Source organism: Gemmatimonadota bacterium (assembly GCA_022560615.1).
In the GTDB taxonomy this organism is placed as follows: Bacteria; Gemmatimonadota; Gemmatimonadetes; order Longimicrobiales; family Gaopeijiaceae; genus UBA1138.
The window spans coordinates 113,766-171,436 of record JADFSR010000002.1; the positions used below are offsets into that span (position 1 = coordinate 113,766).

Genomic DNA, 57,671 nt, shown 5'->3' on the forward strand with positions numbered 1-57,671 from the left:
GGTTCTGGTCCCCTTCCTGAGGGACATCGTTGTCGAGGTCGACACGGAAGCGAGGCGCATCGTGATCGATCCACCGGATGGCCTACTGGACCTCTGACTGCCATGCGCATCAACATCATTACGATCTTCCCGGACTTTTTCGCGGGGCCCCTAGGGCTCTCGATTCCGAAGCGGGCCGCGGAGGCCGGACTGGTCGAGTACCGGCTTGTGGATCTGCGGGACTACACACACGACAAGCACCGCACGGTAGACGATGTACCCTACGGTGGAGGCGCCGGTATGATCATGAAGCCGGAACCGTTCTTCGAGGCCATCGACAGTGTGAAGCCCGGGGGACCGATCGTTCTCCTCTCTGCGCGAGGCCGCGTGTTTCGGCACGCGGACGCCGTTCGCTTCAGCGTAGGGGAGGAGCTCACGCTCTTGTGTGGGCACTACAAGGACGTGGACCAGCGTGTAGCCGAGCATCTTGCGACCGACGAGATATCGATGGGGGACTACGTGCTGTCGGGGGGTGAGATCGGTGCGCTCGCGATCACGGACGCCGTGGTCCGACTGCTGCCCGGTGCACTCGGCGATCACGACGCGGCCGCGACCGATTCGTTCTACGACGAAGGACTCATCAGCGCTCCGTCGTATACGCGACCACCCGAGTATCGTGGCCATGCGGTGCCGGAGGTGCTGCGGTCGGGGGATCACGCCAAGATCGAGCAGTGGCGGAGCGAGCAAGCGGAGCGGATCACGAACGAGCGGAGAGGCCGCGAAGTCCCGGACCGCTAGTTCCAGCGCATCCCGCGCAGCTGCTCCACGTCCAGATTCCCGCCGCTCAGTACCACGACCACCTTGGTGCCAGGGGGCGCCTCGATCAAGCCTTGCAGCAACGCAGCGACCGGAGCGGCGGCAGCCCCTTCCGCGACCAGCTTCGCGCGGGCCATCAGCCAGAGCACGGCCTCGAAGATCTGCTCGTCGGGTAGCGTGACGATCTCGTCCACGAAGCGTGAGACGACCGAGCGCGTGTTCTCTCCGACGCGCTTCACCGTGAGACCGTCGATGACGCAGTCGACCTCGTCGAGCGTGATTCTGTGCCCTGCCTCGATGCTCAGCTTCATTGCCGGCGCACCCGAGGACTCCACGCCGATCACTCGGATATCCGGATTGATGCTCTTGACCGCCATCGAAACCCCGGAGATCAGCCCGCCACCGCCGATGGGTACTACGACGACCTCGGCCTCGGGGAAGTCGTCCATGATCTCGAGGCCGACGGTGCCCTGACCCGCGATGAGCCGCGGGTCGTCGAACGGGTGCACGTAGGTGAGCCCCCGCTCCTCCACGAGTTCGAGCGCTCTCTCGTTGGCTTCGTCCCAGATGGTGCCGTGCAGCACCACCTCGGCCCCATACTCCTCCGTGGCGGCGATCTTCGAGGGTGTAGCGTTCTCGGCCATGCAAACGACCGCCTGCACACCGTACTGCCGCGCGGCGATCGCCACACCCTGAGAGTGATTGCCGGCCGAAGAGCAGATCACGCCACGGGCTTTTTCTTCGTCGGTCAGCTGAGCGATCAGGTTCGTCGGGCCACGCACCTTGTAAGAGCCGCCCTTCTGGAAGAGCTCGGCTTTCAGGCGCACGTCGAATCCGCTCGCTTCGCTGAGCGAGCGGGAGGTCAGCATCGGCGTGTGGTACGTGTGCGGAGCCACCCGCCCACGCGCCAGCTCGAAGTCTTCACGAGTGAGCGTGAGCTCGGTCATCGTTGGGTCTCCCACGGGTAGTCGGTCAACTGACCCACTACCCTCCAATGTCGGGACTTCACGGTCTGAAAAGTCGTGATTACCTTAAAGGTCTATCAAGAAACCGTCTCCGGCCGTGCCGTGGAGTCGAAGATGTCTGACGTGATCAAAGAAATCGAGAAAGAGCAACTCCGGAGCGACGAACTTCCCGAGTTTGGTCCTGGCGATACGATCAAGGTGCTCTATCTCGTTCGGGAAGGCACGAAGGAGCGCATCCAGGCGTTCGAGGGTGTGTGCATCGCGCGCAAGCACGGTGGAGTCGACGAGACCTTCACGGTCCGCAAGATATCGAGCGGTATTGGCGTCGAGCGTATTTTCCCGCTGCACGCCCCCACGGTTTCCGGGGTCGAGGTCATACGTCGTGGGCGCGTGCGCCGCGCGAAGCTGTACTACCTCCGCGGCCGGCGTGGTAAGGCCGCCCGCATCCCGGAGAAACGTACCGCTCGCTGAAGTCCAGCGCCGGTATGAAGCCGGACGACGACGGGACGTCGCAGCCCCAGGACCTGCTCGAGTACGAGCGACGGTTCTGGGGCCGCGGTCTTTCTGTGGCAGGAGTCGACGAAGTGGGTCGGGGGCCTCTCGCGGGACCGGTCCTGGCCGCCGCGGTGGTGCTTCCCGAGGGTGTGTGCATCGACGGTGCCGACGACTCGAAGCAACTCACCAAGGAGACGCGCGAGGAACTCCATGCGGTGATCCTGAGGTCGGCGCGTGCGGTCGGAGTCGGTGCAGCTTCCGTGAAGGAGATCGACCGCCGCAACATCCTTCGCGCCACGACCGTCGCGATGCAGCGCGCGCTGGACCATCTGCCGGCACCTCCCGGCCACATTGTCGTCGACGGCCTCCACGTGAAGTACCTCGGGCGCGAGCACGAGGCCGTCGTGCACGGCGACGCGCTCATCCATTCGATCGGCTGCGCGTCGATCGTCGCGAAGGTGATTCGCGATCGACTCATGCGGCGCCTGGCGTTGCGCTATCCCGGCTACGGTTGGGAGCGGAACGTCGGGTATGGCACCGCCGAGCATCGTGCCGCGATCGACGAGTTAGGCGTGACCCCCCATCATCGCCTTACCTTTACCGGGCTTAAGTTCTCGCTCGACCTTTGAGATCAGTAGGTCGAGTCCCGAAGACCAACGAGGACGACCGTATGCCGACGCTCCGTCGATTCATGTTGAGTGCTGTCGTGGCTGCGCTGGCCTGCCCTCCGCTCTCTGCTCAGCTGAGCCCCGGGCAGATTCGCTCGTTCGTGGAGGCCGAGGCGGTGCCCTCGATCGAGTTGTTTCGTGAGTACCTCGGTTTTCCCAACGACGCGCACTTCCCGGAGGACATCGACCGGCTCATCAGCTGGCTCGACGCGGCGTTAACCAAGCGAGGCTTCACGACCGAGCGGCTGCTCACGAGCGCCAACGACTTGTTGTTCGCGGAGCGCCGGGTCGACAATCCGGTCGCCACCGTGCTCGTGTACCTGCAGGCGGACGGCCAACCCGTGGATCTGTCGGCGTGGCAACAGGAGAGTCCCTACCGAGCGGAACTCAAGGAGGACGACGGGACCGGCACGTTCCGAGCGATATCGTGGTCGCGTCTTCAGGACGAGGTGGACCCCGACTGGCGGATCTACGCGCGCTCGGCGGCGGACTCCAAGGGGCCGAACATCCAGTTCCTCCTGGCTCTCGATCTCATGGCGCAGGCCGGTGCTGTGCCGGACTACAACCTGAAGGTCATTATCGACACGATGGAGGAGATGGGATCACCCGTGCTGCCCGCCGCGATCGAGCAGTACGCGGAGAAGCTCTCGGCGGATATGCTGATCATCTTCGATGGCCCTCCGCATTACTCGGGACGGCCGTCGCTCAAGTTCGGCGCGCGCGGCTTCGCGAGCTTTACGCTCACGACATACGGTCCCCGGGTGCCTCAGCACAGTGGCCACTACGGCAATTACGCACCCAACCCGGGCCTCCGCCTTGCTCAGATTCTCGCGTCGATGAAGGACGAGCGCGGGCGTGTGACGATCCCCGGCTTCTACGATGGCATCGAGATCGATGACGCGACGCAAAGAATTCTCGACGCCGTGCCAGACGACGAGGTGGAGGTCATGAGACGGCTCGGCATCGCCGAGACGGACGGCGTAGCCGAGACATTGCAGGAGGCCGTGCAATGGCCGTCGCTCAACGTACGTGGACTCGAGTCCGGCTGGGTCGGAGACCAAGTGAGAACCATCGTGCCCGCCACGGCCGTTGCGGAGGTGGACGTCCGGCTTGTCCCGGAGACGGACGGTTGGCGACTGCTGGGGATGATTCGCGACCACATCGAGGGTCTCGGCTATCACGTCTTGGACGACCGAGATCCCACTGAAGACGAGCGGCAGACGTATGGCCGCCTGGCGCGCTTCGACGCTCGTGTCGACTACGCGGCCTTCAGGACCGAGTTCGACTCAGAACCTGGGCTCTGGCTCAGCGCGGCGTTCGTGAACTTGTTCGGCGAAGAACCGGTGAAGATCCGTACCAGTGGCGGATCGATTCCGATCTCGCCGTTCGTGTCGACGCTCGGCATTCCCGCTGTGACCGTCCCGACGGTGAACCCCGATAACAATCAGCACAGCCCGAACGAGAATATTCGGGTGGGGAGTTTCCTGGAAGGGATTGCGATCGCGGCGGCGGTGCTGAGTCAGCCGCTGCGGCCGTTCGTCACGATCCACTAGAGTGACCCCTAGCGCCGCTTCACCTTTCTGCGGGTCCCCGTATCTTGATGGCAGACCCGGTAGCTCAGCTGGCAGAGCAACGGACTTTTAATCCGTAGGTCGTGGGTTCGAGACCCACCCGGGTCATCGGCAGCAAGGGATGGCAATCGCTTCGGGAATCGAGCTCGATACAGCTGTCGTCATCGAATAGCGCGTGCAACCAGCGGCAAGCAGCCGCTGGTGCATCTCTCTTTCCCGCTTCCCAACCCAACCCCATTTTTCCTGTCAGACGAAAAAGCGATTGGCCCGGAGGGCTACGGAGGCCATCCACTCAGCGGCGTAGCTGTAGGGATTACTCAGGTCACGACGTATGAAACCCGGGCGCGGAACACTCTTTTCCCTTGAGGCGGTGCCAGTGAGACATTCGAGAGTCGGCTCATTCCTGTTGTCCCTGCTGCTCTTGGGGCTCACGAGCTGCGGCGGTTCGGACGGCCCTGGAACCACAGGGCCCGACACCCCGCGAGCGACGACCATCAGCATCTCGCTGACTTCCGTCACGCTGTCTTTCCTGGGCGCCACAGTTACGCTCAGCGCAGCGATCCGCGACCAGAACGGTCAGCCCTTCAGTGGCACGATCAGCTGGTCGACTGACAATCCCTCAGTGGCCACGATCGACGCCGTGGGCCTCGTGACCGCGGTTCAAAACGGAACCGCGACCGTGACCGCCACCTCGGGTAGCCTGTCCGGCACGGTGGCCGTCACTGTACAGCAGGCTGCCACGCAGCTCGCGATCGTTTCCGGCGACGACCAGAGCGCTACGGTGGGGCAGGCGCTCGGGCAAGCCGTGGTCGTCCGCGCCGAAGACGCGGGAGGAACGGTTGTCGAGGGCGCGAACTTGGAATTCGTCGTCAGCTCGGGCGGTGGGGCGGTCGGTGACTCGACGGTCGCGACCGATGCCCAGGGACTCGCCTCGACAACCTGGACGCTCGGCGCAACCGCCGGGCTCCAGCGGCTCGACGTTTCCGTGGCGGGCGGGACGTCCCCACTGCTCCAAGTCTCTGCGACGGGGTTAGCGGCGGCGGCGGCAACCCTCGTGAAGTCCTCGGGGGATCTCCAGAGCGGCGCGGTCGACCAGCCGCTCTCCGATACGATCGTGGTTCAGGTTCAGGACGAGTTCGGCAACGGCGTCCCGGACGTTGAGGTCACGTTCGCGGTCACGGGGGGTGGTGGCACCGTGAGTGCTGCCACTGTTACGACCGGCTCAGACGGAACAGCCCAGAGCATCTGGACGATGGGATCGGGGATCGGGGCCGCCGCGCTGACGGTGACCGCAGGCGGATTCCCTGCGGTCGTATTCACGGCGACGGCCGTGGTCCCCACGCCGGATCTGGTGGTCGGAGCGCTCTCGGTCAGCCCGGTCAACCCGACGACGCTCGAGACGGTGACGGTCACGGTGTCCGTCACCAATAGTGGCACGGCCACGACAGGGGTCTCCTTCTCGGTTCAGCTCCTCGTGGATGGCGTGGAGGCCGCGACGCAGACGGTCGGCCCGATCGCGCCCTCCGTGACCGAGAACGTGGCGTTCACGGCCGGACCGTTCGCCATGGGCGTGCGTGCGCTCAGCGTGGTGGTCGATGCCAATGGGGCGGTCACCGAGTCCGACGAAAACAACAACACGTCCGTGCAGTCCGTGGCGGTTTCCGCCCAGACCGCGCTAGTGGCCGGGACGCCCATCACTGGCATTGGAGCCGCCTTGAACGTCGAGCTGCTGTTCGCCTTCGAGCTCACCGCGGAAGACGGCTCGATCGACTTCACGTACGCCAGCGGTCCCGACGGCCACGTGGACATGTACGTACAACATGGAGACCGACCCGCGACGCGCGACGGGTACGAGTGCCACTCGCACGAGTCGTGTCGCATCAACGCCGCCTTGCCCGGTACCTACCACATCCTGATCCACGCCTTCGAGGCATTTTCGGGTGGCACGCTGAGCGTGACTACGGGTCTCGAGGTGCTGCCGTACGATATCGAGCTCGTGTTCCTCGACACTCCGACGAGCGTGCAGAACGACGCCTTCACGACCGCGGCCACGCGCTGGGAGAGCATTCTCCCCTTCGACATCTTCGACATCTCCTTCGAGAACCAACCCCAAGACGCCGGCGCGTGTGGTGTGCAATGGCTGCCCGCGATCAGCGACATCGTAGACGACATCAGGATCTACGTGCGCCTCGACTCGATCGACGGACCCGGGAACGTTTTGGGGAGCGCATCCTTCTGTACCTTCCGTGTCGCGAGCGGGCTACCTGTGGTCGGGTTCATGGAGTTCGACACCGCCGACCTGAGCCAACTCGAATTGAACGGGACGCTGACAAGCGTGATCCTCCACGAGATGGGTCATGTGCTGGGCATCGGAACGATGTGGCCGCGCGCCGAGCTGATCCGCAACCCTTCTGTCGGGAATCCCGGTGCGGACACACATTTTGTGGGCCCCCTCGCGATTGCCGCGTTCGACGCCGCCGGAGGAACTGGCTACACCGGAGGCGAGAAGGTCCCGGTCGAGAACGACGGCGAAGCGGGAAGGGCGGACGGCCATTGGCGGGAATCCGTACTCTTCTTCGAGCTCATGACGCCCGAGCTGGACGCCGGCCTTGAACCGTTGAGCGCGATCTCGATCCAATCGCTCGCCGACGTGGGCTACCGCGTCGACGTAACGCAAGCCGATCCGTTCACCCTTCCCCTCATCGGTGCGGCGGCCGCGCGCCGACAGGGGCTGGTCATCGATCTGCGCAATGACATCTGGATCGGGCCGAAGATAGGGGTGGATGCGCAGGGACGCGTCGTGCGCGTCATTCGTCGCTGATCATCGGACGGACAGGGATCGTTGGAGCACGCCTATCGTAGGACCCCGATCAGGTTGCTGAAGTCGTCCGTCCAAAGGACCGGGGTGGCTTGAGTGGGATCGGTTACGTTGGCGCCTTCCGGAGCTGGTGTCCCCTCGGCCGCGAGCCACATCCAAGCGTTGCGGATACCCCCGCTGCCCTCGAGCGGGGCCTGGTCCAAACGCAGAGCCTGTAGACCTGCGGCGTCTGCTAGCCCACGCACGACACGCTCCAGGTCGACGTGGCGGTTCGTGATCTGGAGTACCAGCACGCCACCTGGGGCCAAGGCACGCCTGTACAGCTCGAGCGACTCGAGCGTGAGCAGGTGCACCGGCACGGCATCTCCGGAGAACGCGTCGATGATCAGGACGTCGTACCGGGGCCTGCCGGTCGCTGCGGCCAGCTCTTGCTCGAGCATGATGCGGCCATCCCCGAGCACGATCTCGACCTCTGCCGCCGCGTCGCGGAGGAACGTGAAGTACTCGCGCGCGAGACGCTCGGCGGCAGGGTTGATCTCGTAGAAGCGGAAGGTGTCCCCGGGCCGGCTCCACACCGCGAGCGTGCCCACCCCCAGACCGATCACTCCGACGCTCAGCGCCTCCCCGGAGCGACGACGGGGATGGCTGCGAATGGCCTGTGCCGCGCCGCTCCCCGACGTGAAGTACGCCGTCGGTAGCGCTGCGCGCTCGGCGTCCAAATATTGCGCGCCGTGGAAGATGCGGCCGTGCCGCAGAACCCGCATGTCCGACAGGATTCCTGCGGGCCGGTCCTGCACGCGGAGCACGCCGTAGAAGTTGCGCTCCGTCGCGATCGTCCCGTCCATCGTGCGCAGCGTAGGAAGCACGAAGCCGGCGGCAGCCACGACGCCCACCGCCAACAACGAGATCCCGGCTGCAGAGGCCGCGCGCCCACGCAATACCGAGTCCGGATCTCTCCGCATCGCGACGAGCAGCAGCGCGTAGGCGAGCAGCACGAAGCCGGGGAACTCGTAGAAGTCCGAGAGCACGGCGGGTGCCAGGATCGCGACCGCCAGCCCACCGAGTGCCCCACCGCCGGCCATCGTGAGGTAGAACACGGTGAGGTGTTCGGCGTGCGGGGCGGTTCTTGCCAATTCCCCGTGGCAGACCATGCACCCCGCGACCAGGACTCCGCATCCGAGCAGGATCTGGATGAGAACCGGAAGCGCGAAGCCGCCGGCCCAGAGCAGCGCCGTCGCCCCCAAGCCTAGCACCAGGAACGCGCCCCAGGTGGTCCGCCGGTATGCCCCCCCGAATGCCAGGACGAACGTCGTCAGGTAGAGAGCGAGCGGGACCACCCACAGCAACGGGACCGATGCAATGTCCATGGTGATCATGTTCGTGATCGCCATGAGCAGCCCGGTCCCGCAAGCGGCGAGGGCAGCCCAGAAGAGAAGCTCGCCCCGGGAGGGAGCGGGCGTCGACTGCCCAGACGCGGCGCGAGTCGTCGATCCCTCGGTTGCGGGGAGCTCGGCGATGCGCCAAACCAGCCCCGCGAGCCCGAGCGCGAAGGCTCCGTACACCCACGACCAGGCGACTCCCTGGCGCCGCACTGCCATGAGCGGCTCGACCACCGTGGGATACAGGAAGAGCGCGAGCAGCGAGCCCGCATTGGACACGGCATAGAGGCGGTAGGGAGAGCGGTTCGGCGTTCCCCGACCGAACCAGTCGTGCAGCAGGGGTGTGGTCCCCGCCAACAGCAAGTACGGAGCCCCGACCGACGCCATGAGCAGTCCGAGCAGCTTCCAGGTCGGCGACTCCGGTCCTGTGGGCTTGAACGCTTCGGCGGGCGTCACTGGAAGCAGAAAAAGCGAGAGGGCTACGAGCGACAGGTGCAGCACCGCTTGCCGCCGCACTCCGAGACGTCGTCCGAGGTATGCGTACGCGTACCCGCCGAAGAGCAGTGTCTGGTAGAAGAGCAGGCTCGTGGTCCACACCGACGCCGCCCCCCCGAACCACGGGAGGACGGCACGGGCCATGAGCGGCTGCACCATGAACAGCAGGAGCGCGCTCAGGAATGTGAGGACTGCGTAGCTCCGCATGGGCACGCAGAATAGGAGTGCGAGCGGTCAGTCGCTACGTAACGCCTGAGGCGGGTGCCCACATACGGCCAATACCAGCCCGGCGACTCGCGGAGTGCGGGGACCTGCCCCAGTATTACCGACCTCCCGGAACGATCCGGGGCGAACCCAAGTGAGATCAGGTGAATCATGCGTCGACGCAGACTCTACCTCCCGGCTTTCGTTGTGGCGTTCGGTTCCTTGCTCGCCAGCGGTCCCTCGCTTCTCGCCCAATCGGCCGGGGCCGCTCCCGCCTCGAACGACTACGGCGATCCCGCAAACTGGCTGTGCCTGCCCGGTCGCGACGACGCTTGCGCGCTCGACCTGACCACGACAGTGGTCGCGCCGGACGGCTCGTTGACGAGCGAAGCGTGGGCGGCCGATCCGGATGCGCCGGTCGACTGCTTCTACGTCTACCCGACGGTCTCCCGCGACCAGACGGGAAACAGCGACATGGTGCCCGGACCCGGAGAGAACGGAGTCGTGCGCTCGCAGCTGGCCCGCTTCGCCTCGAAATGTCGCCTGTTCGCACCGATGTACCGGTCGATGACCTTGGCCGCTCTCACCTCGCGCATTTCGGGCGGCTCGATGGAGATGGATACGACGCTGGGGTACAACGACGTAGTTGACGCCTGGAATCACTATCTCGAGCACGACAACGACGGACGCGGCGTCATCCTGATGGGGCATTCGCAGGGTACGGGCGTGCTCGTGCAAATGATCTCAGCCGAGATCGACGGGCAACCCGTACAGGATCGGATCATCTCTGCGTTTCTGCTCGGGGGCAGCGTGGCGGTGCCTGAGGGCGAGGACGTCGGCGGTTCGTTCGACCACATGCCTCTGTGCCGCTCGGCCGACCAGATCGGCTGCGCGATCACCTACATGACCTTCCGTTCCACCGTTCCGCCCCAGCAGAGCTTCTTCGGTTTGGCGGAGGGGGACGGCATGGTGGCCGGGTGCACCAATCCCGCCGCCCTAGGTGGCGGACCCGGTGAGCTCGATGCCTATTTTGGCGGAAGTATCTTGGGCGTGCCGTCACCCACCCAGTGGACGGAGCCCGCCAAGACCATCGAGACCGAGTTCGTGAGGACTCCCGGCCTGGTCCGTGGCGAGTGCGTGCAGAAGAACGGGTACTCGTATCTCGAGGTGACGGTGCAGGGGGATCCCGACGACGCTCGCGCCGATGACATCCCCGGCGACCTGGTCATCGGCGGCCAGGTGAGCGCTGTGTGGGGTCTACATCTCATCGACGTCTCGGTTGCAATGGGGAATCTCGTGGAGATCGTCGAGCGCCAGACGGAGACCTATCTGAAGCGTTGAGCCGGAGCGTCAACCGGAGCGCATCGCCACCACCGGATCGGTGCGCGTCGCGGTCCGCGCCGGCAGAATGCAGGCGACCAGCCCCGCCGCGACGAGCGTCACGACGACACTGCCGTACACGACCGGGTCGCCGGTCTCCACGCCGTAGAGCACGAACTTGAGTGGCTGACCCATACCGGCGCCCAACGCGATTCCAACGACCGTCCCAATCCCGAGTTGGACCGCGCCCTTGCGGAGCACCAGCCTCATGATGGCGCCGCGCTCCGCCCCCAGCGCCATGCGCACGCCCATCTCCTGGCGGCGCTGGCTGACGGAGAAGGCCATCACTCCATACAGCCCCACGCTGGCGAGGAACAGCGCCGCGATTCCGAAGATCGTGAAAAGGGAGCCGAACAGCGCGAACGCCCAGGTCGCCTGCTCGAGCGCGCCCCCCAGCGGCTGAAGCTCGTACACCGGCAGGTTGGGGTCGAGCTCGGAGATGATCGCGCGGACACGGCCAGCGATGTCGGGAGCGCCGGTCCGCGTGCGAACCACGAACGAGAACGACGAGTAATCGAGCGAGCCTTTGGCCATGTATACGTGCACTGGACTGATCTTGTCGTCCCCGATGCCCCCTACGCCGCCCCCGACATGCATGTCCGGCACGACCCCGATGATCGTCATCCAGGGGCGCTCGGAGGTCGAGATACCCAATCGCACGCGTCTGCCGAGCGCGGGGCCGCCATCCAGGAACCGGTCGACGAAGCTCTCGTTGACAATCACCACGTCGTCGCCGCCGATGGTGGTCTCGAGCGCATTGAAGTCCCGTCCCTCCGTGAGATCGACTCCCAGTGTGGCGAAGAGATCCTCGCTGACGACGGTGCCGTGGGCGATGGGATAGTCGCGGTCGGTAGCGTATGCCTCGCCCTCGACCGCCATGTAGTACCGCCCGCCTCCAAGGCCCGGCAGACTGACCGCGAGGGCTGCCGAGGCGACGCCGGGCTCTGACTCGAGACGCTCCTTGAGCGCTTGGAAGAACTGATCGCGGCTTTCGGCGTCCGGATAGTCGGTGTCGAACAGCGTCACTCTGCCCGTCATCACGTTCTCGGTTTCGAATCCGAGCTCGACGTTGCCGACGTTGATGACACTCTTGATCATGAAACCGGCGCCGATCAACAGGCCGCACGATACCGCGATCTCCGTGATGACCAGCGCAGAGCTGAAGCGGCCCAGGCGCAGGCTCGACGAGCCGCGCGTCTCGTCCTTGAGCACATCTCCGATCTTGACGCCCGACGCTCGCACAGCGGGAAACACGCCGGCTGCGACCGTAGCGACCGCGGTAACGATCAGGGAGAACACAAGCACCGGCAGATCCATGCGGATATCGATCCAGTAGGGCCGGACGATGTTCGCGATCGCCGCATTGAACAGATAGACGCCGAAGGCGCTCAAGCCGAGGCCGAGAAGACCACCCAAGAAGGCCAGCAACAAGGACTCCACCATGAGCTGTCGGATCACGCGAAGGCGGCCCGCGCCCATCGCGATCCGGACCGCGACCTCTTTCGAGCGCATCGAAGCTCTGGCCAGCAAGAGGTTGGCCACGTTGGCGCACGCGATGAGCAGGACACCGAACGTCGCGGTGAGCATGACCCACATGATGGCGCGGATCTCGGGAGGCATGAAGCGTTCCTCGAACGGCTGCAGGCCCATGCCGATGCCCTCATTGGACTCGGGGTACGCCTCGGCGAGGCGTGCTGCGATCGCATTGAGCTCGGCGCGGGCCGTCTCCTCGCTCGTGCCTTCCTTCAGCTTGCCGAAGACGTTCAGGTCCTGTCCCTCGCCCCGCGGCACCGACGTATCCTGGCGGTGCGTGATCCACACGTCTTCGCGGAAGGGGAAACGGAACCCTTCGGGCATCACTCCGACGATCTCGGTCAGCTGGCCGTTCACCGGGATCGTCCTCCCCAGAACTCCACGATCACCGCCGAAGCGGTTCATCCAGACGTGGTAGCCCAGGACCACGAGCGGGGCGGCACCGAAGGTGTCCTCTCCCGGTAGGAAAGTGCGGCCCAACTCGGGCAGCACTCCCAGGCTCGAGAGCGCGTTCGCGCTCACGAAGGCTCCGGCGAACCGCTCAGGCGCCCCGTCCTCGCCAGCGAGGTTCGCCGTTACCTGGCGAAACGAAGCGAGGTCCTCGAAGGATGTCTGCTGCTCACGGAGATCGAGGTAGTCGTGGAGCGCGATGTCCATTGACGGGATGCCCAGCTCGAGGCGGTTCGCGTCGACGTGCATGAGGCGGTCTTCACCGGGCACTGGTAGCCCGCGCAGGATCGACCCGTACACCGAGCTGAAGGTGTGCGTGGTGAGCCCCACACCGAGCCCGATCGTCACGATCGCGATCAGCGAGAGCAGGGGCGTCTTGAGCAACATCCTGAACGCGAAGCGAAGGTCCGCCATCATCGTCATCATCATCTCCACTACGATCGATTCACCGGAGGCCGGTGTCAGAAGCCAGTTCTTGAGTGCGAGCAGCGCATAGCACGCGCTGAGGGATAGGGCGGATCGCCAGTACCAGAGGCGAGGGAAGCGGAGCGCCTCAGCGCCTGTTAGCTCCTCGTACTCCTGGTGCAGGTCGCCGAGGATGCTCATGCCCAGCACCCCGGCCGGCAGCCAGCGTTCGAGAAGAGCGTCCGCGAGGCGCGGAGGCGCCTGCCGCATGTCGCTCACCGGGCCTCCCAGACCCCGTCGAGACCCTGCCAGAGGTTGTGGAGCGCCTCACGCGACTTCTGCAGCTCTGCGATGCCCTGGCGCGTGACCTTGAAGTGACGCTGCGGCAGCCCGCTACGCCCCTCGGCGACCGTGCGCGCGGTCCAGGTCAGGTACTTCTTCTTCTCGAGCCGATCGAGCGTCGTGTAAAAGGCGCCCTTGGCGACCTTGCGGTGGGCGCTCTCTTCCAACTCACGGCGGATCTCGAGCGCGTTGGCGTTTTCACCCCGCCGCAGGATGGCCAGCAGGACCATCTGCTCGAACTCTCCGAGAAACGACTTGCGTGCCACGACCTCTCTCCCGTCATGCGGTCCACTTTGTAGACCGTGATCCAGACGGAGGCGGTGGTAAGAAAGTTTCGCGGGGGTTGGCTGTAGGCCGAGGGGGGGGCGGTCTACCTGCCTGTCACCGGCCCGACTCCTCCCGAACGAACGCAACGTGTTGCACCCTTCCGGCGTCTACCTCGAACCCGGTGACCCGACCCTGATCGCGGCTGAAGCGGAACGTCCGGCCACGGAAAACGAGCGTGTCTTCAGAAACCCGGAGTAGCTCGCCGTCGATTCCCTGCCCGACCCGGAGGCGTAGCGCCTCCTCATTCCGGGAAAGCACATACTCGACGTCCAGTTCGGGGCTGTAGTAGCTCCCGACGTAGTCGTCGACGTTCGTCACGGGACCCGGCTCTGGAGCGGGCGCAGCTCCGGAACCGCGAGGGGTCTGTGCGGCGCGCGGACCGAGGTGTTCGGCCAGCACGACATCGGCGACGCGGCGGGTCAACTGCCCAGGGACGGCGTCCGCGCGGTTGCAGATCGTCATGAATGACGTGCCCTGCTCCGGGAATCGGGTGATGTTTGCCCGAAAGCCCACGAAGGCGCCGCCGTGCCCTACGGTCCGGAGTCCCCGGTACTCCCCGTGGGTCTGGCCGAAGGCGTACGGGATCGTGTCACCGGTGTTGAGGATTCCTCGAGTCTCCAGGAGAGGAGTAAGCCCGTCGTCGAGGCTGTCGTCGTTGAGAGAGTTCACCCAATGGACGAGATCCTCGATCGAGGTGAACACTCCACCGTCGCCGACCATGTCGAGCGTAGTCATCGAGATCCGGTAGCCATCGTCCTCGGGCGCGTAGCCTGTGGCCCGACTCCGGACGACATGATTGTGGTCGTCGTGGAAGTGTGAGTGGGTCATGCCCAGAGGTCCGAAGATCTTCTCCTGAGCGTACTCACGGAGCGACATCCCGGTGGCTTCACGGATGATCTGGCCGAGCAGGAAGTATCCGGAGTTCGAGTATAGGTACTCGGCCCCCGGAGTGAAGTTGAGCTCACGCTGACGCGATACCACTTCGCGGACTTCCGCGTCCGTATAGAAATCGTCGCCGCGCAGGCCCTTGAGGGACATCAGGGTCAGGTAGTCGCGAAGTCCGCTGGTATGATGCACCATGTGCCCGATCGTCGGGTCCGATGGATAGGTCGGAAGCGTCGGGATCCATTTCCTGACCGGGTCGTCGAGCGATAGCGCCCCGTCCCTCGCGGCGATGGCGATCACCGCGGCGGTGAACTGCTTTGCGAGCGAGCCAGTCCGGAAGACGGACTGCGGCGTGATCGCGATCCCGTAGTCGAGGTTCGCCATCCCGTACCCGCGCGCGTAGACGAGCTCACCGCCCTGCACGACCCCGAGCGCACAGCCCGGTGTGTCCGTGTGGTCGTACGCCGCGAAGATCTCGTCCACGGCCTCCCAGTCGGGTGCCGAGGAGCTCGGGTCTGGTCGGGAATGGGACATGCCCGCGACGAGAGGGACGCAGCAGAGGGCCAGGACAGCCGCAACGAGTCTGTTCATCGGTCGTTCCTCCGGATCACGAGCCCGGGCCGGGCGTCGGTCACGTGGCCGTTCTCGTAGACGATGGTTCCGTTCACCAGCACCCGGTCGATTCCAACCGACGGCTCGTTCGGGTCATCGGAGGTGGCGCGGTCCGCCACGGTTTCAGGGTCGAACAGAACCAGGTCGGCGTAGGCGCCGGGCCGGATCGTACCGCGCTCGAGAATGCCCACATGCTCGGCGGACGCGCTGGTCATCTTGCGTATGGCGTCGGGTAACGACAGGTGTCCGGTCTCGCGAACGTGCTCACGCAGGACGCGTGTGAACGCTCCGAAACCGCGAGGGTGCCGCCCCGCCAGACCTCCGTCGCTCGAGACGTTCGTGTGGGGCCAGGAGAGGAGCGTGGCGATGTCGTCGGGATGCATGCTGTGCGCGATGATGCTCTCGGTCCCCCGGCCGGTCTGCTTCGCCAGGGCTTGGGATTCGGCGATCAGCGCCATGTAGGTCGTCGTCGGGTCTTCTCCGCGGAGCTCGGCGATGCGCTCGAGTGACAGCCCGACGTAGGACGGCTCGGCGTCGTAGCGCGCGATGAACATCCCTTCGGGAGGCGCGAGCTCGTCGAGCACGAACTGGACGGTCGCGCGGTTGTCGAAGTCCCGCTCCGGGAAGAGCACGGTCATCGTGGATTGCCAGAACTCGTAGGGATAGACGTCCGCGGTGATGTCGACCCCCTCTTCCCGCGCCCTGTCGAGACGCGCGAGAATCTCGGGGCTTCGCCCCCAGAGGCTCTTCATCGCGAGCTTCAAGTGAGAGATCTGCACCGGGATGTCGGCTTCTCGGCCGATCCGGATGATCTCCTCGATCGACTCCAAGAGGTGTCGGTCTTCGCTCCGCATGTGGCTGATGTACCGGCCGCCCACCGCCGCGGCTTCGCGGGCGAGGGCTACGATCTCGTCCGTGGTCGCATCGAGCCCGACGTCGTACTCCAGGCCCGTGGAGAGCCCCAGCGCTCCCGCACTCAGTTCGCCGCGAAGCACCTCTTGCATCGCCTGGACCTCGAGCGCGGTCGCTGACCGTCGGTAGTCGTCGCCCAGGACCGCCGTGCGCACCACGGCGTGCCCCACATACGAGGCGACGTTGACCGCGGGTGGCGTGTCTTCCAGCTCCTGGAAGAAGTCACTCAGCGGGAAGCGAGAGCCGCCGTCCTGGCCCACGACGATGGTGGTGATCCCCTGACTGAGAGCGGCCAGCGCATCTCGGTTGTCGAGCAGACCCCCGTCATGGTGACTGTGTGTGTCGATGAATCCGGGAGCCAGGACGAGGCCGGTCGCGTCGATGACGAGCTCCCCCTCGGAGGCGCTCAGTTCTCCGACGGCCTCGATCCGGCCGTTCTGTACGCGCACGTCGGTCACCACGCCTTCAGCGCCCGTACCGTCGAGCACCAGCGCGCCTTCGATGAGGATCCCGCGCCCCGCAGATCCGGACGACGCACTGTCCTCTGCGCATCCGGAGAGGAGGACCGAAAGTACGGTGAGCAGGATTCGCGTGACCCCGAGAGAGGAGAAGCGCCGTAGCATAGTCGTAGCCTGGGACGGAGACAGGGGAAGGAGACGGGGGAAGGAGGGCTCTATTCTCGGCTGGTCTTCCTGCGGGCGCAATCGGTCTCGGGACTCGACCTGCGAGTCAGCCGGTGCTGAGTGGCAGGGGCGCCCTGGGTCCTGCTATCCTGGATGGCGATGCACGAATCGATCCACGATACCGACGAGACCTGTAGCAGATGATCGAGCCCCAACAGCCCGGCCGGCTTGTAGCCACCTATCGGCTTCGGTGTCCCACGTACGACGCGGCGACGGAGATCGCGCGGGCCATCGCACGGGAGCAGACGCTCGAGGTGCCTCCCGGCGTTGTGGGCGGCACGCTCGAAGGACGGCTGCTCGGCCAGGTGGACGACATCGCAGCGCTCCCTGAGGACGGCTTCGACGCCACGATCTCCTACGCGCTCGAGGTCACGGGGACCGAGCTGTTGCAGGTCGTCAATGTAGCGTATGGCAACGTATCGCTCATGAACGGCGTGCGTCTCGTCGACTTGATCTTGCCGGCAGAAGTGCTGGAGGCGTTGCCCGGACCACGCTACGGCATCGAGGGCCTACGCGAGATGGTCGGGGCGGAGGGCGGCCGGCCTCTGGTTAGCGCCGCCATCAAGCCGATAGGGCGGAGCTGTCAGGAGCTGGCCGACCTCGCCACGACGTTCACGCGCGCCGGCGTGGACGCGATCAAGGACGACCACGGACTGGTGGATCAGAGCCCGGCGCCGTTCCTCGACAGGGTGACGGCAGTCGGCACCGCGGTGGCCGCGGCGAATGCCGACACCGGGGGACGTACCGCCTATTTTCCGAACGTCACCGGGCCCGTGGACCGACTCGAGGAGCGGCTCGACCACGTCGTCGCCGTGGGGTGTTCGGGCGTCATGGTGTGCCCGAGCTTGATGGGTCTCGACGTCATGCGCACCATCGCGAGCGGCCCTCGTCCGCTCGCGATCATGGCGCATCCGACGCATAGCCAGGCCGCTCCGGGCAGGGGCGAGGGAATCGCTCCGGACGTGCTCTACGGCACCCTGTATCGCGTAGCCGGTGCCGACATCGTCGTGTACGTGAACGCGGGCGGACGCTTCGCATGGCCCGTCGAGGAGTGCGAGGCCATCAACGCGCGACTACGTGCCCCGCTCGGTCGCCATCGTGCGGCTGCGCCAGCTCCCGCGGGCGGGGTCGACGACGCCGACGCCGGCTCGTGGCTCGAGCGGTACGGGCCGGATACGATGCTCCTCATCGGCGGAAGTCTGCTGGCGCAGGACGACCTGTTCGGGGCCACGCGCCGCCTGGTGGAGGCTGCGCTGGCCGCGACGCCTTCCGGTGCGCGGTCGTGAGCGGGTCTCGGGTGATCCATGCCACGGATGCCGGGTGGGCCGGCATTGACGCACGGCGCTACAAGGACGGAGAAGGCCCGTTTTTCGGCGTGGTCCGCCACACCCTCTTGGGTGGTCGGGGCGCCGAGCCCGACCTGGCCTTCGAGGTGAGGTACTTCGAGGTTGCGCCGGGCGGTTATTCCTCTCTGGAGCGACACGCTCATGCGCACGCCGTCATGGTGGTGAAAGGGCGCGGCACGGTGCGGCTCGGAGACCATATCGAGGAGATTCGTCCCTTGGACGTGGTCTACGTGGCTCCCCACGAGGTGCACCGATTCGAAGCACACGACACAGACTGTCTCGGGTTCGTGTGCGTGGTCGAGCGCGAACGTGATCGTCCTGAGCCGGTACACGAGGGACCGGTGGAACCGTGAAGGTCGGGGGCGTTCCGTACCGCACGATCTTTGTGGACGAGGACGGGTGGGGTGTCCGCGTCATCGACCAGACGGTGCTTCCACACCGGTTCCAGCTCCTCCGACTGGAGTCCGCGGATGACGTGGTGCGGGCGATCCGGACCATGGTCGTCCGCGGCGCACCGCTCATCGGCGCTGCCGCGGCGTATGGAGTCGCACTAGCCATGCGAGCCGACCCCTCCGATGCATCGCTCGAGGACGCCGTTGAACGGCTCTCAGCGACGCGGCCGACAGCGGTGAACCTCCGGTGGGCGTTGCATCGTGTGGGCGAGGCTGTCCGGGAACTCTCCCCCGAGGGGCGTGCGGATGCGGCGTACCGAGCCGCTGCATCGCTGAGCGATGAGGATGTCGAGTTGAACCGGGCCATTGGCGGCCACGGTCTCGCAGTACTCCGCGAGCTCGGGGCCGGCACGACGGGACGCCCGCTGAACATCCTTACGCACTGCAATGCCGGCTGGCTCGCCACCGTCGATTGGGGAACCGCCACTGCTCCCATGTACAGGGCCTACGACGACGGGCTGGACGTCCACGTGTGGGTCGACGAGACGAGGCCCCGCCTCCAGGGCGCGGCGCTCACCGCATGGGAGCTCGGGCAGCACGGTGTCCCGCATACGCTCATCCCCGACAGCGCCGCCGCGCACCTCATGCGCAAGGGTGAAGTCGACGTCGTGATCGTGGGCACGGACCGGACCACCGCTTCCGGAGACGTGACGAACAAGATCGGTACGTATCCTCTGGCTCTCGCGGCGGCGGACAACGACGTGCCCTTCTACGTCGCGGTGCCGTCGCCGAGCATCGACTGGCAGACCGAAGACGCCTCGCTCATCCCCATCGAGCAGCGCGATGCCGCGGAGGTCATCAGCGTGCGTGGCTTGGGGCCTGACGACGTGGTTGGCGCCGTGCGGATCGCGCCGGAGCACACCCGAGCCGCGAACTACGGTTTCGACGTCACACCCCGGCACCTGGTGACCGGGCTGATTACCGAGCGGGGCGTGTGCAGCGCCAGCGGTGAAGGACTGAGGCGCCTATTCCCGGAGGGTGCCGGCGCTTAGCGACGGGAGCCAAACAAGCGACGTTTCGCCAGCACGACGCCTGACACCGCTCCCACGGTCACACCGCTCAGCAGAAGCAGCATGACTACGTCCCACAGCGGCCGGGACCGAAGTAGCGGGGAAAAATCGCCACTGTGCAGGGCGCTGAAGAACCATCGATACCTGCGTCGACCCTGGTCCGCACCGTGGAGGAACGCACCACTCACGGCATCGAGGTATAAATGTTCTCCATCTTCGTAGCGCACGCGATAGACGGGAAAATCACGCTCGTTGTGGTGGCTGTAGTAGTAGGCGTCTTCCTGAAGCAGCCAACCCTCATCGGCGATGTACGCGTCGGGGCGCAAGCTGCGCGCCGCCTCCCGAAAATCCGCTTCTGCCAGCTCCTCCGGCCGAAACGACTCGGCACTCAGGCGGGTAGCGGAGCCGTCCGCACTCCATGCCAGCAAGTAGGGTCGCCCGAGGAAGACAGAGCCCTCCAGGCGAACGGTATGCTCGGGAAGCGTGAGACCCCTCAGGGACGTCATGTAGTCACGAAGCTGCTGCCCGCTCAATCCCGGACCTTGCAGCCGGCTGCGCTCGGCCCGGTAGCTACGGCCCTCCAGAGCGCCCCAGGGGTTCATCGACATCAGCCCGCTGAAGAGCCAGGTCAGCGTGAGCAGTCCGAAGATCAACCCAGCATAGTGATGCCACAGGGCCAACCCGCGGTACGGTGATCGGCGGCCGCTCGTACGGATTCGTAGTTGCCCTATCCCGACGACAACGCCGGTCAGAGTCAGGAACAGTCCCAGCACTGATACCCAGACGACTGTCTGATTCCACGCTGCCGCATGCTGGCGGAGGATGGTGGGATAGAGCCAGTGGACGACGGCCCCTAGTCGGTTCCAAAAACGCTGGCTTCCAGTCGTCACCAGTACCACCTGGCCGGTCTTGCTCGACACATACCACTCCGTCGACGCGTCGTCCCCAGCGGCGAAGTGGTACAACGGACGATGAGGGTGGTACATCGATTGAACGGTCCACTGGTCCCGTTCGATCGCACCCCGGTACTCCACCTCGCCGCCGAGCTCGAGTCGCTGCCCGAAGGCCAGGGCAATCTGTTCGGCCCGCTCCACGGAGACGTTGCGAATGACCTCGCCTTCGGTCAGGTCGATATGGTGCGCGCCCTGCTCGTGCGTGACGAGACGCACAACCAGACGATCCGCGGACATCTCCAGCACGAAGTGATCGATGACTTCGAGGGACACCAGGAGATCGGGAGACCCAGAGCCGCGCGCCGTCGTACAGCAGCCATCCAGGTTCAGCGGGTCGAGCGCGCGCAGCTCTTCGCTTCTGCCGAGTTCCGGGTAGGGAACGTACATCATGACGACGCCGGACAGGCACCAGGCCGCGACGACGAGACCGACCGCGATTCCGAGATAGCGGTGGAGTAATAGGAGGTTGCGCCACATGGGGCGCCATTGTTACGGCGCACCGGCGTCGTTCGCCAGTCTTTTGCGGTAGCGTTATCGCGCCATGGTGCCCGCTGGCCCGATCGCCGTCGTTGGCGTCACTTTCCCGGCTCGCCTTTCACTGCAAGATCATTTGCTCAGCAAGATCATTTTCTCAGCAAGATCACAAGGAGACGCCATGCGTCGGCCCATCGTCGTACTTCTCGCCACTCTGGCTGTTTCCACAGCGCTCGAGGCGCAGCAAGCCGTTGTCCTGCGCCCGGACCGTCTCTTCGACGGTGAGCAGCTCCATGAGGGCTGGTCGGTGCTCGTACAGGGCGGGCGCATCGTGGAGGTGGGACCCTCGGTCGCGACCCCGGCCGGTGCGGCGGAGATCGTGCTGAGCGGTACGACGCTCGTGCCTGGCCTCATCGAGGGGCACAGTCACCTCCTCCTCCACCCCTACAACGAGACGTCCTGGACGGACCAGGTGCTGCTCGAGTCCCACGCGGAACGCGTCGCTCGCGCCACGGTGCACGCGCGCGCCACGCTCATGGCCGGCGTAACCACCGTCCGCGACCTCGGCAGCGAAGGAGCCGGATACGCGGACGTCGGGCTCAAGCAGGCCATAGAAAAGGGTGTGGTGCCTGGACCCCGCATGCTCGTGGCCGGACCGGCTCTGGTCGCGACGGGCAGCTACAACCCGAAGGGAGCGCCAGAGTGGCGCTTCCCGAAGGGAGCCGAGGAGGCCGACGGGCACGATGACCTGATACGCGCGACGCGGGATCAGATCGGTCGGGGGGCCGACTGGGTGAAGGTCTATGCGGACTATCGTTGGGGCCCGAACGGTCAGGCGCGGCCGACCTATACCGAGCAGGAGCTGCGGCTCGTGGTGGAGGTCGCGGAGAGCTCGGGCCGGCGGGTCGCCGCACATGCATCCACCCCCGAGGGGATGGTGCGGGCGATACGCGCCGGCGTGCGAACCATCGAACACGGTGATGGCGGGACGCCCGAGATCTTTGCTCTCATGGCCGAGCAGGGCGTCGGATTCTGCCCCACGCTCGCCGCAGGGGACGCTATCAGCCAGTACGGCGGTTGGCGCAAAGGCGTGGACCCAGAGCCAGAGCGCCTCCACAGGAAAAGGGCATCGTTTGCCCTCGCCCTGAGATCGGGCGTTCACATGTGCTTTGGCGGTGACGTCGGCGTCTACCCGCACGGGGACAACGTGCGGGAGTTGGAGCTGATGGTGGAGTATGGCATGACGCCGCTTGCGGCGCTGCGGGCGGCTACGTCCGGAAACGCCGACATCTTCGAGCTCGATGACCGAGGGAGGATCGCGCCCGGGCTTCTGGCCGACCTGGTCGCGGTGCAGGGCAACCCCGCCACGGACATCGGCGCGCTGCGCGACGTCGTTCTGGTCATGAAGGGTGGCGAGGTCGTGCGAGGCCCCACCCAGACCGTCCCGATCTTCATCGACGGCCAGGCTCAGGTCGTGCCGGCCTTCTCCGACTCGTCGCAGTGGATCCGCCACGACCTATGGGTCGAGACTTCGTTCGACTCGGACGGGGACGGCCAGCTCGACCGAGTGCATGTCGATGTCACGCGCCCGATTCAGACCGACACCGAGGGTCTCCGCGTACCGGTCGTCTACGAGTCGAGCCCCTACTACTCGGGCGTGGGCGGTGCGAACCCCCAGTACTTCTGGGACGTCAGGCAGGAAGTGGGCGAAGAGTCACCGGTGCGGACGCCTATGCCGAGCATCCGGCACCTCGCTGAGCAGCCGGTCATCTCGAATTCCCACGTCGCTACATGGGTGCCGCGCGGCTTCGCGGTAGTTCACTCCCAGTCGCCGGGGACCGGGCAGTCCCAAGGATGCCCGACCGTCGGCGGCGAGAACGAGTCGCTGGCGCCCAAGGCGGTAATCGACTGGCTCAACGGGCGGGCTCGCGGCTTCACGTCGGTAGACGGCGGTGACGAGGTGACCGCCGAGTGGTCGAGCGGCAAGGTGGGAATGACCGGCACGTCCTACAGCGGCACGCTGACGCTCGCGGCGGCGACGACCGGGGTGGACGGGTTGGAAGCGATCATCCCGATTTCGCCGAACACTTCCTACTACCACTACTACCGCTCGTACGGACTCGTTCGTTCGCCGGGTGGATATCTCGGCGAGGACGTCGACGTGCTCTTCGACTTCATCCACAGCGGCAACCCCAATCGGCGCGACTACTGCATTCGCACCGTCCGTGAGGGGGACATGAACGCCAGCCAAGACCGGAAGACGGGTGACTACAACGACTTCTGGGCGGAGCGGGACTATCTGAATCACATCGACGGAGTGAAGGCCGCGCTGCTCATGGCGCACGGCTTCAACGATTGGAACGTCATGCCCGAGCACAGCTACCGGATCTCGCAGGCGCTCAAGGAGCGCGGCGTGCCCGTGCAGATTTTCTATCACCAGGGTGGTCACGGTGGCCCACCGCCGCTCGAGCGGATGAATCGGTGGTTTACCCGATATCTGTACGGCGTGGAGAACGGCGTGGAGCAGGACCCCAAGGCGTGGATCGTGCGCGAGGGAGACGAGGCCACCGACCCGACGCCGTACCCGGACTATCCCCACCCCGACGCGGCCGGTGTCCGTCTCTATTTGGCCGGGGATGGGACGGGAGTGGGCTCACTGTCGATGGAGCCGGGCGTAAGTCAAGGGCACGCCGAGCTGGTCGACGACGTCGCTTTCGACGGCGCCGCCCTCGCGAGCGCAGAGCGGTCCACGCACCGACTCTTGTACGCGACGCCCGAGCTCACCGAAGCGGTCCACCTGTCGGGCCTCGCCTCGGTGAAGATCCGCGTAGCGGCGAATCGGCCCGCGGCCAATCTCTCCGTTTGGCTGGTCTCCCTGCCTTGGGCGGAGGACGGTGCGATCACGGACAACATCATCACACGCGGTTGGGCCGACCCGCAGAACTCGGAGTCGCTGCGCGCGAGCGCGCCGCTCGTTTCGGGTGAATTCGTCGAGCTGGAGTTCGACCTCCAGCCGGATGACCAGGTGATTCCTGCCGGTCAGCGCATCGGGCTGATGATCTTTTCGAGCGATCGCGAGTTCACCCTCTGGCCGCAACCCGGCACGGAGCTCACGGTCGATCTGGAAGGTACGACGATCGAGTTGCCGGTGGTCGGCGGATCGGTTGCGTTCGAACGCGCGGCGCCGAGGCCGATCAGCTGAGCGCCAACATCGCGATAGCCCTGAGAGGTAGCGCGCCTTCAATTCACCGTGGCAGGGTCCACTCGCGTGGGCGTGGCGTCCCCCGCGACGATGCGCTCGGCACCCATGGCGATGGCACGGATGGTGTTGGTCAGGTGCGCCATGTCCAACGTCTCGACGTGGTCGCTCACCCGGTGGTAGTCGCGGTCCACATCGATCGGTGTGGTCGAGATGGAGTGCGCCGGCACCCCGAGCCGGGCGAGCGTCGCGTTGTCGGACCGATAGAAGAGGTTCTGGTCCGGGTACGGATCCGGATAGAAAGAGTACTCGGTGCCCGCCACCGCCTCCTGAAGGAGCTCCCCGAAGCTGGAGCGCTCGAAACCCGTGATCCATGCGGTGTTCGGACCTTCGACGGCGGGCTTCCCTATCATCTCGATATTGAACATTGCGACGACCTGGTCCGGGTCGAGCTGCGTCGAGAAGTACCTCGATCCGTAGCCGCCGCCTTCCTCCGCCGTGAACGCTGCGAAGAGCAGCGTCCGCTCTGGCGTACCGCGCTGGGCGAAGTAGCGGGCCAGGATCACGACCGCAGTGGTGCCAGAGGCGTCATCGTTCGCGCCGTTCGCGATCGAGTCGCCGTCCACGGGCGGACGGATGCCGATGTGGTCATAGTGGGCCGAAAATAGGACGAACTCATCGTTGCGTCGGCCGGGGATCATGCCGACGACGTTCATCAGAGGCTCCTCCCTGATCGTTGCGGACGCCTCGACCTCGTAGGTGGCGTCCGCGGAGGCGTCCACCAGGGCGAGGACCAGCGCGCCGCCGGCCCCCGCCTCCAGGCTTCGGCTCGCGCCGCCGAAAAAGCGAGCCAGGTTGGTGAACATGCCCTGGTGCTGAGGGTGCATGAGCACCAGCGCATTCCCGCCGCCCTGAAGTAAGGGGAAGACCTTTTCTTGGGGGCTGTCCTCCGGGCCCACCACCACGACCGGGGCATCACCCGTGGACCAGCTCAGAGAAGCCTCGGCCGCCCGAACCATGACCTGGTCCGCTCCTAGTGTCACCCCATCGACGACGACCCGAGACGACTCGGTCTGGAGCGAGTACACGGCGAAGTGCTGGAGATAACTCTGCAGGCCCCCGAGCGGTTCGAGTCCGGCAGCCTCGAATTCACGTGCCAGAAACGCCGCCGCCCGTTCCGCGTCCTCGGTGAAGGCCCGCCTGCCGCGCATGTCGTCGTCGGCGAGCACTGAGATGATGCGGTGCACCTCTCCGGCGTCGATGCTAGAGGGATCGGGCGGGCTGAACTCCTGCGCCTGGAGATGTGCGCAGCAGGCCAACGCCACTCCGCACGTGATGGCACCGACGGCGAGCATCGAGGGGAGTCGGGACTGGGTCGTCATCGTCTTGGCTGGAGCTGGAGACATGTTTGGCGTCAGGGAGGTTAGGTCCAACCGGTCTGCGGCACGCGCAGGTATCCGGGTCACATCTCCCCTTGTCGCACCGGCGGCTTGCGTGCACGATGTAACACGGCATCCGATACACGACTAGTTGTGTTCTCTGTGAACCGTGCCCGGAAGCGAGCCATTGCCTGACGTCCCGGACCTCTTCCGTACCGATCGTTTCGTCGCCAGCCGGATCCAGGCACACGATCTCCCAGACTTCCAGAGCTTCTACGCCGACCCCACGGTGATGTCGACGCTGTCGGCGGACGGCAGAGTCTGGCTTGCGGCTGAGTCCTCCGAGCTCTTCGATCGTCACCTCGCGCATTGGGAGGAACACGGCTTCGGGACCTGGGTGTTTCGGGACCCCGAGAATGGCACCTTCGTGGCGCGTGCCGGGCTGCGCAGTCTGGATATTGGTTCGGGTCCGATGGTGGAGCTGTTCTACGGCGTTGCCCCTAGCCTTTGGGGCCGTGGAGTCGCGACCGAGATCGCTCGTGAAGTGGTTCGCGTCGCGTTCAACGAGGTGCGGCTGGAATCCCTCGTCGGGTTCACGCTGCCGACCAACCTCGCCTCACGCCGTGTCTTGGAGAAATGCTCCTTCCTCCCGGATGGCGAGATCGAACACGCCGGCCTGCGGCATCTTCTCTTTCGGCGTTCGCGCAGCTCCAGGCTCACGGCAGGGGCCGACTGATCTAGCGCGCTCCGGACAATCTGTCCGGCCACTACGTCCGAATCGGCCAACTTGTCCTGTGCGGACTACGCTCCTGTTTCGGGGTGTAGTCTCTGTAATGCGTTTCTGTATAACGAGTTACGGCATCAATACGAGTTTGGCATTGGCTTTGCCTTATATAGCGGCCAACTGAGGTGCAGACGGCTTGCGGGTCCTCCTCGGCTACCGCCGGAAGACGAGCGAAAGCGAAGCGAACACCCCCCCAGGGTGCGGCCCCGCAACCCGAATGCCCCCATACGGTGGTGCCACGCCCCCCCCTTAGAGGGTGGCCCCGCCGGGCCCCGCGGATCACTCCGCGGGGTTTTTTTTGCTTGACCCATTGCGGGTGGCGCGGGTGGAGGAGAGAGTTGGAGCATGTCCCAGTCCGACGAGCCCCTCATCTCGGTCTTGGTCGCCGACGACGAAGAAGACCAGCGTGTACTCATCGAGCAACTCCTCCAGCATGCGGAGGGCGCGCGCCATGTCGTGACCACCGTGGCCGACGGCCGGAGCGCGCTCACGGCGCTCCGCGAACAGCTCTTCGACGTTGCGCTTCTCGACCTGAGCATGCCCGGCCTCGACGGTCTCGAGGTCTTGGAGGCCGTGGCTGGTGACCCCAGCCGGCCACAGGTGGTCTTCGTGTCAGGGCGAGGCACGGTCGAGACTGCGACCCGAGCGATGAAACTCGGCGCTTTCGATTTCCTCGAGAAGCCCGTCGATCGGGACCGACTGATCACGGTCGTATGGAAGGCGGCGCGCGCGCAACGAGTCTTTTCGAGGACGGAGCGGCTGGAGGCGGTCGTCACCCGCGACGCCGGGGGCGTGCGCATCGTGACGGAAGACCAGCAGGTGAAGGACCTGCTCCAATTGGTGGCGCGGATCGCGCCCTCCGACGTCTCGGTGCTCATCGTCGGGGAGTCGGGAACGGGGAAGGAGCTCATTGCGCGCGAACTTCACCGGCTTTCGGGACGGCACGCCGAGCCACTCGTCGCGCTCAACTGCGCGGCGGTTGCCGAGTCCCTCGCTGAGTCCGAGCTGTTCGGACACGAGAAGGGAGCGTTCACAGGTGCGATCTCGAGGAAGATGGGCCTGATCGAGCTCAGCCACGGTGGCACCCTTTTCCTGGACGAGGTCGGGGATCTCGAATTGTCCCTCCAGGCGAAGCTGCTGAGGGTCCTCGAGTCCAAGGTGTTTCGGCGTGTCGGAGGGGTGAAGGAGTTGCCTACGAACTTTCGGCTGGTGTCCGCTACGAACCGTCCGCTGCAAAGGCTGGTCGACGAAGGGGCGTTCCGGGGCGACCTCTTTTACCGGATCAACGCGATCGTGCTCGAGCTGCCTCCGCTCAGAGATCGCCCTGGCGACATCTCGGTGCTCGCGCTTCACTTCCTCGCCGAGGTCAGGCCGAGCGATGCCGAGGACTGGACGATCGCCGCTGACGCGGTGGCCATGCTGGAGAACTATTCGTGGCCCGGCAACGCTCGAGAGCTCCGCAACGTTATCGAGCGGGCCGCGCTCTTGTGTCACGGCACGACGATCCGGGCGACCGATCTGGGCTCGTCCCTCTTGGACCCCGAAGCCGGGTCGGGGGAAGAGGCTCCTGCGGCGGCGCAACTGCCGTCGTTGAACCTCGAGCGCCTCGAAGCGGTGGCGATCGAGCGGGCGCTCGAGCGAACTGGGTGGCATCAAGGCCGCGCCTCTGAGCTACTCGGCGTTTCCGACCGCACACTGCATCGGAAGATCAAGGGACTCGGGTTGCGTCGCCCGGACTAGGGCCGGACTAGGGAATGAGCAAAGGTCGAGCACACACCAACCAGGTCTGAAGCCGATGATCCGTAGCCCCGACCCTTCTGTACGAGCGGCGTTGGTCCTGCTGGTAGGAAGCGCCGTGATGGGTGCCTCGCACGTCGCCGCCCAATCCGACGTCGCGTTTCCCCCCGAGGTATACGCCGAGAGGCGCGCCCGACTCCTCGATCTGCTGCAATCGCCGGTCATCGTCCCGTCCGAGTACATGATCCGGGCCGGTGGAGAAAAAAAGCAGGAGCCGAACTTCTTCTATCTGACCGGGGTGGAGTCCCCTTATGCGATCCTCGTGATCTCGCCGGACGGTGAGGGTGGGGTCCGGGACCAGCTCTTCCTACCGGCACACCGTGAGTTCGCGGGTGCGCAGTACTCGTTTCAGGACCCGCGCCTGCTCGACGCGGCTTGGAACCGGCTGATCCGTCGGCTCGAACCGGGTGAGTTCGCGGAAGCAGCGACCGGTATTGCGGAGACGTACCCACTCGACGACTTCGCCGCGGAGTTGCGCGCGGTCACTGCGACTGCGGGGGAGGTGTTCTTCGCCAAGGAGACGGCGAGCCTGTACGCGCCGCCGGGCCTAGACGCTCCGCTCACGCTCCGGCAACAGCTCGAGGCTTCCGTCTCCGAGTCGCTCGGAGGCCGGGTGTTGCAGGACGCGACACCGGCGATCGAACGTATGCGCGTCATCAAGGACAGTTACGAGATCGATGCGCTCAGGCGCGCCGCCGAGGTCAGCGCTCAGGGCCTGCTCGAAGCCATGCGCAGGATCGAGCCGGGCATGAACGATCTCGAGGTTGCGGGCATCATGGAGTGGGCGTGGAAGCGCAGCGGGTCACCGCGCGCGGCTTTCGTCCCGATCGTCGCTTCGGGCCCCGACGCCGTCTCACTGTTCACGATCCGTTCGGAGAACTACAACTCGGTGAATCGGGTCATGCAGGATGGGGACCTGGTGTTCATCGACTACGGCGCAGCCGAATGGGCGATGTACGGTTCGGACATCTGTCGGACCTTTCCGGTTTCGGGCCGCTTCACCGACGAGCAGCGGCGCCTCTACGAAATCGTGCTCGAGGCTCAGCAGGCCGCGATCGCTGCGGTCCGACCCGGCGGGACGATTCTCGAAGTGATCCGGGCGGCCGCCACCGTCTACCAGAATCACGGGCTGGAGGCGAACGAGGACATCGACCGCATGGGCGCCGACCGCGTGTGGGGCCTGATGCCGTCGCCGACGCACTACCTCACCCAGGGGAAGGGCCTGACGAGGTACACGGCAGTCGCCGGTCTAGGTGTGCGGGACATCGGTCACCACGTCGGTCTCGAGGCGACCGACGGGCGTGACTACAGCACACCGCTCGAGCCCGGCATGGTGTTTACCGTCGAACCGAAGTTGTACGCCCCCGAGCTCGACATCGCGATCATGATCGAGGACGTGATCCTCGTCACCGAGGACGGGTACGAGAACCTCTCTGCGAGTGCACCTCGTACGGTCGAGGAGATTGAACGAATCATGGGAGGCAGGTAATGGGCATCGAGGTACTGATACCGATCTTCGGTGTGATGGTGGTGCTCGTCCCGATCACGGGCTTGACCGTCATCATGATGCTGCGCCTGGGGCGGCAAGCCGTTCATCGAGACGCTCGCGCGGGAACTGCGCGCGTCCGGCTTCACCAACTCTTCGGAGAACCGAGCGAAGATGGAAGATCTCATGGAGCAGGTCGAAGTCCTGACGTCGGAGGTGCATCGGCTGAAGAACGCTCAGCTGTTCGATCAGAAGCTGCTCGAGGCGCAGCCGACTGCCTCGGAGGACGGGTAGGCTTGACTCGAACCTCCGGCCCCGCCACGATCAGCGTTCGGGAAACTCGAATCTTCGGAAGCGATGACCACGACCGTCACGCATTCGCACGTCGCCCGATTTATGGGCCTCACCACTTGGCGGGAGAGGTGTGTGCGCACGTGTAGACTGTGATGTAGCCACCGAGTATCCGAGGCTTCGGCCCGGGGCCCTCTCCCACTCGTGGAGAGGGCCCTTTGTATTTCCCCCATTCGTTTTTCCACGTTTTTTCACATTTTTTCCGCGTATGGAGCAGTGAAATGGACACCAAGACCATGGAGCGATCCCGGCCCATCGTGCAGGCCGGTCCTGAACCGCTGATGTCGCTACGCGAGCAGATTGATCGAGTCGACAGCTACCTCGTCACAGCGTTGGCCACTCGACTTCGTCTCGCGGAGGAAGTAGGCACGCTGAAGAGGAACATGGGCATGCTGCCGCTCGACCCGAGGCGCGAGGCTGAAATCGTCCGAAGAGCCGGCGACGTCGCACGCGCTGAGGGAATTCCCGAGGAGGGGGTACGCCAGATCTTCTGGGCGGTCATCGACTATTGCCGGGAAGGCGTTCTGAGGCGTCCTCTTGCCTAGCTCCAAGTTGCCTAGCTCCAAGCGAGTAGGCTTCCAGGGCGAGCTCGGCGCCTTCAGTGAGGAGGCCGTTTACGAGCTGGTGCCCGAGGCCGATCCGGTTCCGTGTCAGAGTTTCGACGCCGTCGTACGCTCCGTCGAGCAGGGTACTGTCGATGCCGGTGTGTTGCCCGTAGAGAACACCCTGGCGGGCACGGTGGCGGCCGCGTACGACGTCTTGGCAGGAGGAGGTACCCGAGTGGTCGGCGAAGTCGCCATCCCGATTCGGCACTGCCTGCTCGGTGTGCCGGGCGCATCGCTCCACTCCGTGGAGGAAGTGCGCTCCCACCCCGTAGCGCTCTCGCAGTGTCGAGGCTTCTTCGCCTCACACCCGGACATCCTGGAGCAGGCCGTGTACGACACGGCGGGCGCGGCCAAGGAGGTCGCCAGCGCAGGGGTGCCGACTGTGGCGGCTATCGCCTCGCGCGCTGCGGGCGTGCGCTACGGCCTCGACGTCCTACGGACGCAGCTTCAGGACCGCGACGACAACCAGACGCGATTCTTTCTCCTGACCTCCGAAGGCGCGGGCAACGCCTCGATCGGCGAACGGTCCCCTGTCGGCGAGGCCCCTGATCGCTTGCCGCTCAAGACCGCCTGGGTAGCTGAAGTCCCAAACCGTCCCGGTTCGCTACACGCGCTCCTCGGTGTCTTCGTGGACCGCGGCCTGGACCTCACGCACGTTGCGTCACGACCCGGAGAGTCGCCCTGGACATATCGTTTCATTCTCGAGTTCACCCACGCAGATCCCGAGGATGCGAGCCATGCGTCAGAAGACGCACGGCAGCTTGGGGCAGTGGTCCGTGAGCTCGGTACGTTCCCCGCGTGGCGGCCGGACGGGGCAATTGGCCCTTGACGGCCCTCAGCGATGGCGGTAACAATGCCGAGACTAGGTTCAGTCGACCGGCGGCTTGCAAACAGGAGCGCCGGGCCACTCTTCGGTGATCAGATGATCGACATTCTGGCGTTCAACCTCCTCCTACTCGGCTCGCTCCGACTTATCGGGCTCTTTAACGAGTTTGCTGAGAGGGCGCCAGCCGTTCGTACGGGATAGCCGGAACCGAAAACGAACCGAGCGGCGGCGGGCCCTCTCCACTCAGGGGAGGGCCCGCCGCTTTTTTCGCACCTCATTTTCGCACCTCAACGGAAATGACAGATGGCACGCATCACGGTGTTCGACACGACGCTACGAGACGGGGAGCAGTCACCCGGCGCGACTTTGACCGCAGCGGAGAAGCTGAGGATGGCCCACGAGATCGTGGACCTGGGTGTGGACGTGATCGAGGCTGGGTTCGCGGCGAGCTCTCCGGAAGACGCCGCATCGATCCGCGCGATCGCCGTGGAGGTGCCGGGGGCGGTGATTACGGCGCTCGCGCGTACCACGCGCGGCGACATCGAGGCGGCGGCTGAGGTGCTCGAACGGGCGCAGCAGGCGCGCATCCACACCTTCATCGCGACGTCGGACATACACCTGGATCGCAAGCTTGGGATCTCGCGCGAAGAGTGCATCGAGCGTGCCGGGGAGGCTGTCACCTACGCTCGAACGTTCATGGATGACGTGGAGTTCAGTGCCGAGGATGCCACACGGACGGACATCGACTTCCTTTGCGAGGTCATCGAGGTGGCAGTCTCGGCAGGTGCCACGACCATCAACATTCCCGACACGGTGGGCTACGCGATGCCCCCGGAGATGTCCCGAATGTTCGGCACCCTACTCGCGCGCGTGCCGGGACTCGCGGATCAGGTCCTGAGCGCGCACTGCCACGACGACCTTGGCCTTGCCGTCGCAAACTCGCTTGCCGCAGTCGCCGCGGGCGCCCGCCAGGTCGAGTGCACCGTGAATGGCATCGGTGAGCGCGCGGGAAACGCCGCGCTGGAGGAGATCGTGATGGCCCTCCATGTGCGTGCCGACGAGCTGGGACACGAGACCGGTGTGAACACGGAGCGGCTCTACCGAACCAGCCGGCTGCTCGCGCACCTGACGGGAATCGAACCGCAGCCCAACAAAGCGATCGTGGGTCGAAACGCGTTCGCGCACGAGGCCGGCATCCATCAGCATGGCGTGCTGAGCGATCCGAGGACGTACGAGATCATGACTCCGGAGCTGGTGGGCGCTCCGGGTACCGAGCTCGTGCTCGGCAAGCACTCCGGTCGACACGGCGTCGAGGCGCGCTACGAGGCGCTCGGATACACGCTCACGCGGGCGGACCTGGACCGCGTCACCGAGGATTTGAAGGCACTCGCCCAACGGAAGAAGACCGTGCTCGACGAGGATCTGATCTCGATCCTGCACCACGGCGTGATGGAGGACGTCAAGGAAGCGTTCCGGCTCACGTCGCTCGAGGTGCGCTGTGGCGGCGACGTGTCGCAGGCGAGTGTCGTCATCGAAACCGACAACGATCTTCGCTTGGAGTCGAGCGGCTCCGGTGACGGCCCCATCATGGCCGCGTTCGCGGCGATGGAATCGGTGCTCGACTTCCGGGTCGTCCTGGACGATCTGACCGTCCGCTCCGCCACACCGGGACGGGACGCGGTGGGAGAGGTCTCGATTCATGCACGGATCGACGCGCACACGTTCACCGGGCGCGGCGCCCACACGGACGTTGTGCACGCGGCTGCCCTGGCATATTTGCACGCTGTGAACAAGGCTGCCGCCGCGCGCGTCCTGGAGGAAGCGCACCTGGAGAGTACCGCGAACCAATGGGGTGTTTAGTGGTTGCGCCGCCGGGTGACGGTATCGGGCCGGAGGTCACGGCGGCTGTCACGCGGGTGCTGGCGGGGTTCGCCTCCGCCTACGGCCAGGAGCTGATTACGTGAGCATTACCGGAGCGGGAGGCTCCCCGCGCACGCTGCTCGACAAGGTGTGGGCCGGCAGCCTAGTGCGGGTGGGTGAGGGAGAACCGGATCTCCTGTACGTGGACTTGCACCTCGTTCACGAGGTCACTTCGCCCCAGGCCTTCGAGGGCCTCGCCGCGGCGAGACGCTCGGTTCGTCGGCCCGATCTGACGATCGCGACCGTCGATCACAACGTACCTACGACGGACCGCGCTCTTCCGGTGCTCGATCTAGTCGCCCGCCGGCAGATGGACACGCTGCGTCAAAACGCGGGCCGCTTCGGAATACGCCTGCTGGACGTGGACGACCCGCGGCAGGGCATCGTGCACGTCATCGGACCTGAGCTCGGACTCACCCGACCGGGCATGGTCATCGTCTGCGGCGACAGTCATACGTCGACTCATGGCGCGTTCGGGGCGCTGTCGTTCGGCATCGGCACGTCGGAGGTGGAGCACGTGTTCGCGACGCAGTGCATTCCGCAGCGTCGGCCCCGCTCCATGGAGGTCCGACTGGAGGGGGTGCGCCCTGACGGCGTGACCGCCAAAGACCTCATCCTCACCATCATCGGTCGGGTCGGGGTGTCCGGCGCGGCGGGCCACGTGATTGAGTACACCGGTCCGGTCATTGCCGCGCTCTCGATGGAGGAGCGGATGACCGTGTGCAACATGTCGATCGAGGCGGGCGCGCGTGCTGGTCTGATCGCCCCGGATGAGACGACGTGGGAGTACCTGAGAGGCCGCGAAATGGGCCCGACTGATGAGGAGCTCGAGTCGCTCATCCCAGAGTGGCGCGCGCTCGCCACCGATGAGGGAGCCACGTTCGATCGTTCCGTCGTGCTCGACGTGAGCGGCTTCGAGCCGCAGGTGACGTGGGGCACGAATCCCGGCATGGTCGTGTCGATCTCCGGATCGGTCCCGGACCCGGAGCTGATCGACGATGCGGACGCCCGGGAAGGGGCGCGCCGAGCGCTCGTCTACATGGACCTCGAGGCCGGAACGCCGATGGAAGCGATCAGCATCGACCGGGTCTTCATCGGATCTTGCACCAACGGCCGCGTCGAGGATCTGCGAGAGGCCGCCGCGGTGCTTTCCGGACGCCGCGTGCACGAGAGCGTGCATGCGATGGTCGTCCCCGGATCTGCCGCGGTGAAGCGACAGGCCGAGGCGGAGGGACTCGACAAGGTCTTCAGAGAAGCGGGGTTCGATTGGCGTGAGGCCGGCTGCTCGATGTGCTTGGGCATGAATCCGGATACGCTGGATCCGGGGCAGCGCTGCGCTTCGACGTCGAACCGCAACTTCGAGGGCCGCCAGGGCAGGGGCGGTCGCACGCATCTCGTGAGCCCCGCGACGGCTGCTGCTACTGCCGTTGCCGGCCACTTCACCGACCCCCGGAACTGGAGTGCGTGATGGAGCCGTTCCGCACCCACACCGGAATCGTCGCGCCGCTCGACCGCGCCGACATCGATACCGACCAGATCATTCCGAAACAGTTCCTGAAACGAATCGAAAAGGCCGGGTACGGCCGGTTCCTCTTCAACGACTGGCGTTATTCCGAAGACGGGTCACCCCGTCCCGACTTCGCCCTCAATCGTCCCGAGTACGCAGGCGCGTCGATTCTCGTAACGCGCCGCAACTTCGGGTGTGGATCCTCGCGGGAGCACGCCGCTTGGGCGCTGCGGGACTACGGCTTCCGGACGGTACTCGCGCCGAGCTTTGCGGACATCTTCCGGGAGAACGCGGACCAAAACGGCATCGCCGCGATCGCGCTCGGCGCTGACGAAATCGACGTGATCCTCGCGAGAGCGGTGGAGCACGCACCGTACGAGCTCACCGTGAGTCTGGAGACTCGTACGGTGGCCGACGGGAGTGACCTGACCACCGCGTTCGAGATCGACGATTTCAGGCGTATGTGCCTCATGGAAGGACTGGACCGAATCGGTCTTACGCTTCGGTACGAGGACGACATCAGCGCGTATGAGCAGGCGAGGGGGGGAGCGCCCGCCCGGAAGCTGCCACCCGGTTAGCCGCAGACTTCCTCGAAGAGCCTCATGAAATTGGCTCCGAGCACCTTCTCGATCACCCGGCTCGGGTGCCCGCGCGCGGCCATCCGGTCCGCGATCGTTTCGAGTCGACGTGGATGGTTCAGATCGGGCACGTACGGAATCGTATCCTCGCGCGGTGCTGCGATGCCGGCTGCGGCGCGCTGCCGAGAAACAGCCTCGAACCGGGCTGCGAAGTCCCCGCTCACGTCGAGCGGGACGATGCCCTGGTCGCTCCCGATGCCCACGTGGTCTTCGCCGCACACGTTCAGCGCGTGTCCGATGTGGGCCAGCACGTGTGCGCCTGACGGGGGGCCGCTCGGGTTCAGAAACGGCATCAGGTAGATCCCCACCACGCCGCCCCGTTCGGCGAGTAGCCGTAGCGTTGCGTCGTCCTTGTTGCGGGGGTGATCGAAGACAGCGGTGCATCCCGAGTGGGTGATCGAGACGGGGCGTTCTGAGGCCCGAATGCCGTCGAGCGTCGTATGTGGCCCGCAATGGGAGAGGTCGATCAGCACTCGCCTTTCGTCCATGCGCGAGACGGCCTCGACGCCGAGCTCGCTCAGCCCGCCATCGTCTGGGGCGAGGCAGCCCGAGCCGATCTTGTTCGCGATGTTGTACGTGAGTTGGATGATGCGCACGCCGAGGTCGTAGAACTCGTCGATGCGCCCCAGGTCATCTTCGACCGGCACCGTGTCCTGGAACCCGAGAATCAGGCCGAGCCGTTGGCTCGCTTTCGCATCCCGCAGGTCGGCAACGGCGCGGACCCCAGCGAGCGACGCCGGATGTGCTTCGATCTCGCGCGTCCAATCCGCGATTCGCTTGCGCGTGTTGTCGAAGGCGCTCCCGGCGTCACTAGCGCTCGCGTTGACGGTGAGGTTCACGGCGGTGATGCCCGATCTACGCACGTGGTCGAGCGCGTTGTCTCCGAGCGGAAGGGACCCCTGAGGGATATTGAACTGGATCGGACCTGCCAGCGCGTCGACCACGAAGGCCTCATCGTACCCGGGCCACGGCGGCTGACTTCGCGTGCCGGTTAGGCGGTCCCACTCCACGGAACGAAGAAGCTCCGGCGCGATCGCCCCGCCCCCGGCGAGACGCACGAACTCCCTCCGATTCATGGTGTCGGCTCCGTCGCCATCCTCAGCGACCGCCCCCGCGCGGGGTTCATGAGGTGCCGGAAGGTGATGTCCTCCATCGAGCCGTGTAAGTAAGGTGCTGGAGCGGACAGACATCGGGACCTCGTTTTCTGGAAATGAGACGCCGCAATCTGGCCGCCTTCTAGGCCGATGGCGAAAGCCTTGCCGCCGAACAGCGGTGCGAGCGATCGTACGGCTCCGAATCAACCATGAACCGGCTTCCGAGACTGACCATGAGACGTTCCTTGGTACTTCTGCTCGCGGCACTGACGCTGACCGCGGGATCCCTCCTCGCGCAGCAGGATCCCCACATGGCGACGGCGCTGCGGGTGCTCTCTTCAACACCTCTCATCGACGGCCACAACGACCTGCCCTGGGCGATCCGGAGGAGCCAGGTCGCGCCGCACGATGTCGAAGCCGACGCACACGACCTGCGTGGGCGCACGCCGTTCCACACCGACATCGAACGCTTGCGCGCAGGCAGGGTCGGCGGGCAGTTCTGGTCGGTCTACACTCCCTTCGGCTCCACCGAGGAAGGCGCCGCGAAGGTACAGCTCGAGCAGATCGACATCGCGCTCCAGATCATCGCCAAATACCCCGACGTTTTCGAGCTCGCCCTGGACGCGTCCGACGTGCGGCGCATCTTCGCGTCGGGCAAGATCGCCTCGATGCTCGGCATGGAAGGCGGCCACGCGATCGAGAATTCGCTCGGAGCGCTCCGGGCCTTCTACAGGATGGGCGTGCGCTATATGACGCTCACCCACAATGGCACACTCGATTGGGCCGATGCCGCGAACGGGGAGCAGCTACACGGTGGCCTCACCACGTTCGGTGAGGAAGTCGTGCGCGAGATGAACCGCATGGGCATGCTCGTCGATCTCTCCCATACGGCGCCGACTACGATGAACGACGCGCTCGATGTGGCGACGGCCCCGGTCATCTGGTCGCACGCTGCGGCCCGTGGTCTCTGGGACCACCCGCGCAACGTGCCTGACCAAGTTCTGCGCCGGCTGCCCGACAACGGGGGAGTCGTGATGGTGACCTTCGTGCCGTCGTTCGTGTCCGAGGGCGATGAGGCGACGATCGCCGAAGTGGCAGACCACATCGACCACATCGCCAACCTTGCGGGCGTGGACCACGTGGGCATCGGATCCGACTTCGATGGGATCAGCTCCACACCGGTCGGGCTCGAGGACGTCTCCACGTTTCCGGCGCTCTTCGCTGAGTTGTCGCGCCGCGGCTGGAGCGAGGAAGACCTCGCCAAACTGGCTGGTGAGAACCTCCTTCGTGTGATGAACGAGGCTGAGACGATTGCGCGGCGTCTGCAACGGGAGCGCGCGCCGTCGATGGCGACGATCCGATGAGTAGCCTTCCGCGCCCCGAGGTCCATGAGCACGACGAGTACTACAAGCGGTACACGGACCTCGTCCCGGACGGGGACATCGTCGACACACTCCGAGGCCAGATGGAAACCACCCTCGAGCTGCTAAGCAGCGTCCCGGCGGAAAGGGAGACCTTCCGCTACGCAGAAGGGAAGTGGTCCGTGCGCGAAGTGATCGGGCACCTCATCGATACCGAGCGGGTCTTCGCGTTCCGGGCCCTCACCTTCGCGCGCCAGGACGGTGCCGAGTTGCCGGGAATGGACCAGGAGGAGTGGGGCGGACGCAACAACGCGCACGAGCGCCCCCTCGACGACCTCGCCGATGAGTGGTCCGCTCTACGGCGCGCAAACGTGCGTTTGTTCTCCACCTTCGATGCGGATGCGGGGGCACGCGCCGGAGTCGCGAATGACCATGACTTCACAGTCCGAAGCTTCCCATGGATCATCGCCGGACACGAGCTGTGGCACCGGAAGCTCATCGCTCGCGACTATCTGACCGACTACATGGAAGGCTCGGCGTGACCGAGAACGTCGGAGAGCGCAACGCGGGAAATGATGACGCACGGAGCGCGCTACGGAGGCGGGACCGGGGAAAGGAGGAGCCGTGGGAGACGACGGGCAACCGTTTCTGAATTCGAACCTCTTCGTATATGACGAAGACAAGCACTGCATCTATCTGCACACGCACCGGACGGGACGCACCCGCGACAACTTCGACGGCCGCGAGAAGGTCGCCTTCAGCGCGGCCGCGATGGGGCGGCGGCTGCCGGCGCCGGAGGCGCTAGAGTTCAGCGTCGAATATGCCGGCGTCGTGGCGTTCGGAACCGGCGTCGTGGTGGAGGACGTCGTAGAGGCGAAAGCCGCGCTGCAGAGCTTGCTCGACAAGTACGCGCCGCACCTCGCGGCCGGCGAGGACTACCGGCCGACCACCGACGAAGAGCTTGCGCGCACCGCCGTGTACCGGATCGATATCGAGACGTGGAGCGGCAAGCAAAAGGAAGTCGAGCAGGACTTTCCCGGTGCGTATCCGTTGCCCCCTCCTCCGGTGCCGTTCCCGGACCGCGCGCCGCAGGAGATCTGATCGTGTCTGCTAGGGCATGTCCCCCGCGTGCTTCTCCGCCAACGCCGCGAGGCCGGCATCGATGTCCGCCCGAGTGACCCAGCGCCCGCGGACCATCACACCCACTCGATCGGTGAGGTTGTCGAGGTCGTCGAGCGGGTTTGCGCCGAGCAGGACCAGGTCCGCGCGCTGGCCGACCGCGATGGTTCCGAAGTTTCCGTCGAGGCCCAGGTGGTCGGCCACGTACCTGCCCACGGACGCGGTTCCACTCCTGAGGATCTCGTAGTTCGACATCCCCGATTCGGCGACCACCCTCAGTTCACGGTGGAGCGCGAAGCCCGGCACGTTGAACATCTGGGGCGAGTCGGTACCCATGAGGATGCCGACGCCGGCGTCGGAGAGATCCTTCAGGATCCGTTTCCGCAGCGCGAAGAACGCTTCAAGCTCCGCGGGTGTGCCTCGGGGCCCACCGGCTGCCTGTCGGCGCCACGCGTCCCGCTGCCCTTGCGAGACATACTGCATCTCGGGCTGTGACAGGAGCGCTACGACATCCGGGGCCCCGTACAGGTTTTCCCACAGATACATCGTGGGGACCACGTAAACGTCGTGCTCGAGCGAGAGCTGGACGATTTGCTCGAGCTTCTCCTCGTCGACGCCGTTCACGAGTCCGCCAAGGCTGGTCTGTCCCGCGTTCACTTGCGACACAACGTCGTCGGAGGCGATGGCCTGCACGTAGCCGTCGAGGTGATCGATCGTGGACATGCCCGTCTCGATGGCGTGCACCAGCCCAACGTCGGCCGGCACGTGACCACCGAAGGTCAGCCCGACCTCCTGGGCGACCTCGACCATGTGGTCCCAGGTCTCCAGGGAGACTCCTGGATGGATCTTCTGAAGGTCGTAGCCCTGTTCCTTGTGCGTGCGCACGAGCCGCTCCGCGGTCGCGGCATCGGGCGCCGAGTTCCCGTTGATCGACGGCGCAGCGACGTAGAAGTTCGGTCCGAACGCTTCGCCGCGCTCGAGCTCATCGGCAAGCGGAATCTGGTACTCCGAGCCGAGCATGCCCCGGATCGTGGTCACCCCGTTCGCGATGTAGAGGAAGAGGATGTCCTCTACGGCTTCGCGTGGGGGGTTGTCGCCAGGAGGTACGTGCGCGTGCATTTCGGCGAGCCCGGGTGTGAGGTAGCGCCCCGTGCCGTCGATGACCGTCGCTCCGTTCCCGACCACGATGTCGTTCGATGGGCCGACCTCGGTGATCACGCCGTCGACTACCACGACCGTGTGGTTCGCGAGTACGGTCTCTCTGTCCATCGGAATGACGTTGACGTTCGTAAACGCGATCGTACCCGGAGAGGCATCCTGAACGCTTCCACAGTTCGCTAACAGGCTCGCGCCCAGCAGGGCGTAGTGCTTGCGTGTCCTCATCCCAAGATCCCCCTTGCTCGTTCGCCTGTTGTCCGTGCGGGGCGTTGACACCCGTCACGGGATGTACCTCGATCTCCGGTACGGATAACTTCGGCCCCCCGGCTTCCTGCGGCTAGCGCCACCGCTCTCCACGACAGGTAATCGATGACCAGACGGCTTTCCGCACTCGCAGCCTTGCTCGCGATCTCGGCGTCGCCTTCGCTCGCACAGGAACCTCCGATGCCCGAGCACCCCACGCTGCGCGAGGGATTCCTGGCGTGGGACCGGGGCGATTATCCGGAAGCGCTCCGGGCCTACTTGGAGGTCCTGAACAGTCGCGACGGCGCCGAGCACGTCGAGGAGATCGCCCTGCTTACCGGTGAGCTGTACGAGGTGACGGAGGTTGCGGTCGACGGCACCCGCGTCGCGATCGCTCCGGATGGGTCGACGGGCATCTTCGAAGTGGTCGAGGACGGGACGACGGTCACGAAGGTGGTCGATCTCTCCAGCGCTTCGGTCGTCGAGACACTGTCGGCCAGCGGCGTCGCTCTCGGGATCCGCGGCGCCCTCGCGTATCTGCGGGTGGAGATCACGCCGGCGGTTCGTGAGGCTCGCGCCCGGCAGGCGCAGGCGTCCGGTCGGACGGCCCGAGCGCAGGCGGCTGCGGCGACCGCTTGGGAAGAGTCCAAGGCGGCGACGCTCATCGTCCGGTCTCAGGGTCGAACGATCGAGGTCGACCTGGCTGGGTTGGCGCCCGTTTCGATGCGCTTCGCGCCGGACACGCACGTGCTCTACGTGCTCGCGAGCCCGCACGACCGGCCCGACGACGTCGGCGTCTACCGCGTCGGCGAGGGCAGCGGGGCAGAGGCGATCGATGTCTCGGATGGGTCGAAGGGAGGGCTGATCGTCGCGGCCGGGGGCCGCTACGTCGTGTATCAGACGAGCGCGGGACTCGCCGTCCGGGACATGGTGGACGGCGGCCTCTCGACGTTCGACGGCGCCGTTTCGCCCAGCGTCTCAGCCGATGGCTCGATGCTCACGTTCATGCGGCGGGCCCAGGAGATCGAGATCGTGGCCGTCCCGCTGAAGCCACGGCTCACGGAATCCGCATCCCGAGTCGTAGTTCAGACCGATCTGCCCATCTCCAATGCCGTCGTGTCACCCGACGGGCGTCACGTCGCGTACCAGATCCAGCCGTTCGAAGACTGGGAGATCTACGTCGCGGCGACCGACGGTAGCGCGCCGCCGCGTCCGATCTCGAACGAGATCCAGCACGACCGAAACCCCCGATGGCTCGACGATAGTCACATCCTGTCGTCCAAAGGCGAGGGTCGGCATATGCGCTCGTACGTCTACGATCTGGATGGTGGGCCACCGCTCAAGCTCTTCCATAACAACACGATCCGCACGATCGCCCCCGAGTACGAATGGGCGACGAGCCCGGACGGATCCAAGGTGCTGATCGTCTCCGAGCGTGACGGCGATACAGTCTCCCCCGAGCGCGGCGTCTACCTGGTCGATCGCGACTCGAGGGTCACGGTCGCGAACGTGCGCGCGCGTCTCGAGGAGAGTCTGGCGGCGGAGCTGAGCCTGAGGGAGCGGGGAGAAGCCGCGTTCGCGCCGATCGCGGCACAGGTGGCACCGGTCGCGGACGCGGTCTCTGTGGCGCGGATCTATGAATACGCTCGCGACGTGTACGCCCTCGGCTCCAAGCACATCACACAGCCGGGGAACGCGTTGGCGATCGAGTACTACGCCGACGCACTCCGCGGCTTCGGGTACGAGCCCGAGCTGCAGTGGTTCGATGCGCGCGGTATTCGCACGGCGAATGTGGTAGCAAGGATTCCGGGCACGGTCGATCCCGAGCTCGTCTACGTCGCGAGCAGTCACTTCGACTCGGTCGAGCGGAGTCCCGGAGCCGACGACAACTCGTCGGGGGCGACAGCCCTGCTCGAGGCGGCGCGAGTGCTCAGGGGCCACCCGATGCCTGCCACGATCGAGCTCGCGTTCTTCACGGGCGAGGAGGCGGGCCTATGGGGTAGCCGCGAGTATGTGCGTCGCGCGATCGAGAGTGGAAAGCACATCGTCGGCGCGCTCAACAACGACATGATCGGGTGGACGAACGACCACCGGCTCGACAACACGATCCGGTACTCGAACCCGGGAATCCGCGACATACAGCACGCGGCGGCGATCCGGTTTTCCGACCTGATCACGTACGATGCGCTCTACTACAAGAGCACGGACGCCGCGGCATACTACGAGGTGTACGGGGACATCGTAGGCGGTATCGGGTCGTACCCCGTGCTCGGTAACCCGCACTACCACCAGTCGCACGATCGCCTCGAAACGATCAACCAGCAGCTCGTCGCGGAGGTCTCGAAGACCACGGTGGCGACGCTCATGCTGCTCGCATCGAGCCCCGCGCGGATCGATGGGCTTGTGGTCACGGACGGCGTCGCCACCTGGGAAACCTCACCCGAGTCGGGCATCTCGGGCTACGAGGTCCGGTGGCAGACCGACATGGGTTGGAGAACGGAGCAGGTCACCGAGAGCTCGGCGAGACTCGTGGGCCTCCTGACCGGTGGTGCCGTTATGGTGCGAGCGCTCCACGAAAGCGGCACCGTGGGGTGGGACTGGGCGCGGGCAGGCTAGGTAAGCCCACCTTCTCTCAGCCATTCGATCGCTTCTGCGCGGTCGAGGAAGGGTCGACTTGGAATCCCAGTCGAGGCGGCGAAAGCACCCCCGCTGCCCAGCAGACCGTATGCGACGTCGGACGCCGTCAGAACCGCCACGCAGGTCAGGATCTCCTGTCGCTCCCCGAAGAACTCGCCGGTGCGTCTGAGGTCGTCCGGCGACTTCTTCTCGAGGCCGGCCGCACCGCTCATGTCGAGCAAGACGGCCACCGGGCTCGGTACGTCGTCGGAGGCGAGCCCCAGCTCACCGACGCGACTCAATTCGTCGGGGGTGTAGTCGCCGTCGACGGTCACGACGAGCACCCCGTCCCGAATACGCGTGAAGACCGGCATGGTTATCTCGCTCCCCACGATGGTGTGGGCCGCCAAAGGTGTGGGCCGCCGAAGGGGCCAAAGGGACAGGGAAGATGTCCGAGGGTTCACGAGGGAGCAAGAATCCTGAGCGCCAATTCGCTATTGTCCGGCATCCCTCATCGTCCACCCGGAACGACTCGAGCCCGAACTCACCATGCTCCTGAAGCGCTTCTACGACGTCAAGCTTGCCCAAGCGTCCTACATGATCGGGTGTCAGGTGACCGGAGAGGCGATCGTCATCGATCCCCATCGCGATACCGAGGTCTACCTGCGAGCAGCGGATGAAGAGGACATGGAGATCACCTATGTCTCCGAGACCCATATCCACGCGGACTACCTGTCGGGGTCGCGCCAACTCGCGAAGAGGACGGGCGCCGAGCTGGTTCTCTCCGGGGAGGGAGACGAAGACTGGCAGTACGGGTTCGCGGAGGAAGACGGCGCGCGCCTCGTGCACGATGGTGATCAGATCACGCTCGGCAACGTCACGATCGAGATCCTACACACACCCGGGCACACGCCGGAACACATCTCGTTCATGGTCACCGACGGCGCTGCGTCGAGCGAGCCGATGTGTGTTCTGACCGGGGACTTCCTCTTCGTGGGCGACGTCGGCCGCCCCGATTTGCTCGAGACGGCCGCGGGCTTTGCCGGCACGATGGAGGCGAGTGCACGCGTGTTGTACGGTTCGTTACAGCGGTTCCGCGAGCTGCCGCCGTACCTGCAGATCTTCCCGGGACACGGCGCTGGCTCCGCATGTGGCAAGGCGCTCGGCTCTGTGCCGTCGACCACGCTGGGATACGAGCAGCTCGCGAACTGGGCGTTTCAGTGCGAGACCGAGGACGACCTCGTTTCCGAAGTGCTCCAGGGCCAGCCGGAGCCGCCGGTCTACTTCGCCGAGATGAAGCGCATGAACCGAGACGGTCCTGCGCTGCTCGATGAGCTACCGGTCCCGCGGCGTATCGCCGCCGACGTGTTCGCGCCCTTGGTCGAGGACGGCGAGGTCGTGCTCGACGTACGCCCTCGGACCGATTTCGCGGCCGGCCACGTTCCCGGCGCGATCAGCGTGCCGCTCACGAACTCGTTTCCCACCTCGTGCGGCTGGCTGCTGCCGTACGACCGACCGATCTACCTCGTCGCCGACGGCGAGGAGCAGGCTCGTGAGGCTGCGCGCGATCTGGCATTCATCGGCATCGACGCATGCGAGGGGTACTTCGACGTAGCTGCCTTGGACGGCTGGGGCACCGAGCACGGCGGACTCGAGACGACCGCGGTCATCGACTGGTCGGACGCGGACCGGGCGGTGCGCGAAGAGAACGCGTTCCTGCTCGACGTGCGCAACGTCGCCGAGTGGAACGGTGGGCATGTCCCGTCTGCACACCACGTGCATCTCGGGTATCTGCGTGATCGCACCGACGAGATTCCGCGCGACCGGCCCGTATTGCTCTATTGCAGCAGCGGAAACCGGTCGGGGATCGCAGCCAGTCTGCTGCAGGCCGAGGGATTCAAGGACGTGTGCAATATAGACGGCGGGATGCTCGATCGGATTCGAAGAGGATTGCCCACCGCTTCCTCGCCTTAGAGGCTGTTACACCATGCCGAAGATCCGACCCAGCGCGGCGAAGAGGAGCGGGATCTCGCGGATCGCCTGGACCGGAGATGGAAACGGATCCTGCGCGGAGTGGCCGAATAGCCGTGTAACCGTCGCGTAGGATTCCGCTTGGGGGGACAACGCCTCTCGGAGCCGGAGGCCTTCTGAGAATGGGATGAGATGGTCGAATCGCCCATGAAGAATGTGGACTGGGCACGCGACCTTAGACAGCGCCTCCATGGGATCCATTTGCGGCTGCGCGCGCTTTCCGCCCTCTGTGAGTAGCGACGCGAGCTTGGCTCCCTCCTGGACATCGGGTTCCCTGTCCGAGGGTGGCGCGATCAGATCGAAGAGCTCGCGACGATCGGGCGCGAGCCCCTCACCCATCTGGACCTTGGCCGGGTCGTACTGCGGGCTCCACGCCGGAGCCCCGGTGTCACCAGCGAGGGCGGCGAGTCGCCGGAGTGCGTCGGCCACGTCGTCCGTGCCCTCGTAGCCGGTGGCGTCCGTGAGGTAGTTCGCGGCCACGATCCAGCGGCCGTACGGGTCGGGTCGGAGAGAGATCGCGTCGCCGTTGTGCTCGTGCTGGCCGGTCATCATGAAGTGGATCGTCCGCCCGAGGTCACAGTATCCTCCGAAGCCCACCACGCCCGCGACGTCGGCACGGAGCGTGGGGTCTCCCGCCGCCGCCACCGTGTGGGGCGCGCCAAACGAGAATCCGACCAGCCCGAATGGACCCTCATGCACGTCTGGAGTTGTCCGTAAGGAATCTATGGCGCTCCGGATGGTAGGAGCCGTCAGATGTGGTGCCAGATCGAGCTGTCGCCATTCGGGCACTTCAGGAATGATCACGGCGGCGCCCGTCGAGGCGACCGCGCGCGCGAAGCGAACCAACTGGGCGTGCGCCCGCCCGGCCCGTGTGATCCCATGCATGACAACCCACCCGGGCAGCGGCGAGACCGAGGTCCGCGGTCTCAGAAGGGTAGCGGGAACGGTGGTGCCGTCGCGGTCCAGCATGACCTCGTTCTGCAGCAGCTCATCCCGGCCTGTCAGCCAGGTCCGAGCGTACCGGAGGGTTCGGGGAAACGAGATTGCCATGGCGAAAGCTACCCGCGACCCGACTCGCATGGCCACCAGGCGGACGACGTAGACGGGTGGAGGGATGACGTACCATGAGAGGGCCGGCTTGCTCGCGGCGCTCCTGCCCAGCATCATCCCCGCTGGGTAACCCCAGCAACATCATGGAGGAGCACCGTGAAGCGTGCATCGTTGTTCTTTGCGTTCCTGGCCACGCTCGTCGCGGTCCCCGCTGCGGCTCAGGACGGCCCTCGGATCGCGCATCAGAACCAACAGGGGCGGCCGTTCAGCCCGGCGATCCAGGTTGGCGACATGTACTGGCTCTCCGGCAAGATCGGAGCGTCCGGCGAGACGCGGTCTATGGCCGACGGCCGCGTCGCCGCGGAGACGCACAACATCATGCGCTCCTTTGAGGAGTTGCTCCAAGAGCTGGGGATGACGCTCGAAAACACCGTGCGCGCGGTCGTCTACCTCGCCGACATCGATGACTACGGCGAGATGAACGAAGCGTACAGTTCCTATTTCCAGGCCTTTGCGGCACCCTCTCGGGTAACGGTGGCCGTGGGGGGCCTGGTTGCGGGAGCGTCGATCGAGATCAGCTTCATCGCGGTGAAGAATTAGCCGGCTCTGGGACCGATGCCTCTGGACCGTAGAAGCTTTCTCTCCGTCCTGGGCGGAACCACGCTGACGTGGCCGAGGACGGTGGAAGCGTTCGCACGGCAGCTCGCCCCAGGCGGCGCACCTACGGATGAGTCTTTTTGGGGCCTCGTGCGGGCCCAGTTCCTGATCCCGCCGGACCGCATCTACCTCAACAACGGCACGCTGGGGCCGTCTCCATACGTCGTTGTCGATGCGGTGACGGAGCACATCCGTCGCGTAGCGATGACGTACCCGCCTGGCGTGGCGTGGGACGATCTCAAGCAGTCGCTCTCCTCGTTGCTGGGTGGGGACGCCGACGGGTTCGTCTTCCCGCGGAACACGACCGAGGCGATGAACTTCGTCGCGCATGGGCTCGAGCTGGAGCCCGGAGACGAAGTGCTCACCACCGACCACGAGCACATCGGTGGCCTCGAGCCTTGGAAGCTCGTCACGGCCCGCCAAGGGCTTTCCCTGCACGTGGTGTCGCTCCCCGTCCCGGCCCGCTCTGCCGACGACCTGCTCAGAGCCGTGTGGTCAGGGGTCACCGACCGGACCCGTGTGATGAGCGTATCGCACCTTACCTTCACGACGGGCACGATCCTGCCGATCCGCGAGCTCGCGAACCGTTGTGCCGAACGGGGCATCGTGCTCGTCGTGGACGGGGCGCACCCGCCGGGCATGATCCAACTCGACCTGGCCGCGCTCGGTGGTGACTTCTATGCCAGCTCGCCCCACAAGTGGTTGCTCGCGCCTCAGGGGACCGGCCTTCTGTACCTCAGCGAGGGGTGGCGCGAACGATTGTGGCCCACGCTCGCTTCCGGCGGCTGGGACGACCTCTCGCTGGGCGCGCACCGCTTCAACCACATGGGCACGATGGACGAGTCACGGTTGGCAGGTCTGTTGGCTGCCTCCGAGTTCTTTCTGGCCATCGGCATGGATCGAGTGGAGGCTCGTGTCCGCTACCTGCAGGGATTGCTGCAGGACGGCCTCGCGTCGATTGCGGGGGTCGCTCTCGCAACACCTGCGGACAACAGTATGCGTGCCGCGATCGTCTCATTCCGGATGGAGGGGGTGGAGTCGTTGGCGCTCCAGGGTCACCTTTCGCGCACCGAACAGATCCGGACGCGCGTGATCGGAGAGTACGACTACGGTTGGATGCGTCTCTCGACTCACATCTACAATGGGCCGGACGACATCGAGCGCACGTTGGAGTTGCTGTCCGACGTCGCTCGCAACGGCATTCCAGCGAGGGGATAGTCAAGGGTGAAGACCCCGAAGGACGAGATGCACGAGTACCGACCTCCGTACGGTCCTGCCGCGATCGTGAGCGCGTGTCTTCTCACCCTATACGTGATCACTCTGGCGCCCTCGATCGCCTTCTGGGACGCTGGCGAGTACATCGCCACGGCGCACATCCTGGGAATCCCTCACCCACCGGGGAATCCGCTTTTCGTCGTGCTGGCCAGGAGCTGGAGCCTCCTCTTGGCACCACTCGGTCTTCCCGTCGCCGTGCGCATCAACCTGCTCGCTGCGGTGACCAGCGCGGCGGCCTCCGGCTTCCTGTTTCTGGTCGCGCACCGGGTGCTCTCGAGCTTCTTCGACGCGCGACGGTTCGCGCTTGCGGGTGCCGCTGCCGCGGCGCTCATCGGCGCCACCGCGCTCACCGTTTGGGGCCAGTCTACGGTGAACGAGAAGGTGTACACGATCAGCGTGCTCGTCATCGCGGCCGTGAGCTGGCTCGCGGTCCGCTGGCGGGATCAGAAACATGTTGCCGGCGGCGAGCGATACCTGCTGCTCGCGATCTTCTTGATGGCGCTCGGTTCGACGAACCACCTCATGTCGGTGTTGCCGGCGCCGGCGCTCGGGATCTTCATTCTGATGACCGCACCGAGCGTTCTGTTCCGCAAGGCGTTCCTCGTGCGCGTCGTGCCGCTCGTGCTTCTCGGATTGTCGTTCAACTTCGTGCTTCCGGTGCGCGCCGCGCTCGATCCGGTGATCAACGAAGGTGCTCCGACCTGTGAGTCGGTGGCCAGCGCCGCTCAAGCGATTTACACGAACGGAAAGTCGGGCTGTCCGATGTTGGCGGACAACCTGACTCGCAAGCAGTACCAGACGCCTCCGGTCACCCAGCGGAAGGCTCCCTTCCGAGCCCAGATGGCGATGTACTTGCAGTACTTCGACTGGCAGTGGGCGCGGGGCGTCGACGCCTCGGAGCTTCCCGGAACGGCGAGGGTCCCCTTCACCCTACTCTTCGGCGCGTTGGGAGCGCTAGGTCTGTACGCTGTCTGGAAGGCGGACCGGGCGATCTTCGCTTACCTACTCGTGCTCTTGGCGACCCTGTCCATCGGGCTCGTCATCAACTTGAACTTCAAGTACGGATACTCGCTGTCACCGGAGATCACCGACTCGTTGCAGCACGAGGTGCGCGAACGGGACTACTTCTATGTCGGCAGCTTCCTGCTGTGGGGATCGTTGGCGGGTATGGGGCTGGCTTGGGTCTGGCATACGATCGCAGGCATGGCAGGTGGCGTTCGCAGGTATGCTGCCGCGGCGCCGATCCTGCTCATCGCGGTGATCCCCCTCATCATGAATTGGAGCTGGGCGTCCCGCGCCGGGGACTACGCAGCCCGCGACTGGGCGTTCGACCTGTTGATGAGCGTCGAGCCGTACGGCGTGCTCTTCACCAACGGAGACAACGACACGTTTCCGCTTTGGTACGTGCAGGAGGTCGAGGGCATCCGTCAGGATGTGACGGTCATCGTCGGTCAATACCTGATGACTACGTGGTACCCGAAGCAGTTGCAGGCGCTGACCCGCCCCGATCGTCAGCGGATCTTCGATGCGGACCTCGTTCCGGGGCTGTTCGCGGATCCCGACGTGCCCACGGAGTCCATCGTCGACCTTTCGGCCGAACAGATGGATCGGGTCGGCGCGGTGCGTCTGCAGGAGGACCTGTCGATTTCCTTCCCCGGAATCGTCGTGCGCTATCCTGCCGACATGGTCCTCGACCGCTCGCACCAGCTCGCGCTCTCGATCATTCACGACTCGATCGACGAGCGTCCGATCTACTTCGCTTCGGCCGGAGGGATGATGGGCGAGTTGGGTCTCGAGCGGTGGGGCGTGCGTCACGGGCTAGCGGTGAAGCTCGAGATGCGATCCCTCGACGCGCCGACCCCCGCCAACTGGGTGCAGGGCAGCGCCGACTTCGGTGGCATCTGGTTCGACATCGACCGGTCGCTCGAGTTGTATGAGAACGTCTACGAATACCGGGGCATTCGGGATCGAGCCATTTGGCAGGACCGCTCCACGCTGAATATTCCCATGCAGTACTTCGCGATGGCGCTCCAATTGGCAGACGCCGCCAAAGTGGCGGGTCGGGACGCGGAGTTGGTGCGGCGTCTGGAGGAGGACTCGCTCAACTTCCAGATCGTGGCGCAGGGGGGAGCGCGGGGGACGCCGGGCCAGTAACCTTCTTACCAACCCACCATGAATCGTCCCGAGCTGTCCCGCAGCGAGCTGCATCGCTATGCCAGGCACATCGCGTTGCCCGAGGTCGGCCTCGAAGGGCAGCGCCAACTCAAGGCTGGGCGAGTGCTTTGTGTGGGTGTAGGGGGGTTGGGGTCGCCGCTGGCACTATACTTGGCTGCCGCGGGGGTCGGCACGATCGGTATCGTCGACTTCGACGAGGTGGACACGAGTAACCTCCAGCGCCAGATCTTGCACGGTACCGCAGACGTCGGAAGGCACAAGTTGGACAGCGCCGCCGACCGGCTCCACGACGTCAACCCGCACGTCGAGGTCGTCGGCCACCCCGAGCGTCTCACCTCCGAGAATGCGCTCGAGATCCTGAAGGGGTACGACGTCGTCGTCGACGGCACGGACAACTTCCCGACCCGCTACCTCGTCAACGACGCCTGCGTGCTTCTGGGCACTCCCAACGTCTACGGGTCCGTCTTTCGCTGGGAGGGGCAGGTCTCGGTGTTCGCCACGGAGGGCGGGCCATGCTATCGCTGCCTGTTTCGCGAGCCGCCGCCACCAGGGCTCGTGCCCAACTGCGCCGAGGGTGGCGTGCTGGGGGTGCTTCCGGGGATCATCGGGTCGATGCAGGCCATGGAGACAATCAAGCTCCTGCTCGGCAAAGGGGTGGGTCTTGCAGGTCGCCTGCTGATCTTCGACGCCCTAGAGATGACGTGGCGTGAGATCGCGCTTCGGCGCAATCCGGATTGTCCGGTGTGCGGCGATGTGCCCACACAGACCGGGCTGATCGATTACGAGCTGTTTTGCGGAGTCACGCCGGCCGCCGAGCGCTCGGGTGATTCGGCGCAGGACTTCGAGGAGCTCGACGCCGTGTCGGTCGCCGCGCTCTTGGATTCCGAGACCCCTCCGTACCTGATCGACGTCCGGGAGCCGTGGGAGTGGGCTGTGAGCAGCCTGGCAGATCGAGGGGCGAGGCTGATCCCACTCGCGGAGTTGGGCGATCGCTTGGGCGATGTACCCAAGGAGACCCCATTGGTGGTGTACTGCCGGAGCGGCCAGCGAGGCCAGAGCGCGGCACGGCAGCTCGTCGCGGCCGGCTACGGTCCCGTGACCAACCTCTCGGGGGGGCTTCTCTCCTGGGCGGAGTCGGTCGAGCCCGGCCTACCGGTCGTTTAGCCACCCGGACTCGCGTGAACCGAGCCCCCGTGGCAACCGACGGATCGACTCCCCGCGTGGTGATCGTCGGGGCCGGCTTCGGCGGCGTTTGGGCGGCGCGGACGCTCTCTGGCTCCGACGTCGACGTCGTGCTGATCGACCGGAACAACTACCATACGTTCTTTCCGTTGCTGTACCAGGTCGCGGCCGCCGAACTGGTGCCAACCGATATCGCGCATCCCGTGCGCACGCTCTTCAGGCGCTCGCCCAACATCGACGTGCGCATGGCCGAGATGACCGGGCTCGACCTCGAGCGCCGTTGCGTACTCACGGACCGCGGGGCCGTCGAGTATGACCGACTGGTTCTCGGGCTCGGGAGCGTGCCCCACTACTTCGGCGTGGACGGTGCGGCCGAGCACGCCTTCCCGCTTCGCTGGATGGACGACGCGATTCCTCTGCGCCATCACGTGCTGACCCGGTTCGAGGCTGCGGCACATACGGATGAGCCGGGGGCCCGGGAGCGCCTGCTGACCTTCGCGATTGTAGGCGGAGGACCCACCGGGGTCGAGTACGCGGGAGCCCTGTCCGAACTCATCCACGGACCACTGCTGCGCGACTTCCCGAGCATCCGAGACGAGGAGGTCAGGGTCGTGCTGCTGGAGGCAGCGGATCGACTGCTCGGAGGTATGCCCGAGAAGCTCGGCTCGTACGCCCGCGGGAGGCTCGCTCGTCGGTTCGTCACGGTGCGACTCGGCGTCCGGGTCGAGCATGTGGGGCCGGAGAGCGTCGAGCTGTCGAGCGGCGAGGTGATGCCCACAGAGACCGTCGTTTGGACTGCTGGGGTTCAGGGCGAGCCCGCCGCCGCCGAGTGGGGCCTACCGGTGGAGTCCGGTGGGAGAGTGCCCGTGACCGATTACCTACACCTGGCTTCGCACCCGGAGGTGTTCGTGGTCGGTGATCTGGCGTATTGCGAAGACGCTTCCGGGGCGCCGCTGCCTCAGGTCGCTCAGGTGGCGATTCAACAGGGCCGGCGTGCCGCCCAGAACGTATTGCGATCGTTGGCGGGCGCGGATCTGAAGAGATTCGTCTACCGTGATCTCGGCATGCTTGCGGTCATCGGGCGCAATGCGGCCGTGGCCCACGTGTTCGGCAGAACGTTCCGAGGACTCACAGCCTGGTTTCTCTGGCTCACGATCCACATCGTGTGGCTGGTAGGATTCCGCAACCGCGTTCTCGTGCTGCTGAACTGGGCGTGGAACTACGTGTTCTACGAGCGTGCAGTTCGTCTGATTCTCCCTGGTGCCATGGGCACCGGGCGCGACGAGAGGCGACCCTGAGACGCCGCTGCTAGGGTTTCTTGCCGGGCCACCCTCGCTGACGCACACTTGAGCAGTAACTGAACACCTATTCCAAGGACGACTCAATGCGACGTATCGCGCTTCTGGCGCTTGTTGCCCTCGCGCTACCCGCCGCTGTGGACGCTCAGGCTCGCCTCATGGTGGGTGGGGGAATCAGCAGTCCCAGTGGCGATTTCGCCAACGCCGTGGACGCGGGCAAGCATGGCCGGGTCGGGCTTCAGGTCGGCGTGCCGGTGTTCCCGGTCTCCCTCAGGGCCGAAGGTGAAATCCACAGCTTCTCCGAGGCGACCGGCGGCGGCAAGGCGAATTTGATCAACGGCACCATCAGCGCGGTGCTCTCCTTGGGCGGAATCGGGCTCTCGCCCTACGTGATTGCGGGAGTGGGCAGCTACCGGTTCGACGCAGACGCGGCGGAAGCGGCGGTTACGAACAGAGGCATCCATGGCGGCTTCGGCGTGAGCATCGGTGCGCTGGGATTCGGGGGGTTCGCGGAGGTCCGACTGGTGAACATCGACGGAGACGGAGACGGCGACGATAGCCGATACATCGCCGGCACAATCGGGTTTCGTTTTTAGGGAGGCGTCGGCACCGACCGACGAACCGTCCATATCAACGACCGACCTCGCGGATACCTAGTCGGCTGCCTTCTGCTTCTTATAGTGCCTCGCTGCCTTGGCGCGGTTTCCACACGTGGCCATCGAGCACCACCGTCGTCGCCCGCTCTTGCTGGTATCAAGGAACCAGAGCACGCATCGGTCCGACCGGCATTGTCGGATACGTCGGCGATCGACCTCTACGAGAAGCGTCGCGGCTGCGAGCGCGATCGGTGATAGTGCGGCGAGCGGGGCAGGGGCCGTGTCTCGCTCGATCAACGTCAGCCGTTCCCCGTCATGAGCCAGCTGCGCGGTAAAGCGACTCGCCTCTAGAACACGGTTGAGCGCGTACAGATTGTGCGGGGGCACCGGCTCCCCGCGGACCTGCGCCTCGACGGCGGCGCGGATCGCATCTCGAAGTCGGTGCGCCTCATCGAACAAGAGTCGCGCAGCAGGTGGGGATATTTCGACATCGATCCCGTAGGCGTGCAAGCCGACATGGTCGAGCCATTCGCGCAGCTGCTCCGGGGTCGAAATGAGATCGGTCATTCGCCCCTTCACGTACTTCCGGGTGTTCAAGAAGTCGAGGGCGACACTGTCTGAGTCCACGGCCCACCAATCGGTTCAGGTTCTCTACTAACCTGTAATATGATTAAAGAGGGTTATGTAGACAGAATAACCGCTGTTAATGATATAATAGGTTAGAGACCCCCTGGAGCGCCAGCTTCGCGGGTCACGGCCAACCGAAGCGATCGAGGTCGACTCGTCCGCGAGCGTCGAACACGACGCCTTCGGCCTCGAGCAAGTTGCGCTGGATCTGCTCGAAGGCCGAACCGCCGGCGCGCGGGCTGACCTCGCCCCTCGCGTTGATCACCCTGTGCCAGGGCACATCGTGGACGTCCGGCAAGCCCGCCATCGCGTAGCCGACTTGTCGAGCCTGACCGGGCAGCCCCGCCTCTCGGGCAACCGCACCGTAGGTCGTGACCCGGCCAGCCGGAATCTGGCGTGCGACGGCGTAGAAGTCCTCGTAGGATGACATGAGCACGCACGCTGGGGCCGATCTGTACGGTCCGCAACAGGAGGGGAGGGGAGGAATGGAAGAGCTGAGATACCCCATCGGTCGTTTCGAGTCGCGTCAGCGCCCGCTCACGAGCGAGGAGCGCACGCAGATGATCGACGCCATCGAAGCACATCCCGCGAACATGCGCGCCGCGGTCGCAGGTCTGAGCGATGAACAACTCGGCACACCGTACCGTGATGGTGGTTGGACCGTCCGGCAGGTCGTTCACCATGTCGTCGACTCGCACATCAACTCGTATGTGCGCTTCAAGTTGGCGGTGACGGAAGACAAACCGACCATAGGCACCTACGAGCAGGCCGAGTGGGCCGAGCTACCCGACGCGAGGTACGCTCCGGTCGAGATGTCGCTGGCGATCCTGGAAGCGCTGCACCCGCGGTGGGTCACCATGCTGCGCGCGTTCGACGACGATCACTTCGCGCGTATTCTGCAGCACCCCGAAGTTGGTGATATTTCGGTCGACGTGCTGCTGGAAATCTATGGCTGGCACTGCCCGCACCACGAAGCGCACGTAACGCGTTTGAGGGACCGGATGGGCTGGTAGCGAATCCAACGGTCGCCACTTGACCGTTTGTCGGGCGCGAGTACCCTTCGGCGCATGAGCGCTCTTGTCGAAGAACTCCGCTGGCGCGGGCTGCTGCAGGACATGACTGGAGGCGCGGCCGAGCATCTGGCGGAAATGCCGAGGCGTGGATACATCGGCTTTGATCCGACCGCGTCGAGCCTGCATGTGGGTAACCTGCTCGTGGTCATGGACCTCGTGCACCTGCAGCGGCACGGGCATACGCCGATCGCGCTGGTTGGCGGCGGCACTGGGCTCATCGGCGACCCGTCCGGTCGCGACACGGAGCGCCAACTGCTCACCAAGGAGCAGGCGGCTGAGAACGCCGAGGGCATCCGCGGCCAGCTGGAGCACTTCCTCGACTTCGAGGTCAAGCCGAACGCTGCCCTCATGCGCAACAACCTCGACTGGCTCAGTGAGCTCGCGCTCGTCGACTTCTTGAGGGACATCGGCAAGCACTTTTCGGTGAACCAGCTGATGGCGAAGGAGTCGGTGAGGCGGCGACTCGAGGATCCGGACGTGGGACTCTCCTACACCGAGTTCAGCTACATCCTCATGCAGTCCTACGACTTCCTGGAGCTGTACCGCCGCGACGGGTGCACGGTGCAATTCGGGGGCAGCGACCAGTGGGGCAACATCACGGCGGGCACCGACCTGATCCGGCGTGTCGATGGCGGGAAGGCGTTCGGCGTAGTCTCACCGCTCGTCACCAACGCTTCCGGTCGGAAGTTTGGAAAGACCGAGGCGGGCAGCGTTTGGCTCGACCCGGAGCTCACGTCCCCGTACGCGTTCTACCAGTTCTGGTTGAACACCGACGACGCCGATGCGGTGAAGTACCTCAAGTACTTCTCGCTGCTGTCGCGCGAGGAGATTTCCGAGCTCGAGGCGGCGACCGAATCGGAGCCGTACAGACGGTTGGCCCAGAAGGCGCTCGGAGAGGACGTGACGCGCCGGGTCCATGGTGAGACGGGCCTGGCGAAGGCGTTGCAGGCGACGGATGCGCTCTTCGGTGGGGATCTCTCCGGCCTGAGCGCCGGCGACATCGCGGACGTGTTCGGCGATGTGCCGTCCTCGGAAATCGGCACGGAGGAGCTCGCCGGGGAGGGCAAGCCGATCGTGGATCTTCTCGATGAGTCCGGCATCGCGACTTCGAAGGGCGACGCGCGCCGCTCGATCGAGGGGGGTGGTATCTATGTCAACAACCGTCGCGTAGAAAGCGTTGACTACCGAGTGACCACCGAAGATGCGATCGACGGGCGGTTCCTCGTGCTGCGAAAGGGGAAGAAGAGCTACCAATTGGTGGCGGTGAGCGGGGGCGCGTAGGCTCCCGCGAATAGGACGATCGCCGATGCCGATGCTTCGCCAGGCGCTCAGGTTCATCGTTCCCCGTCAGCGTCGAGCGCGAGTGGTCACAGTGCTCGCCGTCCTCTCGCTCGCGCTGGGAATCGCCGGCAACGCGGTGGTGTTCAGTCTCGTCGACTCGCTCATCCATCTCCGGCTCCCCTACACCGAGCCGGAGCGCATTGTCCTTCTCGGACAACGAGAGAATACGGAGCCCGACGCCGCGCTGGCGTCCATTCTCTCCGCGCTGCCGGTGTGGGCCGACTTCCGGGAGCGAAGCAGTACGCTGACGGAGTGGGCGGCGATCACGCTGAGCTTCATGAGCGTCTCGGACGAGGATCGCTCCGTCGCGGTGATGGTCGGATCCGCCACGCCGAGCTTCTTCCGCGTCCTGGGCGAGCAGACGGTCCGAGGAAGGGTGTTCACAGATCTCGAAGGCGTGGAGGGCGGGCCCAAGGTCGCGATTCTGACCTGGGACTATTGGCAGAACGCGATGGGTGCGATCGACGATCCGGTGGGCACGGTGCTCACGCTCGATGGCGTCGCTCATGAAGTCATCGGTGCGCTGCCCGACGGCTACGACTTCCTGACTCCCGACGTCGGCATCTGGCTGCCCATGCAGCAGAACCCGTACGAGAGCTCGCGCAGCGCCCGGGTCGCGATTTCCGTCGCACGCATGGCGCCGGGCGTGACGATGGCGCAAGTGAAGCGGGAGATGGCGCAGATCGCGGGGGAGCTCGAGGCCGAATACCCGGAGACGTTTCGCGGCTGGACCATGAGCGCGACGAACCTCGGCACTGAGTTCCCGGACCCGCAGAGCCGCACCTATTTGGCGATCCTGAGAGCCTCGGTCTTCTTCGTGCTGCTCATCGCGTGCGCGAACATCACCAACCTGCTGCTCGCTCGCAGCCAGGAGCGAACGCGTGAGATCGCCGTACGGACCGCTCTTGGGGCCGGCCGTCTGCGGATCTTGGGGCAATTGGGCCGGGAGAGTACGCTGATGGCCGTGTCGGGCGGCGTGATCGGACTTTCGCTTACCGCTGTCGGTATCCGGATCATCGGGGGCCGATTCGCCCAGCTGCCGTTCGTGCCGAGCCTATTCGAGCCGCGACTCGACACGACGGTCGTGTTGTTCACGGTCGCGATGACGCTGCTGTGTGCGCTCATCGTC

Annotated in this window: 46 protein-coding genes, 1 tRNA gene and 1 pseudogene (2 of these 48 cut by a window edge); 34 read left to right on the top strand and 14 right to left on the bottom strand. The window is 65.5% G+C overall.

Going from position 1 to position 57,671, the window contains the following annotated elements:
* Together rimM and trmD are read left to right on the top strand one after the other, a co-directional pair.
* Nucleotides 1–97: the final stretch of a ribosome maturation factor RimM gene (gene rimM / locus IIB36_02290; protein MCH7530574.1), read on the top strand. Its footprint begins 446 nt before the window's first position; 97 of the gene's 543 nt are visible here — the last part of the coding sequence; its start codon lies off the left edge, out of view; its stop codon occupies nucleotides 95–97.
* Nucleotides 98–102: 5 nt separating this feature from the next.
* A complete protein-coding gene (gene trmD / locus IIB36_02295; GenBank protein ID MCH7530575.1) occupies nucleotides 103–777 on the top strand; it encodes a tRNA (guanosine(37)-N1)-methyltransferase TrmD in 675 nt (224 codons plus the stop codon).
* On the opposite strand, the gene IIB36_02300 is transcribed toward trmD, so the two are convergent.
* Nucleotides 774–1,742 (bottom strand): pyridoxal-phosphate dependent enzyme, encoded by a 969-nt coding sequence (locus IIB36_02300; protein ID MCH7530576.1) that lies wholly within the window; start codon nucleotides 1,740–1,742, stop codon nucleotides 774–776. The two genes, trmD and IIB36_02300, sit on opposite strands and share 4 nt — an antisense overlap.
* A 132-nt stretch (nucleotides 1,743–1,874) precedes the next feature.
* Here IIB36_02300 and rplS point away from each other — a divergent pair, with 132 nt between their 5' ends.
* The 5 genes from rplS (at nucleotide 1,875) to IIB36_02325 (ending at nucleotide 7,315) form a co-directional block, all read left to right on the top strand.
* On the top strand, nucleotides 1,875–2,231 hold the full coding sequence (gene rplS, locus IIB36_02305) for a 50S ribosomal protein L19 (protein ID MCH7530577.1): 357 nt from the start codon (nucleotides 1,875–1,877) through the stop codon (nucleotides 2,229–2,231).
* Nucleotides 2,232–2,245: 14 nt separating this feature from the next.
* The gene (locus IIB36_02310; protein ID MCH7530578.1) at nucleotides 2,246–2,884 is read left to right on the top strand and encodes a ribonuclease HII; all 639 of its coding nucleotides are present in this window, start codon (nucleotides 2,246–2,248) and stop codon (nucleotides 2,882–2,884) included.
* Between the two features lie 41 nt (nucleotides 2,885–2,925).
* Entirely contained in the window at nucleotides 2,926–4,476 is a 1,551-nt protein-coding gene (locus IIB36_02315) for a M20/M25/M40 family metallo-hydrolase (GenBank protein ID MCH7530579.1), read from the top strand.
* A gap of 53 nt (nucleotides 4,477–4,529) precedes the next feature.
* Nucleotides 4,530–4,602 (top strand) — tRNA-Lys (locus IIB36_02320).
* A 268-nt stretch (nucleotides 4,603–4,870) separates the two neighbouring features.
* Nucleotides 4,871–7,315 carry an Ig-like domain-containing protein gene (locus IIB36_02325; protein ID MCH7530580.1) on the top strand — a complete coding sequence of 815 codons (2,445 nt, stop codon included), beginning with the start codon at nucleotides 4,871–4,873 and terminating at the stop codon, nucleotides 7,313–7,315.
* A 32-nt stretch (nucleotides 7,316–7,347) separates the two neighbouring features.
* Here the strand turns inward: IIB36_02325 and IIB36_02330 are convergent, their stop codons facing one another.
* A complete protein-coding gene (locus IIB36_02330; protein MCH7530581.1) occupies nucleotides 7,348–9,393 on the bottom strand; it encodes a fused MFS/spermidine synthase in 2,046 nt (681 codons plus the stop codon).
* A gap of 168 nt (nucleotides 9,394–9,561) precedes the next feature.
* Here IIB36_02330 and IIB36_02335 point away from each other — a divergent pair, with 168 nt between their 5' ends.
* Nucleotides 9,562–10,731 carry a DUF3089 domain-containing protein gene (locus IIB36_02335; protein MCH7530582.1) on the top strand — a complete coding sequence of 390 codons (1,170 nt, stop codon included), beginning with the start codon at nucleotides 9,562–9,564 and terminating at the stop codon, nucleotides 10,729–10,731.
* Nucleotides 10,732–10,740: 9 nt separating this feature from the next.
* Here IIB36_02335 and IIB36_02340 read toward each other — a convergent pair whose 3' ends face one another.
* From IIB36_02340 to IIB36_02355, 4 genes are all read right to left on the bottom strand, one after another.
* Entirely contained in the window at nucleotides 10,741–13,437 is a 2,697-nt protein-coding gene (locus IIB36_02340; protein ID MCH7530583.1) for an ABC transporter permease, read from the bottom strand.
* Nucleotides 13,434–13,766, bottom strand: a complete 333-nt coding sequence (locus tag IIB36_02345) for a helix-turn-helix transcriptional regulator (GenBank protein MCH7530584.1) — start codon at nucleotides 13,764–13,766, stop codon at nucleotides 13,434–13,436. The genes IIB36_02340 and IIB36_02345 overlap by 4 nt, the downstream gene beginning before the upstream one ends.
* Before the next feature lie 115 nt (nucleotides 13,767–13,881).
* The gene (locus IIB36_02350) at nucleotides 13,882–15,303 is read right to left on the bottom strand and encodes a beta-lactamase family protein (protein ID MCH7530585.1); all 1,422 of its coding nucleotides are present in this window, start codon (nucleotides 15,301–15,303) and stop codon (nucleotides 13,882–13,884) included.
* On the bottom strand, nucleotides 15,300–16,859 hold the full coding sequence (locus tag IIB36_02355; protein ID MCH7530586.1) for a D-aminoacylase: 1,560 nt from the start codon (nucleotides 16,857–16,859) through the stop codon (nucleotides 15,300–15,302). Before IIB36_02355 ends, IIB36_02350 begins: the two co-directional genes overlap by 4 nt.
* A gap of 1,096 nt (nucleotides 16,860–17,955) precedes the next feature.
* Between IIB36_02355 and IIB36_02360 the strand changes: the two genes are divergently transcribed.
* Both IIB36_02360 and mtnA read left to right on the top strand, forming a co-directional pair.
* Complete coding sequence (locus tag IIB36_02360; GenBank protein MCH7530587.1) at nucleotides 17,956–18,618, top strand: cupin domain-containing protein; 663 nt, start codon at nucleotides 17,956–17,958, stop codon at nucleotides 18,616–18,618.
* Entirely contained in the window at nucleotides 18,615–19,709 is a 1,095-nt protein-coding gene (gene mtnA, locus IIB36_02365; protein ID MCH7530588.1) for an S-methyl-5-thioribose-1-phosphate isomerase, read from the top strand. The genes IIB36_02360 and mtnA overlap by 4 nt, the downstream gene beginning before the upstream one ends.
* Here the strand turns inward: mtnA and IIB36_02370 are convergent.
* Complete coding sequence (locus tag IIB36_02370) at nucleotides 19,706–21,157, bottom strand: peptidase (protein MCH7530589.1); 1,452 nt, start codon at nucleotides 21,155–21,157, stop codon at nucleotides 19,706–19,708. The two genes, mtnA and IIB36_02370, sit on opposite strands and share 4 nt — an antisense overlap.
* Before the next feature lie 178 nt (nucleotides 21,158–21,335).
* Between IIB36_02370 and IIB36_02375 the strand changes: the two are divergent.
* Nucleotides 21,336–22,577 (top strand): annotated as a pseudogene (locus IIB36_02375) (amidohydrolase family protein).
* On the top strand, nucleotides 22,557–24,356 hold the full coding sequence (locus tag IIB36_02380; protein MCH7530590.1) for a Xaa-Pro dipeptidyl-peptidase: 1,800 nt from the start codon (nucleotides 22,557–22,559) through the stop codon (nucleotides 24,354–24,356). The pseudogene IIB36_02375 and the gene IIB36_02380 overlap by 21 nt, the downstream one beginning before the upstream one ends.
* Before the next feature lie 38 nt (nucleotides 24,357–24,394).
* Here IIB36_02380 and IIB36_02385 read toward each other — a convergent pair whose 3' ends face one another.
* Nucleotides 24,395–25,759, bottom strand: coding sequence for a M20/M25/M40 family metallo-hydrolase (locus IIB36_02385; protein MCH7530591.1), 1,365 nt, complete (start codon nucleotides 25,757–25,759; stop codon nucleotides 24,395–24,397).
* 160 nt (nucleotides 25,760–25,919) lie between these two features.
* Here IIB36_02385 and IIB36_02390 point away from each other — a divergent pair, with 160 nt between their 5' ends.
* From IIB36_02390 to leuD, 8 genes are all read left to right on the top strand, one after another.
* On the top strand, nucleotides 25,920–26,468 hold the full coding sequence (locus IIB36_02390) for a GNAT family N-acetyltransferase (GenBank protein ID MCH7530592.1): 549 nt from the start codon (nucleotides 25,920–25,922) through the stop codon (nucleotides 26,466–26,468).
* Between the two features lie 393 nt (nucleotides 26,469–26,861).
* Nucleotides 26,862–28,256 (top strand): sigma-54-dependent Fis family transcriptional regulator, encoded by a 1,395-nt coding sequence (locus IIB36_02395; GenBank protein MCH7530593.1) that lies wholly within the window; start codon nucleotides 26,862–26,864, stop codon nucleotides 28,254–28,256.
* 55 nt (nucleotides 28,257–28,311) lie between these two features.
* Complete coding sequence (locus IIB36_02400; protein ID MCH7530594.1) at nucleotides 28,312–29,802, top strand: aminopeptidase P family protein; 1,491 nt, start codon at nucleotides 28,312–28,314, stop codon at nucleotides 29,800–29,802.
* Nucleotides 29,803–30,371: 569 nt separating this feature from the next.
* Nucleotides 30,372–30,695 (top strand): chorismate mutase, encoded by a 324-nt coding sequence (locus IIB36_02405; GenBank protein ID MCH7530595.1) that lies wholly within the window; start codon nucleotides 30,372–30,374, stop codon nucleotides 30,693–30,695.
* Nucleotides 30,688–31,584, top strand: a complete 897-nt coding sequence (locus IIB36_02410) for an ACT domain-containing protein (protein MCH7530596.1) — start codon at nucleotides 30,688–30,690, stop codon at nucleotides 31,582–31,584. The genes IIB36_02405 and IIB36_02410 overlap by 8 nt, the downstream gene beginning before the upstream one ends.
* A 300-nt stretch (nucleotides 31,585–31,884) precedes the next feature.
* Nucleotides 31,885–33,441, top strand: coding sequence for a 2-isopropylmalate synthase (locus IIB36_02415; GenBank protein ID MCH7530597.1), 1,557 nt, complete (start codon nucleotides 31,885–31,887; stop codon nucleotides 33,439–33,441).
* Nucleotides 33,442–33,547: 106 nt separating this feature from the next.
* Complete coding sequence (gene leuC / locus IIB36_02420) at nucleotides 33,548–34,969, top strand: 3-isopropylmalate dehydratase large subunit (GenBank protein ID MCH7530598.1); 1,422 nt, start codon at nucleotides 33,548–33,550, stop codon at nucleotides 34,967–34,969.
* A complete protein-coding gene (leuD, locus tag IIB36_02425; GenBank protein MCH7530599.1) occupies nucleotides 34,969–35,586 on the top strand; it encodes a 3-isopropylmalate dehydratase small subunit in 618 nt (205 codons plus the stop codon). The genes leuC and leuD overlap by 1 nt, the downstream gene beginning before the upstream one ends.
* Here the strand turns inward: leuD and IIB36_02430 are convergent.
* On the bottom strand, nucleotides 35,583–36,722 hold the full coding sequence (locus tag IIB36_02430) for a membrane dipeptidase (protein MCH7530600.1): 1,140 nt from the start codon (nucleotides 36,720–36,722) through the stop codon (nucleotides 35,583–35,585). The two genes, leuD and IIB36_02430, sit on opposite strands and share 4 nt — an antisense overlap.
* Nucleotides 36,723–36,973: 251 nt before the next feature.
* Here IIB36_02430 and IIB36_02435 point away from each other — a divergent pair, with 251 nt between their 5' ends.
* The 3 genes from IIB36_02435 (at nucleotide 36,974) to IIB36_02445 (ending at nucleotide 39,202) form a co-directional block, all read left to right on the top strand.
* Nucleotides 36,974–38,104 (top strand): dipeptidase, encoded by a 1,131-nt coding sequence (locus tag IIB36_02435; protein ID MCH7530601.1) that lies wholly within the window; start codon nucleotides 36,974–36,976, stop codon nucleotides 38,102–38,104.
* Nucleotides 38,101–38,643, top strand: a complete 543-nt coding sequence (locus tag IIB36_02440; protein ID MCH7530602.1) for a DinB family protein — start codon at nucleotides 38,101–38,103, stop codon at nucleotides 38,641–38,643. Before IIB36_02435 ends, IIB36_02440 begins: the two co-directional genes overlap by 4 nt.
* An 82-nt stretch (nucleotides 38,644–38,725) precedes the next feature.
* Entirely contained in the window at nucleotides 38,726–39,202 is a 477-nt protein-coding gene (locus tag IIB36_02445; protein ID MCH7530603.1) for a pyridoxamine 5'-phosphate oxidase family protein, read from the top strand.
* Between the two features lie 9 nt (nucleotides 39,203–39,211).
* On the opposite strand, the gene IIB36_02450 is transcribed toward IIB36_02445, so the two are convergent.
* The gene (locus tag IIB36_02450) at nucleotides 39,212–40,603 is read right to left on the bottom strand and encodes an amidohydrolase family protein (protein MCH7530604.1); all 1,392 of its coding nucleotides are present in this window, start codon (nucleotides 40,601–40,603) and stop codon (nucleotides 39,212–39,214) included.
* 144 nt (nucleotides 40,604–40,747) lie between these two features.
* On the opposite strand from IIB36_02450, the gene IIB36_02455 reads away from it, so the two are divergent.
* Nucleotides 40,748–43,237 (top strand): M28 family peptidase, encoded by a 2,490-nt coding sequence (locus tag IIB36_02455; GenBank protein ID MCH7530605.1) that lies wholly within the window; start codon nucleotides 40,748–40,750, stop codon nucleotides 43,235–43,237.
* On the opposite strand, the gene IIB36_02460 is transcribed toward IIB36_02455, so the two are convergent.
* Entirely contained in the window at nucleotides 43,234–43,611 is a 378-nt protein-coding gene (locus IIB36_02460; protein ID MCH7530606.1) for a hypothetical protein, read from the bottom strand. The two genes, IIB36_02455 and IIB36_02460, sit on opposite strands and share 4 nt — an antisense overlap.
* 175 nt (nucleotides 43,612–43,786) lie before the next feature.
* Here IIB36_02460 and IIB36_02465 point away from each other — a divergent pair, with 175 nt between their 5' ends.
* Nucleotides 43,787–45,211, top strand: coding sequence for an MBL fold metallo-hydrolase (locus IIB36_02465; GenBank protein MCH7530607.1), 1,425 nt, complete (start codon nucleotides 43,787–43,789; stop codon nucleotides 45,209–45,211).
* A 6-nt stretch (nucleotides 45,212–45,217) separates the two neighbouring features.
* On the opposite strand, the gene IIB36_02470 is transcribed toward IIB36_02465, so the two are convergent.
* Nucleotides 45,218–46,318, bottom strand: a complete 1,101-nt coding sequence (locus tag IIB36_02470; protein MCH7530608.1) for an alpha/beta hydrolase — start codon at nucleotides 46,316–46,318, stop codon at nucleotides 45,218–45,220.
* Nucleotides 46,319–46,474: 156 nt separating this feature from the next.
* Here IIB36_02470 and IIB36_02475 point away from each other — a divergent pair, with 156 nt between their 5' ends.
* The 6 genes from IIB36_02475 to IIB36_02500 all read left to right on the top strand — a co-directional run bounded on the left by IIB36_02475 (nucleotide 46,475) and on the right by IIB36_02500 (nucleotide 53,501).
* Nucleotides 46,475–46,918 (top strand): RidA family protein, encoded by a 444-nt coding sequence (locus IIB36_02475; protein ID MCH7530609.1) that lies wholly within the window; start codon nucleotides 46,475–46,477, stop codon nucleotides 46,916–46,918.
* 15 nt (nucleotides 46,919–46,933) lie between these two features.
* Nucleotides 46,934–48,193 carry an aminotransferase class V-fold PLP-dependent enzyme gene (locus IIB36_02480; GenBank protein ID MCH7530610.1) on the top strand — a complete coding sequence of 420 codons (1,260 nt, stop codon included), beginning with the start codon at nucleotides 46,934–46,936 and terminating at the stop codon, nucleotides 48,191–48,193.
* Nucleotides 48,194–48,199: 6 nt separating this feature from the next.
* Nucleotides 48,200–50,404: a DUF2723 domain-containing protein gene (locus tag IIB36_02485; protein ID MCH7530611.1), complete on the top strand. Its 2,205-nt coding sequence runs from the start codon at nucleotides 48,200–48,202 to the stop codon at nucleotides 50,402–50,404.
* Nucleotides 50,405–50,422: 18 nt separating this feature from the next.
* Nucleotides 50,423–51,589, top strand: coding sequence for a molybdopterin-synthase adenylyltransferase MoeB (moeB, locus tag IIB36_02490; protein ID MCH7530612.1), 1,167 nt, complete (start codon nucleotides 50,423–50,425; stop codon nucleotides 51,587–51,589).
* Nucleotides 51,590–51,618: 29 nt separating this feature from the next.
* Nucleotides 51,619–52,905: an NAD(P)/FAD-dependent oxidoreductase gene (locus tag IIB36_02495; GenBank protein MCH7530613.1), complete on the top strand. Its 1,287-nt coding sequence runs from the start codon at nucleotides 51,619–51,621 to the stop codon at nucleotides 52,903–52,905.
* 86 nt (nucleotides 52,906–52,991) lie between these two features.
* Entirely contained in the window at nucleotides 52,992–53,501 is a 510-nt protein-coding gene (locus IIB36_02500) for an outer membrane beta-barrel protein (protein MCH7530614.1), read from the top strand.
* A gap of 57 nt (nucleotides 53,502–53,558) precedes the next feature.
* Here the strand turns inward: IIB36_02500 and IIB36_02505 are convergent, their stop codons facing one another.
* Both IIB36_02505 and IIB36_02510 read right to left on the bottom strand, forming a co-directional pair.
* Nucleotides 53,559–54,128, bottom strand: coding sequence for an ABATE domain-containing protein (locus IIB36_02505; GenBank protein ID MCH7530615.1), 570 nt, complete (start codon nucleotides 54,126–54,128; stop codon nucleotides 53,559–53,561).
* Between the two features lie 124 nt (nucleotides 54,129–54,252).
* Nucleotides 54,253–54,558, bottom strand: a complete 306-nt coding sequence (locus IIB36_02510; protein MCH7530616.1) for an MGMT family protein — start codon at nucleotides 54,556–54,558, stop codon at nucleotides 54,253–54,255.
* A 55-nt stretch (nucleotides 54,559–54,613) separates the two neighbouring features.
* Between IIB36_02510 and IIB36_02515 the strand changes: the two genes are divergently transcribed.
* The 3 genes in view from IIB36_02515 to IIB36_02525 are tightly spaced (at most 54 nt apart) and all read left to right on the top strand, a layout consistent with a single transcriptional unit that may run on beyond the window.
* The gene (locus tag IIB36_02515) at nucleotides 54,614–55,141 is read left to right on the top strand and encodes a putative metal-dependent hydrolase (protein MCH7530617.1); all 528 of its coding nucleotides are present in this window, start codon (nucleotides 54,614–54,616) and stop codon (nucleotides 55,139–55,141) included.
* A gap of 54 nt (nucleotides 55,142–55,195) precedes the next feature.
* Entirely contained in the window at nucleotides 55,196–56,482 is a 1,287-nt protein-coding gene (locus IIB36_02520) for a tyrosine--tRNA ligase (protein ID MCH7530618.1), read from the top strand.
* 25 nt (nucleotides 56,483–56,507) lie between these two features.
* On the top strand, nucleotides 56,508–57,671 hold the start of the coding sequence (locus IIB36_02525) for an ABC transporter permease (protein ID MCH7530619.1). Its footprint extends 1,269 nt past the window's final position; 1,164 of the gene's 2,433 nt are visible here — the first part of the coding sequence; it begins with the start codon at nucleotides 56,508–56,510; its stop codon lies off the right edge, out of view.

Excerpts from the sequence above, each read along its gene's own strand:
- trmD (MCH7530575.1), top strand. The coding sequence starts at position 103 with ATGCGCATCAACATCATTACGATCTTCCCGGACTTTTTCGCGGGGCCC.
- IIB36_02300 (MCH7530576.1), bottom strand. The coding sequence starts at position 1,742 with ATGACCGAGCTCACGCTCACTCGTGAAGACTTCGAGCTGGCGCGTGGG.
- rplS (MCH7530577.1), top strand. The coding sequence starts at position 1,875 with ATGTCTGACGTGATCAAAGAAATCGAGAAAGAGCAACTCCGGAGCGAC.
- IIB36_02310 (MCH7530578.1), top strand. The coding sequence starts at position 2,246 with ATGAAGCCGGACGACGACGGGACGTCGCAGCCCCAGGACCTGCTCGAG.
- IIB36_02315 (MCH7530579.1), top strand. The coding sequence starts at position 2,926 with ATGCCGACGCTCCGTCGATTCATGTTGAGTGCTGTCGTGGCTGCGCTG.
- IIB36_02330 (MCH7530581.1), bottom strand. The coding sequence starts at position 9,393 with ATGCGGAGCTACGCAGTCCTCACATTCCTGAGCGCGCTCCTGCTGTTC.
- IIB36_02335 (MCH7530582.1), top strand. The coding sequence starts at position 9,562 with ATGCGTCGACGCAGACTCTACCTCCCGGCTTTCGTTGTGGCGTTCGGT.
- IIB36_02350 (MCH7530585.1), bottom strand. The coding sequence starts at position 15,303 with ATGAACAGACTCGTTGCGGCTGTCCTGGCCCTCTGCTGCGTCCCTCTC.
- IIB36_02355 (MCH7530586.1), bottom strand. The coding sequence starts at position 16,859 with ATGCTACGGCGCTTCTCCTCTCTCGGGGTCACGCGAATCCTGCTCACC.
- IIB36_02360 (MCH7530587.1), top strand. The coding sequence starts at position 17,956 with ATGGCCCGTCGAGGAGTGCGAGGCCATCAACGCGCGACTACGTGCCCC.
- IIB36_02370 (MCH7530589.1), bottom strand. The coding sequence starts at position 21,157 with ATGTGGCGCAACCTCCTATTACTCCACCGCTATCTCGGAATCGCGGTC.
- IIB36_02380 (MCH7530590.1), top strand. The coding sequence starts at position 22,557 with ATGAAGGGTGGCGAGGTCGTGCGAGGCCCCACCCAGACCGTCCCGATC.
- IIB36_02385 (MCH7530591.1), bottom strand. The coding sequence starts at position 25,759 with ATGTCTCCAGCTCCAGCCAAGACGATGACGACCCAGTCCCGACTCCCC.
- IIB36_02395 (MCH7530593.1), top strand. The coding sequence starts at position 26,862 with ATGTCCCAGTCCGACGAGCCCCTCATCTCGGTCTTGGTCGCCGACGAC.
- IIB36_02400 (MCH7530594.1), top strand. The coding sequence starts at position 28,312 with ATGATCCGTAGCCCCGACCCTTCTGTACGAGCGGCGTTGGTCCTGCTG.
- IIB36_02405 (MCH7530595.1), top strand. The coding sequence starts at position 30,372 with ATGGACACCAAGACCATGGAGCGATCCCGGCCCATCGTGCAGGCCGGT.
- IIB36_02415 (MCH7530597.1), top strand. The coding sequence starts at position 31,885 with ATGGCACGCATCACGGTGTTCGACACGACGCTACGAGACGGGGAGCAG.
- leuD (MCH7530599.1), top strand. The coding sequence starts at position 34,969 with ATGGAGCCGTTCCGCACCCACACCGGAATCGTCGCGCCGCTCGACCGC.
- IIB36_02430 (MCH7530600.1), bottom strand. The coding sequence starts at position 36,722 with ATGAATCGGAGGGAGTTCGTGCGTCTCGCCGGGGGCGGGGCGATCGCG.
- IIB36_02435 (MCH7530601.1), top strand. The coding sequence starts at position 36,974 with ATGAGACGTTCCTTGGTACTTCTGCTCGCGGCACTGACGCTGACCGCG.
- IIB36_02440 (MCH7530602.1), top strand. The coding sequence starts at position 38,101 with ATGAGTAGCCTTCCGCGCCCCGAGGTCCATGAGCACGACGAGTACTAC.
- IIB36_02450 (MCH7530604.1), bottom strand. The coding sequence starts at position 40,603 with ATGAGGACACGCAAGCACTACGCCCTGCTGGGCGCGAGCCTGTTAGCG.
- IIB36_02455 (MCH7530605.1), top strand. The coding sequence starts at position 40,748 with ATGACCAGACGGCTTTCCGCACTCGCAGCCTTGCTCGCGATCTCGGCG.
- IIB36_02460 (MCH7530606.1), bottom strand. The coding sequence starts at position 43,611 with ATGCCGGTCTTCACGCGTATTCGGGACGGGGTGCTCGTCGTGACCGTC.
- IIB36_02465 (MCH7530607.1), top strand. The coding sequence starts at position 43,787 with ATGCTCCTGAAGCGCTTCTACGACGTCAAGCTTGCCCAAGCGTCCTAC.
- IIB36_02470 (MCH7530608.1), bottom strand. The coding sequence starts at position 46,318 with ATGGCAATCTCGTTTCCCCGAACCCTCCGGTACGCTCGGACCTGGCTG.
- IIB36_02480 (MCH7530610.1), top strand. The coding sequence starts at position 46,934 with ATGCCTCTGGACCGTAGAAGCTTTCTCTCCGTCCTGGGCGGAACCACG.
- moeB (MCH7530612.1), top strand. The coding sequence starts at position 50,423 with ATGAATCGTCCCGAGCTGTCCCGCAGCGAGCTGCATCGCTATGCCAGG.
- IIB36_02500 (MCH7530614.1), top strand. The coding sequence starts at position 52,992 with ATGCGACGTATCGCGCTTCTGGCGCTTGTTGCCCTCGCGCTACCCGCC.
- IIB36_02510 (MCH7530616.1), bottom strand. The coding sequence starts at position 54,558 with ATGTCATCCTACGAGGACTTCTACGCCGTCGCACGCCAGATTCCGGCT.
- IIB36_02515 (MCH7530617.1), top strand. The coding sequence starts at position 54,614 with ATGGAAGAGCTGAGATACCCCATCGGTCGTTTCGAGTCGCGTCAGCGC.
- IIB36_02520 (MCH7530618.1), top strand. The coding sequence starts at position 55,196 with ATGAGCGCTCTTGTCGAAGAACTCCGCTGGCGCGGGCTGCTGCAGGAC.